The following is a 57671-nucleotide window of genomic DNA, read 5'->3' as shown; positions in this document are numbered from 1 at the left end:
CCGCCTCGACCTCTCGCTCTCGGACGACGAGCCGGTGGCGGACGACCTGTCGTGGACTGACCTGCGCGCGGCGCAGCGCGACGGCCACGGCCGCCTCGTCGGCGCCTCCGCGCTCGATCTGGCCGGCGCCTCCTCCGCCGTGCTCACCGAGGACCTCTGGGACGAGGCGCGCGCCGGCGACGAGGGTGCGCGCCGCCGCGTCGTCGAGCTCGCGTACCTCAGCGGCCGGGCGAACATCGTCGCCTCGACCGGTGAGCTGCCGCCGACGCTGCAGGGCGTCTGGCAGGGGACGTGGCGGCCGGCCTGGTCCGCCGACTACACGCTCAACGGCAACGTGCAGAACGGAGCGATGGCGGGGATGATCCCGACCGGCACGCCCGAGCTGGCGCTGTCGATCCTGGAGCTGGTGCTGCCGCACCTCGACGACTACCGCGAGAACGCGCGCCTCGTCTACGGAGCGGAGGGGATGCTGCTGCCGTCGCGGATGTCGACGCACGGCCGCGCGGACCACTTCGCGGCGAGCTACCCGCACCTGTTCTGGACCGGCTGCGGCGGCTGGGTGCTGCGCCTCGCCGCCGACGCCGTCGCCGCGACGGGCGACCGCGGCATCGTCGACGACCGGCTGTGGGAGCTGGCCGAGGGCGTGTTGCGCTTCGCCGAGACCGGCACGACCGTGATCGACGGGGTGCGCCGGATCGTGCCCTCCTACTCCCCCGAGAACACGCCGGGCGGGGCGCGCTCGCCGCTGGCGGTCGACGCGACGATCGACGTCGCGGTGCTGCGGGACGCCGCCCGGGCGACCGCGCTGCTCGGGCGGGCCCGCGGCGACGACTCGCTCGACGAGCGCTGGGCCCGCGTGGTCGCCGAGCTGCCGGAGTACCGCGTGGCGGAGGACGGCACGCTCGCGGAGTGGATCGACCCGCGGTTCCCGGAGGAGATCGCGCACCGGCACGCCTCGCAGCTGTACCCGCTCTGGTACGGGGGCGACGCGGCGTTCGAGGGGGACGGTCCGGCGACCGTGCGTTTGCGGGCGGCCGCGGCGGCGACGGTGGCCGCGAAGATCGCGTGGCGGGCCGAGGCGCCGACCGCTCCCCCGGGGCGGATGGAGATGGCGTTCGGGCTGGTACAGGTCGGCACGGCGGCCGCGGCGCTGGGCGATGCGGAGTCCGCGCTGACCTGCGCGGAGTGGCTGGCGGTCGAGCACTGGTCGCCGACGCTCACGACCCGGCACGACGCGGGCCGGATCTTCAACCTCGACGCGAGCGGCGGGCTGCCGGGACTGGTCGCGGCGATGCTGCTCGGGTCGGACGACGAGACGCTGACGGTGCTCCCGGCGCTGCCGTCGGTGTGGGCGCGCGGTGCGGTGACGGGGCTGCGGGCGCGCGGCGGGCTGGTCGTGGACCGGCTGGAGTGGTCGCCGGGACGGGCGTCGCTGTGGGTGCGGCGGGTGCCGGGTGCGGAGTGGCTGGCGCCGGCGGGCGGGACGCGGCTGCGGACGCTCCGCGACGCGGTGCTGCGGGTCGACGGGCGCGAGGTGTCGGGCGGGCTGCCGATCGGCGCGGAACCGGTGTGCGTGGACGTGGAGTGGCGCGACTGAGGCGGCGGGGGTGACCTCCGGCTCGCGGAACGCGCCTGGGCACGCGGAAACGGGTGGATCAAACGAGCCGGACCGATACGCGGGCCCGAGATGGAAACCATGGGAGTCCCCCGCATGTCATCGAGGCGCGCATGAGAGCCGCTACCGCAGGCGCCACGCCGCCCAGCGCCGCCGTCACGTCGCAAGCGCCGATGAGCATCGTCACGCAGACCTGCCGCGGCCGGGGCTGGGGCTAGCGGGCGACCGCGGAGACCTCGCCTACTCGCGTCCGTGCCGTATGCGTTCAGTGTTCTTCATCGCGGCTCACATTGGCCAGTCATCGATTAACAGCGATGGCAGAACAGCGTCGAGGCGGCGATGCGCCTAGGAGAACGAACCAGACGCGTCATAGAGGTCGGCTTGGTTCTCGCCGAATTCGATTAGGACCCAGCGCAGTCCCGGAAACGGTCGTAGATACCGTTGAAGACGTACCGAAGCCTTGACGCTTGCTGATGCTGACGTCTAACTGCGCTCATGTGCGAGCAGCAGCTACCCTGCGCCTCCGCCATCGCGACGCCGACGTAGAGAACCTTACCGACGAGTATGCCACGTGGCGCCTCGACACCAACCCGTCCACGTTCATTTTCTCAACCAGCACTCTCGCAATTCCTGACCGCCACTGTTGCTATCCAGGGTGGGATGTCCAACAATGGAGTCCTACGAGAGGACCTCTGTGGCATCACGATCGCGCATCAAACCCGGTTTCACCCTCGGCGGTGAACAAGCAGAGGCCGACCCTCTTGCCATCGACGCATTCGTCAACTCAAACTTGTACGAAGTGGTCGAAGATCGAGCCGATCGTCGCTGCTTTTTAGTCGGAAGGACAGGATCGGGAAAATCTGCGGCGCTTCAGCATCTGGAAGAGACGGAGCCCGACCATGTAATTAGAATTTCACCCGAAGATCTCAGCCTTCCCTATATCACGGATATGCAACTTATTCGTTTTATGGATTCGCTCGACGTGAAGCTCGACTTGTTCTGGATCGCTTTGTGGAAGCATTTGCTCCTTGTCGAAATAATCAGACATCGCTATGGAGTGAACTCTCTCGAGTCAAAGCAACGCTTCCTTGGCGCACTTCGGGACAAACTGCAACGACAGCCCGGGAAGCAGGCCGCTCTTGAGTATCTCGACGAGTTTCAGGGGCGGTTTTGGGTCGATGCCGACGAGCGAGTGCGAGAAATAACGGACCGCTTCACCGAAAAGGTAGGTGCTGAATTTAAAGGTAGCGGCTCCGTGGGGGCGGCAAGTGCTAGCGGCGCGATTAGCGCTAGTCAGGAACAGTCTTCTGAGCAACGGACCGAACTCGCGAGTCGTTACCAACGGATAGTTAACGAAACTCAGTTGGCAAAGATTAATCAAATGCTCACAGTTCTCAACGATGAGATTCTTGATGAAGTCAACTTCACTTACATTATCATTGACGACCTCGACCGCGATTGGGTCGACGAACGGCTCTCCAACTCCTTGATTCGATGCCTATTTCGAACAGTTCTTGATTTGCAGCGAGTTAAAAATCTGAAGATAGTCGTCGCCTTACGGACTAACATCTTTCAGGAGCTGGATTTTGGCTCGAGCGGAGGCCAGGAGGAAAAATTCCGCGCACTGGTCCTTGAGATGCGATGGACCAAACCGGTCCTCGAGAATATCCTTGACGAACGCGTGCGGGTTTCGCAGGCCAAGTCCAGCCTCGACGCAACGACTTTTCGGGAGTTGCTTCCTCACGCCAATAACACCCGCGGCAATCCTCTCGAGTATATTATGGACCGAACATTACTACGTCCCCGCGATGCTATTGCCTTCGCAAATCAATGCCTTCTTAGCGGGGCGGGTAAAACGAAATTGACGTGGGATGATATAAAGACGGCGGAAGTCACTTATTCAGCCAATCGCCTGCTTGCCCTTAGAGATGAGTGGAAGCCAACTTATCCCGGTATCGACGACCTGCTAACCAAATTCCGAGGCGCTCCGGCGCGAATGTCAAAGAAGGAATTTCAAGAGCGCCTTGAGGAGTGCGCTTTGCTCATGAGTTCCGTAAACTTCCGAGGAACAGCCTGGCTCACACCATTGGCTGAGCCAATATGGGAGGCAGGGCATTCGAATTTGTCCTGGTTTGATCGCTACTCGGGTCTCACAGGTCTCTTCTACAACATCGGCGTCATAGGTTGCGCGTCGGCGGGAACAGCCGCACCTACTTTCTTCGACGCGGATCCGAATCTAGCCTCTTCGCCTTCTCGTCTCGAGAAGTCTGAATACTTTCATGTACATCGAATGTTGCATAGAGCTCTCGATATAAGCGTGTCGCAAGATCACAGAGCACGACACTCGGTTGTGTCGGAAAGGGGCGCGGCTGAGGAAAGCGAATACTTCGCAGGCGGTCGCGACGAAGCTCAGGAAGATCGACCTCGTTGGCGGTAGATAGTGGTTCCATGAGGCCGAGGTGAAAACGCGAGCCGGAGGTGAGGCGCTGTGAAGCTCGGCACGCGGAACGCGCCTCGGCTCGCCAGAACACGCGGATTCCACGAGCCGGAGGTGACTTCGCGAGCCGGAGATGAGGCGGGAGACCTTCGGCACGTGAAAAGCGCCCCGGCTCGTGAGAACTGGCGGATTCCGCGAGCCGGACGTGCCTGCCGGCCGCCGCCCGCCGTCAGGCGTCCGGCCGCCCGTAGCGGTCGTAGATGCGGTTGCGCGCCGCCAGCTCGGCCGGCGGGAGGCGCTGGGCGTCGGCGATCTCGTAGACGCCGAAGGTGTCGCGCAGGCGGGAGGACGGGTCGACCTCGACGAAGGTGCACCAGGGCAGCCAGTGGTGGTGGCTGCGCAGCGTCTGGCTCGCGAAGTCGCCGCTCTCGTGGCCGAGGCCGGGCATCGCGTAGCCGATGCTGCCGTCGACGTCGGTCGACTGCCGGGTGTTGCGGTGCAGGAACTCGGCGACGTCGCGGTAGTGGTCGTCGCCGGTGATCAGGAACAGCCGGTAGTAGCTGTACGAGCAGGCCGCCAGGTACACGTCGGCGCCGCCGCCGAGGGTGATGATGCTCTGGCCGCTGATCGAGTACCGGTTGAACGGATGCTGCGGCCAGGGCGCGACCACCGGGAACGACCAGGCGTAGGTCCAGGTCTCGGTGTAGTCGGCGGCGCGGACGGCGCCCTCCAGCCAGCGGTGCTCCTCGGTCAGGTCGTAGAGGGCGAGGAAGCCGAACAGGCCGTAGATGCCGGCCTCCTTGTCCTGGATGTCGGCGTTGTCGCAGGTGCCGCCGCGGTACTCCAGGGTGCGGTGGATGTTCGCGAACGACCACTCGCCGGCCCGCACGGCGGACTCGCGGTAGCGCGCCTCCCCCGTCACCAGGTGCAGCTGCACGAGGAAGCGGATGACGCTCGGGGTGTTCGAGCGCGAGTCCATCCGCACCGAGCCGTCGGCGTTGTAGGCGCGGTGGAAGCTGCCGTCGGCGTCCTGCACCTCGAGCAGCCAGTCGGCCGTCCGCCGGCAGAACTCGAGCCAGAGCGGCCGCTCGTCGCCGAGGCCGCGCAGGTGCAGGTAGGCGTCGAGGATCGCCTCGACACCGTCGGCGAGCATCCGCAGGTAGTGCGGGTACGGCTCGAAGCCGCCGAGGGCGGGGTTGAAGCACATCCGCGGCGGGCCGGACTCGGGCAGGGCCGTCCGCGCCCAGAAGTCGACGATGCCGATCCCCTGCTCGAACGCCTCGGGCACGCCCTCGCGGTCGCCGTAGCGCAGCAGCTGGTAGCCGATGCCGGGCTGCTGCCCGACGAAGCCGAACTGGAACGAGACGCTCGAGACGTCGAGGTCCGGCAGCTGGCAGGCGAACGGCAGGCCCCAGGAGTCGCCGTAGCGGCGGGTGAGGCGCTGCAGGATCGCCATGCCGTGGTGGAAGTGCCGCTCGTTGTCGACCTCGAACAGGTCGTCGCGCAGGCGCGCGTAGGCGCTGCGCCAGGTGGCGCGCATCATCGTCGCGAAGTCGTCGTGGCGGCCGAGATCGACGGCCACGGCGTAGCGCTGGCGGAAGCCGACCTCGACCGGGTGGTTGACCCGCTGCAGGGACTTCGGTGCCGCGTCGTAGTCGAGCCCGGAGTAGGGGTTGTCGACCGGGCGCTCGCCGTCGGCGCCGGGGTAGACGTAGTCGATCGACAGGCCGGCCGGCTTCTCGTCGAGCGGCGTCCGCACGCCGAAGCCGTAGTAGAGGTAGTTCAGCGTGGTGCCCTGCGGGCGGCTCAGGCCGATCGAGCCGACGGTGCACTCCGGGTCGGTGAAGTTCTCCGAGCGCACCACGTCCAGGCGCGGCAGGGTCACGTCGGCCGCCCAGCGCGAGAGCGCCACGGTCTCACCGGTGGCGAGGCTCTGCGCGGCGAACAGCGGCAGCGCGTAGTGCGTCTCGGTGCGCCAGAAGTACTCGCTGCCGGGGTCGCGGCCCATCGCGTCGGCCGGGCCGAAGGCGTTGTCGCGGTACCAGGCGCCGGGCGCGAAGCACTCGTAGTCGCGGAGGTCGTCGGATCCGGTCAGCCCGAGCGAGATCGCCGTCGAGAAGCCGAGGTCGCCGCCGGCCGCGAGCACCTCGACCTCGCGGTGCACGGAGAAGCCCGCGCCCGCGACGCGCCAGACGTCGGTGACGGCGAAGGACGAGCCCGAGCGCACGGTGATCGTGCCGGTGGCGGTGAGCGCTCCGCCTGCGATCGAGACGTCGTCGTAGGGCGCGCCGGAGTACTCGCTGATCGCGGTGACGGTCTTGACGGTGACGCGCAGCGGGCGGTCGTTGGCGTAGAGGACGCGCTCGCCCGAGAGCACCTCGAGGCCGCCCGCGCGGGCGCGCAGGGTGTAGTCGCCGGAGCGGAGTTCCACGGTGGATCCTTCCTCGAGGGTCATGTCAGTGCTTCTCGTCGTGCGTGCGGAGGTCGGCCGCGGGGCTGGTCGACTCCGCCGGCCCCGGCTCGTCCTCGAGCCGCCGCGCGCCCGGATCGAAGCGCCGCGACCCCGGCCGGAACAGCAGCGCCACTCCGCCCTCGACGAGCGCCGCGACGAGCAGGAGGATCGCGAACGGGATCAGCGAGATCTCGGCCCACGCGCCCATCACCGGCATCACCAGGCCTGCCGCGGTGAAGCTGACCGTGCCGAGGATCGCGGTGACGCTGCCCGCCTCGCTCGACGGGCCCTGGAGCGAGAGGTACTGCACCGGCGCGAAGCCGAGCGAGCGCCCCGCGAGCGCGAAGGTCAGCGCGCCGACGACGACGAGCAGCGGCTGCGTCCCGGCGAGGGCGAGCACCGCGACCACGACGGCGCCGAGGCCCGTGACGATCGCGGACGCGAACATCGCGAAGCGGGGCCCGAACCGCGGCACGATCACCCGGCCGGTCGTCTGCCCGACCGCGATCGTCACGAGCGAGGTGACCAGGAACAGCAGCCCGTAGAGGTCCGGCCCCACCGCGTAGACGTTGGTGTAGAGGAACGGCGCGGTGGCCAGGTAGGCGAAGCCGACCGACCAGCCCGCGGCGGAGGCGGCGGCGAGCGCCAGCACCCGTGGCCGCCTCAGCATCCCGAAGGAGTTCCGCAGCGACGGGCCGAGCCCGCCCTGGTGCCGCCGCTCGCGGGGCAGCGTCTCGGGCAGCACCAGCAGCGCGATGACGGTCGCGAGAGCCCCCCAGGCGGCGACCGCGAGGAAGGAGCCGCGCCAGTCGATCACCTTGGTCAGCTGCGCGCCGACGGAGGGCACCAGGATCGGGAAGACCGAGACGATGACGGCGAGGTTCGCGAGCATCGTCACGAGCCGCTTGCCGCTGTAGAGGTCGCGGACGATCGCGGTGACGACCACCCCGGCCGCGGTGCAGGCGGCGCCCTGGACGAAGCGGGCCGGGAGCAGCACCGCCGTGTCCGAGGTCATCGCCGCGACGAGGCTCGCCGCGATGTGCAGCGCCGCCGAGACGCCGAGCGGCCACTTGCGGCCGACCGCGTCGCTGAGCGGACCGGAGATCAGCTGGCCGGCCGCGAAGCCGAAGGTCGCGCCGGTGACGACCAGCTGGGCGGTCGCGACCGAGACGCCGAGGTCGTCCTGCAGCGTCGGCAGGAAGGGCAGCACCAGGTCGATGGTGAGCGGCCCGAAGCCGACCAGCATCGCGAAGATCGGCAGCAGCAGCCGGCCGCGGGGCATCACCCGGGTGGCGGAAGCGGTGGAGGCGGTCATGAGCGCGGAGCGCAGGTCACGGAGAGGGTCCTGTTCATCGGCTCCCGGTCGAGACCGGGAAGTAGAGCGAGAAGGGTTCGTCGACGACCTCGTGCAGAGGCCGGAAGCGGATCGCGGCGGGCTGGCCGAGGGTGCGGTAGCCGCGCAGCCACTGGGTCCACTGCCGCTCGTTGTCCGGGGCGAGCAGGGCGGGGGCGTCCTCGACGCGGCCGAGCAGGCTCACCTCGCGGTCGACGAGGCCGGCCAGCACGACCGGCCCCTCGACGAACGCGACGGTGCCGGGCTCGTCCGGGATCGGCACGGCGCGGATCTCGGTGCCGAAGGCGAGGTCGACGCTCGTGCGGCCCCCGGGGTGCGTCAGCAGCAGCACCCCGTCGAGGCGCTCGACCCGAGTGGTGTCGCCCGCGACACCGGGCTCGCCGACGGTCCACTCCGGCACCCGGATCCGCACCTGCAGCGCGACCCCCTCCGCTGACTCCACCTCGATGCGGATCCGCGAGGCGGAGGGCCGGTGCGCGTCGCCCGCGGCCCCCGCGTTCGCGTCCGGCCCCACGTAGCCGGCGTTGTCGAGCACCTCGACCCGCACGGACGCCTCGCCCGCGGCGGTCGCCACGCGGACGCTCGCGTCGACGTGCTGCGCGATCGTCAGCTCGGCGTCGCCGCCTCGGTAGAAGACGAGACCGGAGTGGCGGGTGTGCGCCTGCACCAGCGTGCCGTGGCAGCACCAGAAGTCCTCGGTCGGGCTGCCCCAGTCCTTGCGGGCGCCGCCCTCGAGCGGGAGGAAGTAGGCGACCATCCCGGTCCTCGGGTTCTGCTGGGCGAGCAGGCCGTTCCAGAGGTTGCGCTCGATGTAGTCGGCGTAGGCGAGGTCGCCGGTCCAGCGCAGCAGCACGTCGGCCAGCCGGATCATGTTGTAGACCGTGCAGTGCTCCTGCGTCTTCTCGCCGCGGCGGGCGGCGAACTCGAACGGCGGCGTCCAGATCTCGCCGGAGGTCTGACCGCCGGTGCAGAAGGTGCCGCGGAGGACGACCGCCTGCTCCCAGTAGGCCTCGACGATCCGCCGCCAGCGCTCGTCCCCGGTGACCTCGTAGGCGCGGGCGGCGCCGAGCACCTCGGGGATCGTGGTGTTGGCGTGCATGTTGGTGAGCACGTCACGGCCCTCGAGCAGACCCTCGAAGAGCGAGCGGCGGTCGTAGCGCTCGAGCAGCTCGGCGTAGACGGGGGCGCCGGTGATCGCGAGGAGGTCGGCCCAGACCTCGAGCATGCCGCCGGTCTCGACCTCGAGGATCTCCTGGAACGCGTCGTCGTCGAAGCCGCGGACCCACTCCAGCAGCGGGGTCGTCGCCGCCCGCGCCATCCGGAGCGCCCGCTCGTCGCCGAGGTCGAGGTGCAGGTCGACCAGGCCCATCAGCAGCTTGTGCATCGCGTACTGCGGCGCCCAGATCGGGCGGCCGGTCGCCAGGCGGTCGAGGTAGCCGCGCGGGATCGCCCAGATCCAGCCGCCGCCGTTCTCCTCCTGGCAGCGCTCGAGGCCGTCGAGCACGGAGTCGATCCGGACGCGGAGCAGCGGGTCGCCGGTGACCGCGACCTCGCGCGCCGCGGCCGAGAGCCAGTGGCCGAGGAAGTGGCCGCGCAGCTGCGAGCCGGGCGTCTCCCAGCCCCAGTGCCGGTCGAGACCGCGGGCCTCGCGCGACTCCTGGGACGGGTGCAGGTGCCAGCCCTGGTCGCCGATCCCGGCCTCGATGCGGAAGTTCTGCAGCAGCCCCTCGTCGGTCAGCGAGAGCAGGTAGTCGCGGTTGAGCCGCCGCCGGGCGTCGAGCACCCCGCGCTCCAGGCGGGACTCGTGCGGGGCCGGGTGGGTCAGCGGCATGGATGCTCCTCGGCGGTGAGTGATCGGGGTGGGTGGATCGAAGCGGGGTGGATCTGCAGTGAGCGGGACGACGACGGGATCGCCGGCGGTCGAGATCGATCTCTCACTGTACTCAGACCAGGATCGACGGTAGGAATGTCATCATGCAATCCCCGAGAGTGATCCATCTCGTCGCCGATGACGTGTCCGCCCTCCTCACTCAGTCGGGAGGTGACCTGCCCGTCCTGCTGCACTGGGGTCCGCGGATCGAGGCGAGCGACGACGACCTCGCCGGTTTCGCAAGAACCCCCGAGAGGACGGGGATGGACGGCGGTTCCGACGTGCCCTACGAGCCCGGGATCCTCCCCGAGCACACCTTCGGCTGGGCCGGCCTGCCCGGCCTCCGGGTGCACCGCGAGGGCGCCGGCTGGGCGCCGCGACTCACCGTGGACGCCGTCTCGGTGGCCGGCGAGGCCCTCGCGGAGGGCGCCGTCGTGCAGCCCGGCAGCGCCGCCGTGACGGTCGAGGCGCACGACGCGCAGGCCGGAATCGGGGTCGTGCTGGAGATCGTTCTCTCGCCCGCGGGACTGCTTCGGACGCGCGTGTCCGTCCGCAACGACGGCACCGGGCACCTCGAGGTGATCGGCGTCGACCCCGCCCTGCGGATCCCGACCGAGGCCCGCGAGATCCTGGACTTCTCCGGCCGCTGGGGCACCGAGAAGATCCCGCAGCGCCACCCCGTCGTCACCGGCAGCCACTCGCGCTCCTCGCGGCGCGGCCGCACGGGCCTGGACGCGACGACGGTCGTCGCGATCGGCACCCCCGGCTTCGACGCGGCCGACGGCAAGGTCTGGCTCTGCCACGTCGGCATCGGCGGCAACCACGAGCACGCCGTCGAGCGCGGCGACGGCTGGCTCGCCTTCCGCGGCGGCGAGCTGCTCCTGCCCGGCGAGGTGCGCCTCGCGAGCGGCGAGAGCTACTCCTCCCCCTGGATCTCCGGCAGCTTCGGTGTCGGCCTCGACGCCGCCGCCGCCCGCTTCCACGCCTACCTCCGCGGAGTCTCACGCTCCTTCCGACGCCCGCGCCCGGTCACCCTCAACGTCTGGGAGGCGGTCTACTTCGAGCAGGACTTCGCGACCCTCGCCGAGCTGGCCGACCGCGCCGCCGCCCTGGGGGTCGAGCGCTACGTGCTCGACGACGGCTGGTTCCTCGGCCGCAGCGACGACCGCGCGGGCCTCGGCGACTGGACGCCCGACCCCGTCTCCTGGCCGGACGGCCTCCTCCCGCTGGCCGAGCACGTCCGCAGCCGGGGCATGGAGTTCGGCCTCTGGGTCGAGCCCGAGATGATCAACGAGGACTCCGACCTCGCCCGCGCGCACCCCGACTGGATCCTGCGCGCTCGCGAGGAGCTGCCGCCCCGCTTCCGCTTCCAGCAGGTGCTCGACCTGACGAACCCGGACGCGTTCGCGCACCTCCTCGGCGTGCTCGACGGGCTGGTCGCCGACCTCGGCGTCGCGTACCTGAAGTGGGACCACAACCGCGATCTGATCGACGCCGGCCACCCCGCCACCGGCACCGCCGCTGTGCACGAGCAGACGCTCGCGCTCTACCGGCTGATCGACGAGCTGCGCGAGCGGCACCCCGAGCTCGAGATCGAGAGCTGCGCCTCCGGCGGCGGCCGCGTCGACCTCGGGATCCTCGAGCGCACCGACCGCGTGCACACCTCCGACAACCAGGACCCGCTGGACCGCTCGCGGATGCTGCGCTGGACCGGGCTGCTCGTGCCGCCGGAGATGCTCGGCTCGCACGTCGCCTCGCCGGTCAACTCCGTCACCGGGCGCACCAGCGATCTGCACACCCGCTGCGCGATCGCCTTCCTCGGCCACTTCGGCATCGAGTGGGACCTCCGCGAGCTGGACGCCGAGGAGGAGCCGGTGCTGGCCGGCTGGATCGCGGCGTACCGCGAGCACCGCGGGCTCATCGCGACGGGCCGGGTCGTCGGCAGTGGCGACTCCGATCCCGACGCGCCGTCGCTGCGCGGTGTCGTCGCGATCGACGGCTCCGAGGCGCTCTACACGCTGGTCACGCCGGCGCTGACGGCGGACTCGCGCCGCCGCGTCCGCCTCCCGGGCCTGGACCCGCGGGCCCGCTACCGCGTCGAGGCCGCGCGCCCCGGCTCGCTCGGCCCGCCCTGGCAGAGCCCGCGCTGGCTGGAGGCGACCGTGCCGCTCGACTCCGACGCCCCGGCCCCCGCCTACTCGGGGAGCCTGCTGGGCGAGGCGGGCCTGGACCTGCCGACCTTCCACGCCGACCGCGCGATCGTCCTGCGGCTCGTCCGCGTCGACGCGTGAGCGGCGCCGCGTGAGCGCCGACGCGTGAGCGCCGCCGCCCCGACCGCTGCCGACTCGCCCACCACCACCCTGGAGCACCCCGTGAACACCACCGTCACCGTCGACCTCGACCGGCCCGGCGCCACCATCAGCAAGCACGTCTACGGCCACTTCGCCGAGCACCTCGGCCGCTGCATCTACGACGGCTTCTGGGTCGGCGAGGACTCGCCCGTCCCGAACGCCGGCGGGATCCGCCTGGACGTCGTCGAGGCCCTGCGCGCCCTCGACATCCCCAACCTCCGCTGGCCGGGCGGCTGCTTCGCCGACCGCTACCACTGGACCAACGGGATCGGCCCGCGCGAGGAGCGCCCCGGCCTGATCAACACCCAGTGGGGCGGGGTCGCCGAGGACAACTCCTTCGGCACCCACGAGTTCATGGCGCTCTGCGAGCTGCTCGGCGCCGACGCCTACATCTCCGGCAACATCGGCTCCGGCACCGTGCAGGAGATGGCCGACTGGGTCGAGTACCTCACCGGCTCCGGGAAGTCGCCGATGGCGGACCTGCGCCGCTCGCACGGCCGCGAGGAGCCGTGGACCGTCCGCTACTGGGGCCTCGGCAACGAGACCTGGGGCTGCGGCGGCAACATGCGCGCCGGCGCCTACGCCGACCTCGCCCGCCAGTTCGGCACCTTCGTGCAGAGCGGCAACGACGTGCCGCTGCACCGCATCGCGGCCGGCGCCGACGGCGCGGACACGCACTGGACGCAGACGCTGATGGAGGTGATCCCCGAGATCGAGGGGCACCCCTTCTCCTCCGTGCCGTGGGAGTCGGTCTCGGTGCACTACTACACGATCGGCGGCAGCTGGCACGCGAAGGGCAGCGCGACCGACTTCGACGCGGACACCTACTGGAGCACGATCGTCGCCGCGCAGGGCATCGAGGAGCTGCTGCGCTCGCACGCCGCCGTGATGGACGTGCACGACCCCGAGAAGAAGTACGGGATGGTGCTCGACGAGTGGGGCACCTGGTGGGACGTGGAGCCGGGCACGCACCCGGGCTTCCTCTTCCAGCAGAACACCATCCGCGACGCGATGGTCGCGGGAATCCACTTCGACGTCTTCCACGCCTTCGCCGACCGGCTATCGATGGCGAACATCGCGCAGACCGTCAACGTGCTGCAGGCGATGCTGCTCACCGACCCCGACGGCGGCGAGATGGTGCGCACGCCCACCTATCACGTGTTCGAGATGAACAAGGGGCACCAGGACGCGACGGTACTGCCGACCACGGTCGCCGGGCCGACCCACGCGGTCGACGGGCGCGAGATCGCGCTCGCCTCCGCGTCCGCCTCGGTGAAGGACGGGCGCGTGCTGGTCTCGATGACCAACGTCGACCTGGACGAGCCGCTGGAGATCGAGCTGTCCTTCCGCGGCGGTTCCGTGACCGGAGCGACGGGGCGGCTCCTCACCGCCGACTCGCCCCAGGCGCACAATCGGCCGGGCGACGCCGACGCGGTCAGCCCGGTCGCGCTCGAGGGGCTGGAGACCACGGCGACGGGGCTGCGGGTGACGCTGCCGCCGCACTCCTTCGCGACGGTGTCGCTGGAGCTCGTCGGGGACGCGGCGGGCGCGCTCGTGGCAGGGTCGGAGGCATGATCGCGACGCGCACCGAGGCCGCCCGCCGCCCGCCGATGGGCTGGAACAGCTGGGACTGCTTCGGCTCCTCCGTCACCGAGGACGAGGTGCTGGCCAACGCCGAGTACCTCGCCGAGCACCTGCTCCCGCACGGCTGGGACACGGTCGTCGTCGACATCCAGTGGTACGAGCCGGACCCCGGCACGAGCGACTACCAGGCGGTGTCGGAGCCGGTCCTGGACGACTGGGGACGGCCGCAGCCCGCGGTGGGGCGCTTCCCCTCCGCGGCGACCGGAGGCTTCACCGCGCTGGCCGCGCGCGTGCACGCCCTCGGGCTGCGCTTCGGCGTGCACCTGATGCGCGGCGTGCCCCGCCGGGCCGCCGAGCTCGGGCTGCCGATCCTCGGCTCCGACGCGACCTGCGCCGACATCGCCGACCGCGGGAACGTCTGCCCGTGGAACCCGGACGACTACGGCGTCGACATGACCGTGCCGGGCGCGCAGCAGTACTACGACTCGGTGATGGCGCAGCTGGCGTCGTGGGGCGTCGACTTCGTCAAGCTCGACGACGTGCTCTACCCGCCGATCCAGGCCGACGAGATCGCCGCGCTCTCCCGCGCGATCGACGCGACCGGCCGGCCGATGGTGCTGAGCCTCTCGCCGGGCAAGCAGCTCTCGCTGGAGAACCTGGACCTGCTCCGCGACACCGCGCAGATGTGGCGGATCTCGGACGACTTCTGGGACGACTGGGGGCACCTGCAGGAGCAGTTCCAGCGCGCCGCGCGCTGGGCGCCGCACCAGCGGCCGGGCGCGTGGGCCGACGCCGACATGCTGCCGCTGGGCCGGATCGGCGTGCGGGCGCACGTGGGCGAGGACCGCCTCTCGCGGTTCACCCCCGCCGAGCAGCGCACGCTCGTGACGCTCTGGTGCCTGCTGCGGTCGCCGCTGATGATGGGCGGGCACCTGCCGGACACCCCGCCCGAGACGCTCGCGCTGCTGACGAACGACGACGTCCTGGCCCTGCTGTCCAGCGAGGGCAGCCGCGAGATCGTCCGCGACGGCGGCCTCGTCGTCTGGAGCGCCTGGCAGGGCGACGTCCAGTGGCGCGGCGTCTTCTGGCTCGGCGACTCCCCGCGCGAGTACTCCGCGCACCTCGCCGACCTCGGCTGCACCGGCGCCCCCGTCGACGCCTGGACGGGCGACCCCCTCCCCGTCGCCGACGGCGCGGTCGCCCTCACCCTGGAGCCCCACGGCGCCCACCTGCTCCGCTTCGCCTGACCCGCCGGCCCGCCCCGCCCCCGCCCACTCCTCGTTCTCGGGAGAAGGGGGGGGCGCGGCGCTGCCCATGCTGATCGAGTAGCGCCCGCAGGGCGCGTATCGAGATCCACCACCGCCGAGTCGCCGGGTCTCGATACGCCGCTGCGCGGCTACTCGACCAGCAAAACGGGAGCCGCTCCGCGGCTGTACCGGAAAGTCCTCGTACAACCACAGTGTGAGGATTTCCACACAAAGGAGGACTGTGCATTTTTCCTCACAGGAGCGTATTGTGAGGAAATACCCACAGCTGAGGTGCGACACGAGTCGCACTCGAGACCTCAGGAGGAGCCGTGCCGACCATCAAGGCTCGCAAGGCGAGCGATCTCGCCTCGATCGTCCGCGCTGTACGCGAGGAGTCCGGCCTGAGTCAGACCGAGCTCGCGGAACGGATCGGCCTGTCGCGTGAATACGTCGTGAACCTGGAGACCGGGCAGCCGACGCTCTACGCGCGAAGACTGTTCCGCATCATGCATGAGCTCGGTATCACCGTCTCCCTCGAGTATCAGGACTCGGCTCGTGATGACGACGGCGTCACCGCTTCGAACAAGCGCACGTGATCTTGGCGAGGATCGACGTCGGGCGACTTCGAACACGTGGGTCTCGATACGCCGCTCCGCGGCTACTCGACCAGCGTGCTGCCGCGAATGCGCAGAAGTTGCGGTAGTCGGGCGCGACTACCGCAACTTCTGAGTTCTGGGGGCGGGTCAGGACTCCGTGTCGGTGAGGGCGTCGAGGCGGGCGACGTCGTCGGCGGAGAGGGGGAAGTCGACCTGGGCGTTCTCGCGGATGCGCGCGGGGGTGGTCGACTTCGGCAGGGGCAGGACGTCCTTCTCGAGCAGGTAGCGGATGCAGAGCTGCGCGACGGAGACGCCGTTCGCCTTCGCAATGTCGGCGAGGTCCGAGTTCTCGAGCAGGCCGCCGGTCGCCAGCGGCGAGTAGCCCTCGACGAGGATGCCGTTGGTGCGGCAGTAGTCGGTCGTCTCGTCCTGGGTGTTGCCGACGAACCAGCGGATCTGGTTGGCGTGCGGCTTCACGTCGGTCGCCGCGATCAGCGACTCCAGGTCGTCGACGGAGAAGTTGGAGACGCCGATGGCGCGGGCGCGGCCGGAGTCGTAGATCTCCTCCATCGCCTTCCAGGCCGCGATGTTGCCGTCGCGGTGGTCCGAGCCCATGTCCGACCACGGCCACGGGGCGTGGATCAGGTACAGGTCGACGTGCTCGAGCTCGAGCGCCGCCATCGTCGTCTCGAAGCTGTCCTTCGCGCCGGCGTGGTCCTTGACCTCGGCGGGCAGCTTCGTGGTGATGAAGACCTCGTCGCGCGGGATCCCGCTGTCGCGCAGCGCCCGGCCGACGCTCGCCTCGTTGCCGTAGCCGCGAGCGGTGTCGATGTGGCGGTAGCCGGCCTCGAGCGCCGTGGTCACCGCGTCGTAGGCGTCGGCCCCGTCCTCGATCTGCCAGGTGCCGAAGCCGATCTTCGGGATCTCGACGCCGTTGGACAGGGTGAAGGTGTCGGTCAGTGCAGGCATGTCTCTCCTCGAGAAGTCCGGCCCCGCGCGCGTCCTCGCGCCGGGGGTGCTGCTGTTCACGGTAGGCGCGCGGGCCGGCGGGCGCAGGCCCCTTGCGCCCCGCGTCCGGGCCGCCCGCCCGCGTTCCATGCTGATCGAGTAGCGCCCGCAGGGCGCGTATCGAGATCCGCCGTCACCGGGAGGGTGGGTCTCGATACGCCCCGACGGGGCCACTCGACCAGCATGAAAGAGGCGGCCGCCGCTCAGCGGCTGCTCGGCCAGCGGGCGGCGGGTCAGCCTCGGGTCACCGACCACGGGGTGCGGAGGGCGCGCTCGGCGAGCACGCGGCGCGCGCCCGTCAGGGTGACGTCGGCGGTCTGCGCGGCGTCGGAGGCCGACGGGCCGGCGATCAGGCGCAGCGGGCCCGGGTCCACACTGAGCGCGCCGTCCTCGCCGGTCGCCGCGAGCCGCGCCGCCTCGACGTGGAAGTGCACGGTCAGCGACTCCCCCGCGGCGATCGGCACGCGCGCGTAGCCGAGCAGCTGCGCGGCCGGCCGCACGACGGGCGAGGTCGGGTAGGCGGCGTACAGCTGCACGACCTCGACGGTGTCCTCGCCGCTGTTGCGGAGGGTGACCGCGGCGTCGAGCGCCCCGTCCACCGCCAGCACGGCCGGTGCGGACAGCGCCTCGTACGCGATGGCGCCCCGCGTGAGCCCGAAGCCGAACGGGTGCAGCGGCGTGTTGTCGAGCGCGGTGATCCCCGGGTTCGAGAGCCCGAGCGACGGCTGCAGGTACGTCGTCGACGCCGAGGGGAGCCGCGGGATCTGCACGGGCAGGCGCCCGGTGGGCGAGACCCGTCCCGAGAGCACCCCGGCGACCGCGGCCGCCCCGTCCGCTCCGGGGAAGAACGCCTGCACGACTCCGCGCGCCGAGCCGTACGCGCCGAGCGCGTAGGGCCGGCCCGAGAGCACGACCAGCACGGTCGGCACGCCGGTCGCGAGGACCGCCGAGACCAGCTCGTCCTGGGCGCCCGGCAGCCGCAGGTCGGCCGCGTCGCAGCCCTCGCCCGAGGTCCCGTCGCCGAACAGCCCGGCCACGTCGCCGACGACGACCACGGCTGCGTCGCTCGAGCGCGCCACGGCGACGGCCTCGGCGATCGCGGAGGTGTCCGCGGAGGTGATCGATCCGCCGGCCGCGAAGCGCACCCGCTCCTCGCCGATCTCCGCGCGCAGGGCGGTGAGCACGGTCGGGATCTCGATCCCGAGGTCGTGCCCCGGGTGCTTGGAGAGCACGTGGTTCGGGAAGGCGTAGCAGCCCACCAGGCTGCGGAACTGGTCCGCCGCCGGGCCGACCACCGCGACCGTGCCCGAGGCGAGCAGCCCGCGGACGTCGTCGTCGCGCAGCAGCACGACCGATTCCTCCGCGATCCGGAGCGAGATCGCCCGGTTGCGCGCGCTGTCGAGGTCCACCGACTCGGCCCCCTCGGGCACGAGCGGCCCGCCGTCGAGCAGCCCGGCCTCGAACTTGTGCCGCAGGTGGCGCTCGACCGAGCGGTCGAGGTCGCGCTCGTCGACGACGCGCTCGCGGATCAGCCGCGGCAGCTCGCCGTACGCCGCGGTCTGCGGCAGCTCCACGTCGACGCCGGCGCGGATCGCCAGCCGCCCCGCGTCGGCGGTGTCGACCGCGACGTGGTGCATCGTCTGGAGGAACGGCACGGCCCAGTAGTCGGCCACGACCGTCCCCTCGAAGCCCCACTTCTCCCGCAGGATCGTGGTCAGCAGGTGCCGGCTCGCACTGCTGGGCACGCCGTCGATGTCGGTGTACGAGGTCATCACGCTGCGCGCGCCGCCGTGCCGCAGCGCAGCCTCGAACGGCGGCAGCACGGTGTCCGCGATCTCGCGCGGCCCCATGCTCACCGGAGCGTGGTTGCGGGCGCCGCGGGAGGCCGCGTAGCCGGCGAAGTGCTTGAGCGTCGCGATGATCCCCGCCGACTCGAGCCCGGCGACGTACGCCGTGCCGAGCTGCGAGACCAGGTACGGGTCCTCGCCGAGGGTCTCCTCGACGCGGCCCCAGCGGTAGTCCTTCACGACGTCGACCACCGGCGCGAGCCCCTGGTGGATGCCGAGGGCGCGCATGTCGGAGCCGATCGCCTCCGCCATCTCGCCGACGAGTTCCTCGTCGAAGGTGGCCGCCCAGGCGAGCGGCGTGGGGAACGCGGTCGCGCCGTACGCCGCGAGCCCGGTCAGGCACTCCTCGTGCGCGATCGCCGGGATGCCCAGGCGCTGCGAGCCGACGACCCGCTCCTGCAGCTCGCGGAGCCGGCGCACGCCCTCCGGCACCGAGACGGGCTCGGTGCCGAAGACGCGGGTGAGCTGGCCGAGGCCGCCGGCGAACGGGTCGGCCGCGGTCTCGGGGCCGCCCTCGAGCTTCGGGGCGAAGTCGTCGGCGGAGTCGGTGAGCCAGACGGAGCCGAGCTGGGCCGCCTTCTCCTCGAGCGTGAGCTCAGCGGTGAGGAGGCGGGCCCGCTCGCTCGCGGAGAGGGAGCGGTCCCGCCAGTCGCGACCACCGCTCCGATCCCCGGTCTCGTCGGTGCGGTCGGAGGGGACGAGAGTGGTGGAGGCGTCGTGCATCAGCCCTTGAACGCTCCGTCCATGATCCCGGACACCATGCGGCGACCGACGAAGAAGAACGCGATCAGCAGCGGCAGCGTGGCCATGAACGACCCGCCCATCGCCAGCGCGACGTCGATCGACCGGTTGGCCTGCAGCTGCTTCAGCGCGATCTGCACCGTGAACAGCTCCGGCGACTTCAGCACGATGAACGGCCACATGAAGTCGTTCCAGACCGCGGTGAACGTGATCAGCCCGAGCACGAACGCCGCCGGGCGGACCACCGGGAAGGCGATGCGCCAGAACAGCTGCCAGGAGTTGGCGCCGTCGATGCGGGCCGCCTGGATCAGCTCGTCGCTGACCGTCGTGGACATGTGCTGGCGCATCCAGAAGATGCCGAAGGCGCTGGCCAGACCCGGGACGATGATCGCCTGGAGGGTGTCGACCCAGTCGAGGGCCGAGACGATCAGGTACTGCGGGATGATGCTCAGCTGCGCCGGCACCGTCATGGTCAGCAGCACGATCAGGAACAGCACGTTGCGGCCCGGGAACTGCAGCTTCGCGAAGGCGAAGCCGGCCATCGCGCAAAGGATCGCGGAGAGGACCGCGATGCTCAGCGAGACGATCAGCGAGTTGAACAGCGACGCGATGAACGGGACGGTGTCGAACACCTTCTCCGCGATGGCGAAGAAGTTCGTGCCCGGGTACAGGCGCGGCGGGATCGACGTGACGGCGGTCGCTCCGACCGACGCGATGACGAACATGTAGTAGAGGGGGAACACCGAGACGAGCACGGCGACGACGAGGAAGACGTACGTCGGCCAGCCGACCCCGCCGCCCTTGCCGCGGCGCTTCGGGAGCACCTTCGGGGTGTCGCCGGTGGCGACGGCCCGGGCCTGCGGGAGGGCCTGATCGATCACATCGGACATCAGACGGCCGCCTTCCGGGTGCGGGTGGACAGGTAGAAGTTGATCAGCGAGACGACCACGACGATCACGAACAGCACGACGCCGATCGCGGAGCCGTAGCCGAACTTGAACTGGCCGAAGCCCTGCTCGTAGAGGAACAGCGCGAGCGTCTGGCACTGCCGGCCGGCGCCGCAGGTGAGGCCCGATTCGGGAGACACCAGGAGCGCCTCCGTGAAGATCTGCAGACCGCCGATGGTCGACATGATCACGGTGAAGACGATGATCGGGCGCAACGCCGGGATGGTGAGGTGGCGGAACTGCTGCCAGCTGGAGGCGCCGTCGACCGAGGCGGCTTCGAACATCTCGCGCGGGAGCGACTGGAGCCCCGCCAGGTAGAGGAGCGTGTTGTAGCCGAACCAGCGCCAGAAGACCATCGTCGAGATGACGATCCAGGAGCCGTAGTTGGTGGCCAGGAAGTTGATCGAGGGCAGTCCGAAGATGCCGAGGAACCAGTTGATCAGGCCGAAGTTCTTGTCGAAGATCTGCGCGAAGACGATCGCGGTCGCCGCGACGGAGGTGATGTAGGGCACCAGCAGCGCCATGCGCCAGAAGTTCGCCCAGCGCAATCGCGCGTGGTTGAGCAGGTGCGCCAGGAAGAGCGCGAAGAGCAGCTGCGGCACCGTCGAGATGATGAAGATGCCGAAGGTGTTGACCAGGGCGTTCCAGAACCGGCTGTCGGCGAAGAGCTGCTGGAAGTTCGCGAGGCCGACGAAGGTCTGCTCGCCGATCGGGTTCCAGTCGAACAGCGAGACGTAGAACGTGAAGAGCAGCGGGAAGAGCCCGAACACGATGAAGATGAGGAAGAAGGGCGCGACGTACGCGTAGGGGGCGATCCGCTCCGAGAGGGAGTTGCGGATCTTCGCGGCCTTCTGGACCGGGACGCTGGGCTGCTTGCGCTGCCTGGGGGGACGTATGGCTGTCGCCGTTGACACGTGGGTTACCTCCGTCGAAGGGGCGGCCCGGCGCGCGAGGCGCCGGGCCGCTCGGGTGGGTGGGGCGATCAGCCGCCGATGGCCTGCTTGGCCGTGTCGAGGGCCGTCGTCCACGCCTTGTCGGAGGTGACGTTGCCCGCCTCCAGCTCGACGAGGGTGTTCAGCAGGGCGCCGTTGATCGGCGTCGTGTCGGGACCGTTGTAGAAGGAGGGGAACTGCTCGACCGAGGTGGCCATGACCTCGCCGATCTTCGAGTCGCCGAAGAACGGGTCGGTGTAGTTGCGGACCTCGTCGCTCGCGACCGCCTCGGTGGCTGCGGGCAGGGTGCCCGAGGCCGCGAAGTGGTCGGTCTGGCCCTCGGCGGACATCATGGTCTCGATGTACTGCCAGGCGGCCTCGGGGTGCTCGGCGCGGGCCGGGATGGCGATGACGCTGCCGCCCCAGTTGCCGCCGACGCCGGGGACGCTCGTGACGCGCCAGTTCCCGGCGGTGTCGGGGGCGTCGGTCTTGATGCCGGCGAGGATCCACGACGGCGCGATGGTCACGGCGAAGGCGCCGTTGGCGCGGCCGGGGGCCCAGCCCGAGGACCAGGCGGCGATGCCGGCGCTGATGCCGGCGTCCTTGGCGTCCACGGCGACCTGGAACGCGTCCTTCACCTGCGGGTTGGTGTCGTAGACGAGCTCGCCGTCGGGCGAGTAGTACTTCTCGGAGACCTGGTTGACGGTCGAGAAGAAGACGCTGGTCTCGATGTTGTCGACGAACGGCTTGCCGGTCGCCTCGGTGTACTTCTCGCCCATGGCGATGAAGGACGGCCAGTCCTTCCACATCGCGGCGACCTCGGCCGGGTCGGTCGGCAGACCGGCGGCCTCGAAGAGGTCGGCGCGGTAGGCGAAGCCGAGTCCGCCGACGTCGGTGGGCACGCCCACGACGGAGCCGTCGTCGGCGGTCGCCGCCGAGGCGGCCCACGGGAGGTAGGCGGAGGCCACGTCGTCGCCGCCGAGGGTGCGCAGGTCGAGGAAGTTCGAGCTGTTGGCGACGAACTGGGGCAGGTCGTCGTTCTGGATCATGACCAGGTCGGGCACCTTGCCGCCGGCCAGCGCCGCGGTGAGGGCGGTCGCGGTCTCGGTGGTGCTGCCGACCTCGGAGAGCTTGATCTTCGCGTCGGGCATCTTCGCGAGGTACTCGTCGACGCTGTCCTTGGCGTTGATGCCGGTGAAGGACCAGAAGGTCGCCTCGGCGTTCGGGTCGTCGGACGCGCCGCCACCGCTTCCGGACGAGCATCCGGTGAGGGCGAGGGCCACGGCGGCGGCTGCTGCGGCCACGGCCGTCAGTCTTCTTTTCACGATTGTTCCTCTTCGTCGGGGATTCGCGGGGGGTCTCGCTGGAGGAGACCGGGAGCAAGAGAACGATCTCTTGGACGCCAAGGTAGCTGGCCTTTCCCCCTCGTGCAAGCGCGATCACGGAGTCGTTACCGCAGCGTGAGATATCGATCTCCCCTAGTATCTGTAAGAAGTTTCGCAAATCGGACCGCTACGGCCCCGGGGGAGGCGTCCCCGTGGGACTCTGGAGATCGAGCATCCGGCGCCCCGGCCGGCTCCCCTCCTCGTTCAGAAGGATGCAGCCATGACCCGACCCACGCTCGTGGACGTCGCACGGGCCGCGGGCGTGTCCCGCGCCACCGCCGCCCGGGTTCTCGCGGGCGGCACGAACGTCGACGTCCGCATGTCGGCCGCCGTCGAGCACGCCGCGAAGCAGCTCGGCTACGAGGCCAACAGCGCCGCGCGGATGCTGCGCGGCGGCCGCTCCGGCGCGATCGCGCTGATCGTCGCCTTCAACGAGCTCGACAGCCTCACCGGCACGTTCTTCACCTCGGTGCTCAAGGGCGCCGCGAAGGGGCTCTACGCCGCCGAGGTGCAGCCGGTGCTGCTGCCGGCGGACCACGACGACGGCGACCGCATCCCCAAGTTCCTCCGCTCGCGCGCGGTCGACGGGGCGATCGTGATCCTGCAGCACGAGATCACGCACCTCGCGCAGGCGCTCGCCGACTCCCCCGTGCCGATCGCCTGGGTCGGCCGGCCGCGCGTCGCGCTGGCCGAGGACGCCATCGTGATCGACTCCGACAACTACGGCGGCGGCCGGCTCGCCGCCCGCGCGCTCGCCGACTCCGGCCGGCGCCGGCTCGGCATCATCGCCGGCCCGCACGACATGGAGCCGGCCCGCGACCGCATCCGCGGCTGGCGCGACGAGCTGACCGAGCTGGGGCTGGATCACAGCCCGATCGTGCACGGCGAGTTCACCCTCGAGAGCGGCTCGGCCGCGATGGCGCGGCTGCTCCAGCGCCACCCCGACCTCGACGGCGTCTTCGCCTCCTCCGACCTGATGGCCAACGGCGCGATCCGCGTGCTGCAGGCCTCCGGCCGGCGGGTGCCCGCCGACATCTCGGTCGTGGGCTTCGACGACGTGGTCATCGCGACCACCTCGGACCCGACGCTGACCACGATCCGCCAGCCGCTCGAGGACATGGGGCGCGTCGCCGCGGAGACAGTGGTCGCCGTGGTGGCGGGCCGCGAGGTCGACCGGCAGCCGATCCTCGCGACGACGCTCGTGCAGCGGGAGTCGGCGTGATGCCGCCGCCGCATCGCGTGATCGTCAGCACCGACGCCGCGAACGAGGCCGACGACCAGTTCGCGATCGTGCAGGCGCTGCTGAGCGCGACACTCGACGTCCGGGCGCTCGTGGCGGCGCACTTCGGCCGGCCCGGGAGCCTGCGGGAGTCGCGCGCGGAGATCGATCGCGTGGTCGCCCTCGCGGGGGCCGACGTGCGGGTCGTCGACGGGGCGTCCGCGGCGCTGGTCGCCGGCAGCTCCGCGGAGTCCGTGGCGTCCGAGGGCTCGCGCGTGATCGTCGAGGAGGCGCTGCACGGCGAGGGCCGGCTGTGGATCGCCGTGCTCGGCCCGCTCACCGACGTCGCCGCGGCGCTGCTGGCGGAGCCGTCGATCGCCGAGCGCGACGTCGTCGTGGTCTGGGTGGGCGGCCCGCCCTACGAGGGCATCGCCGCGTACCACCCGGAGTTCAACCTGATCAACGACGTCGCCGCCGCGAACGCCGTGCTCGCCTCCGGAGTCGCCGTCTGGCAGATCCCGATGCCCGTCTACACGATGGTCGGCGTCGGCCACGCCGAGCTGCGCACGCGGCTGGGCGGCACGAGCCCGCTCGGCGACTACCTCGTCGACCAGCTGATCGCGTTCAACGCGACGATCCCCTACGGCCCGCTCGACTTCCGCTCCCTCGGCGACAGCCCAGCGATCGGCGCCGTGATGAACCCCGCCGGCGGCCGCTGGCGCTCCGTCCCCGCCCCGCGCTTCACCACCGCTGGCGACCTCCAGCCCGGCGTCGGCCCGCACCCGATCCGCGTCTGCGAGGCCTTCGACACCCGCTGGCTCCTCGAGGACCTCTTCGCGAAGCTCCTCGAGTTCGGCCGCGCGCGCCGCTGAGCCGTCCGCGAGGCGGTGAAGCGGCGGAGTCATGCTGATCGAGTAGCGCCCGCAGGGCGCGTATCGAGATCCCCCTCCTCGAGCACGGCTGTCTCCGATACACGGCCGCACGGAGGCGAGCCGACCGCGAGGCGGCTTCACCGGACGAAAGAAGTCCGGGTCGACCGATCTCCACGAGATGATCGCGTGATGTCACCGCGATTCGACCGAACGGGCAGGACCGAATTCTCCGATCGAGCGGACGAGAAGCGGGTGGTATTGCCTAGTCATGGACGATTCGCACCGGATGCCTCCCTCCCGCCTCGAGAAAAGCGAGACCCGGAGTCCCCCGTGTCACCGATTCCTTTTCCTCTCTGAGTGCGAGCGGCTCGCCCCCGCTCCGGCGGCCCGGCCCTGCTCGCCCTCTTCGCCCTGATCCTCGGCATCCTCGCGTTCCTCACCGGCCTGGTCCCCGGGCTCGGGCTGATCCTCGCGATCGCGGCCGTCGGGCTCGCAGTCTTCGCCCTCGTGCGCAAGCAGCCGAAGGGCATGGCCGTCACCGGCCTCGCTCTCGGCTCGATCGCCCTGCTGACCGGCATCGTCTCCACCGCCGTCTCCGCCGGTTCCTCCGATTCCGTCACCGCCGAGACGAGTGCCGTCGAGCCCGCCGAGCCAGCTCCCGCTGCCGCCGAGACGGAGGAGGCCCAGGCGGCCGAGGTCCCGGCCGAAGCCGCACCGGTGGAGGAGACTCCCGCCGAGGAAGAGGAGCCCGCCGAGGCAGCCGCCCCGGCCGCGGGGACCGCCGCGGCTCCGATGGCTCAGCCGTACACCGCCAAGGGTCTGTTCGGTGGCGACAAGTACAGCCTCACCGCGAGGATCGTCGACGCGAATGCCGGCGGACTGGTCGCTGAATGGAACATGTTCAATTCCGAGGCGCCCGCCGGATTCAAGTACGTCGTCGCCGAATTGACGATGACGGGGATCGATCCCGACGGAGTGGAGCCCTCTCTCGCCGGTTTCGACCTCTCCCTCGCGACTCCGGAGGGCAATCGATACGACAACGAGTACGTGACCCTCGGCGAGGGAATGTCTTCCATGAGCGACGGACCGACGCTCTATCCGGGCTCGACTTTCACGGGATACACCACCTACGTCGTCCCCGAGAGCGCGCAGAGCTTCCTTCTGTTCGACAACGGGAAGTACATCTCCTTCTAGAGATCATCGTCCTCGGCATCCAGCGGGTGCCGAGGACGTCCGCTGATCGGCGGGGGTCTCGGTCGCCGGACGGGACTCGTCGGCCGCGTGGCTCGGACTCCTCGAGCTCGTCGCCGGCGAGCACCCGTCGTCGTCCGTGCGGAACCGGTCGCCGGAGTGCCGCGTCACCTGCACCTGTCGATCGTCCTCGCGGCCACCTCGAGCTGGATCCCCGTGCGACCGCTCGAGGGCGAGGAGGCCGAGCGGCCCGCCCGACGGTACTGTCTAAGACTTTCTACCGCTGTCTAACGTTTTTCTTAGATTCGGGTAGATTCCCTCAGCCTCGCCCCGCCGCAGTCCGATCGCGCGGCCCGCGAGGCGTCCTCGAACCGTCCAGGCGGCACGATGCTCAGCAGCAGCGCAGGGGCAGCGCGCGGCGGAGCGGTCGATCGGCAGCGTCGTTGCTGATCGAGTAGCCCGCTCCGCGGGCGTGTCGAGATCCACCCAGCAGAGGACGCCGGGTCTCGATACGCGGCTGCGCCGCTACTCGACCAGCATGGACGGCCCGCCTCGCCCCACGGCAGCACGCCGGCCCCAGCATGCCGATCGACCACCCACAGTGCGGCCCCAGCATGCTGATCGACCAGCCGCAGGCCGACCGCGTCATGCTGATCGAGTAGCGCCCGCAGGGCGCGTATCGAGATCCCCCTCCTCGAGCACGGCTGCCACCGACCTCCGGCTGGTCGGCGAGCAGGTCGTCCCCGTCCTGTCCGGCTACGCGAACGGGTCGACGTCGCGCCAGGCGCGGCCGAGGCCCACCTCGCGGCGGAGGCGGAGGAGCGGGTCGCCCGCGGTGTAGACGCGGCCGCGCTTCTCGCCGCTCGTCGCGAGGAGACCCGCCTGCGCGAGCGTCGCCAGGTCCCGCGTGGCGGTCTGGGGACTGATCGATGCTCCCGCCTCCGCCAGGGAGGCGATGTACCGGCCGCGGCTGACGGTCGCACCGAAGAGCGCGTCGAACAGCGGATCCAGGGCCCGGTCGTCGATGCCCGCGGCCCGCAGCAGCTCGCTGAGGGCGGTCGAGGCGTCGCTGGCGGCGGTGATGCGCGCGGCGCGCTCCCGGGCCTGGTTGAGGTGGGCGGTGAGGACGAAGCGGATCCAGGGGCGCACGCTCTCGGGCGTCGCCGAGTCAGGATCCCAGGCGCCCCGGCCCACCTGCGCGAGGACGTCGTAGTAGGCCTGCGTGCGGCGGCCCAGGTACTCCTCGATCGAGAGGAAGACGGGCGAGACGTCGTCGTCCGCGGCGAGGACGAGGGACTGCAGCACGCGGGCCATGCGCCCGTTGCCGTCCTTGAAGGGGTGGACGAGCACGAAATTGAGATGCGCCATCGCCGCGTCGACGAGGTGGTCGCCGGTCACGACGATCGTGTCCGCCAGCTCCTCCATCAGGGCCGGGACGGCAGCGGCGGCGGCTCCCTCGTGGACGATGTCCCCCGTGGTCTCCTGCTGCACGAAGACGGGTCCGGTCCGGTAGCGACCTGGTCGCTTCGAGAGGTCGTAGGACGTCACCATGTAGTGCAGGCTGCGGATCAGGGTGGGGTCGACCACGACGGGGTCCTGCGCGAGCTGGAGCACGTAGGTCATCGCCAGCTGGTAGCCCGCGAGAGCGCGCTCCGTCTCCTCGTCGACGTCGACCGGCCTCTCGCCCTGCGCGATCGCCGCCACGTCGTCGACGCTGGCGTGGATGCCCTCGATGCTGTTCGACCCCTGCACGTTCCGCGCGAACGTCATCCGCCGCAGCGACGCCGTCCACCGGTTGCCCTGACGCACCTGGTACCTCAGCGAAGCGCTCAGCTCCAGAATCGCGGCGCGGACGTCGCTCTCCTCGCTGCTCAGGTCGGGGGCGACGTACATACGGCCCTCCCGAGTCGATGACTATTAATTAGCATCATAGCTCGGAAGGCATGCGGTCGCCGAGGGGGCGATGAGAACGACTCCTGGCTGATGGTTCTGCGCGGGAAGGGCCGGCTAGGCGCGGGCCGCCTTGACGTACGCGACGAGGGCGTTCGCGTGCCCGTGGCCGAGACCGTGCTCCGTCTTCAGCCAGGAGACGACCTGCATGTGCGTCTCGGAGTCGAGCCGCTCGTCCACCAGGTCGAGCCACTCCTGGACCGGACGGCCGTAGGTGGTCTCGATGCTCGGGAAGTACGACGCCGGGCCCTTGGGCTTCGAGCCGTCGGCGGGGGGCTCCGGTGCGAGGACGCGCGAGGGGGTCATGCCGGTCACTGTAGCGGCGCCGGGCGCCGGGTCTCGATACGCGGCTGCGCCGCTCCTCGACCAGCATGAAGGAGGCGCCGCCCTGCGATGCCGGGTCGGCAGAGCCATGCTGATCGAGTAGCCCTCGCAGAGGGCGTATCGAGATCCACCCGCCTGGAGACGTGGGGTCTCGATACGCGGCTGCGCCGCTACTCGACCAGCATGAACGGCCCGCCCCGCCCCACGGCAGCCCGCCGGCCGCAGCGTGCTGATCGAGTAGCGCCCGCAGGGCGCGTATCGAGATCCGCCCCTCCGGGCACGGCGGGTCAAACCTGCAGCTGCTCCCTCGCACCCTGAGCTGCTGACGCGACGCGACGCGGCTGCGGCCCCTCGTTCCGCGTCACGCCCTTGCCGACCCCGGTGATTCGGAGGACGCTCGTGACCATACGCAGAAGACCATGCCGATGAGGCCGGACACCGGTCGGTCCTTCTTCGACGAGGAGGAGAAGACGGATGCAGAGGACGGGCGGAGGAGCGATGAGGTCCCTGGGCGGCGAGGTGCGGAGGGAGCTGCGCGGCGCGGTCGCCTCCCGGCTCCTCCTCGTCCTCCTGCTCGCCGGCGCCGTCTTCGCGGTCTGGAGCGCGGTGACCGACGTCGGCAACGCACGGTCGACGGCGGCGCTGTTCGAGAGGACCGCCGCGGAGTACCGCTCGGCCGGGCACTCCGTCGAGGAGGCACTGGCGGAGCCCGTGAGCGTGACCACTCACGAGGACGGGCGGACGGAGATCGACAATCCTCTCCGCTACGACTTCGAGGCGGCGACGGCGGCCTCGGCGGCGCTGACTCCGCTCGGAGCGGTCGGCACGGGGCTGAGCCTCGCGGTGTTCCTCGTGACCCCGCTCCTCGGCTACGCGACGGGGCTCTTCGCGGCGACCACGGATCTCCGCGGCGGATCGATCATCGTGCGGTGGCCGCAGGTCCGCCGAGCGCGCACCTTCGTCGCGGCGAAAGCGGCGCTCCTCGTCGTGGCCGTCCTGGCCTTCGGCGCGGCGCTCGTGCTGACGGCGGCCGCCGCCGGGCTCGTCACCGCGCAGCTGAGGCCGTTCCCCGTCGACGGATCGTCGTCGCCGCCGTCCGCGGATCCCGCGGCGATCGGCGCAGTGGCGGTCGCCTTCGTGCTGATCGGGGTCGCGTTCGGGGCGCTGGGCTTCCTCGTCGCGACGCTGACACGGGAGCGCGCGTTCTCGCTCACCGTCTTCGCCCTGGCCTACTACCTGCTGCCGATCCTGGGAACAGGTGACCCGCGGAACCTCGTTCCCAGTGTCGCGGCGCCGTGGCTCGTCTTCCACGGCGGGTTCCAGCCGCGGGCCGTCGGCGACCTCGGCGTGCCGCTGAGCGCGCTCGCCCTCGGCGTCGGGGCCCTCCTGCTCCTCGTCGCGAGCGCGGCGGTGTGGTCGCTGCGCGACAAGACGCCGCGGGGCGTCTGAGCGGCTCCGCGCTGTCGTCCTCGGCGTCCGCCGCGCTGGGGACGCGGGGTCTCGATACGCGGCTGCGCCGCTACTCGACCAGCATGAGGGGTAGCCCCACGACAGCACCCCGACCGACGCGCGCTGAACAAGCAGCGCCCGCAGGGTGTCCGCAGCATGCTGATCGCGTAGCCCTCGAAGCGGGCGTCTTGAGATCCACCTCGCTCGGGACAGGGCCGCGCCCATCATCAGCCGACACCGCCCGGCCTTCCCCGTCAGCGGAGGGACCCTCTTCTCACGTCGGCCGTCAGCGCTGCTGGTCGAGCGAGCTCTCCCCCGGCGCGGGCTCGAGGTCGTCCGACGACGGTTCGGGAAGGACGTCGTCCGCCGGCGGCTCCGCGCGCAGGTACTGCGCCGAGATCGTGCGGTACGAGCGGGTGAGCATCGCGGCGCCGGCCGCGACCACCATGATCACCCCGCCGATCAGGAACACGAGCGCGATCCCCCGCCCGACCCCGTCGCCCAGCAGCCAGCCGTACGCCGCCCGCCCGTCCGCCGACTCCATGTACGGGATCAGCGCGAACTCCGCGATCGGCGCGATCAGGAACGCGGTGATCGGCGCCGCCGCCGACTCCAGCGCCGCGGCGAAGCCGAAGACGCGTCCCTGGGTCTCGAACGGCACCACCTTCTGCACGACGGTCTGCTCCGCTGCCTCCACCGCGGGGATCAGCGTCATGTAGACCCAGATGCCGCCGGCGTAGAGCCACCACCAGTCGCGGAGGGTGAAGACCGCGCCAATCACGCCCATCGCCATCACCAGCAGCAGCATCGTCCGGATCGGGTTCCGGCCGAGCCCGAGCTTCGCGACCAGCAGCCCGCCGATGATGAAGCCGGTCGCGGTCACGCCGAGCACGACGCCCCACAGCTCCACCGGGAACAGCTCGAGACCGTACGGATCCATCAGCGCGAGGTACACGCCGCCGATCAGGTTGTTGAAGGTCGAGAAGACGATCAGCGCGAAGAGCCCCGTCGCCGCGCGCACCGCCGTGATGCTCCCCCGCAGATCGATCAGCGGGGCCCGCGAGCCGGCCGCCGCGGGGATCGCCTCGGCGATCCGCAGGAACAGCAGGTGCACGAGCGCCGCGGCGGAGACCCCGATCGCGATCAGCAGCGTCCAGCCCATGCCGAGCAGGCCGATCGAGAGCCCGCTGAACACGCTCGTCACCACGAACGCGAGCCCCTGCACCGTGCCGACCAGGCCGTTCGCGTTCGCGTGGCGCTCCACCGGCACCATCAGCGTGACCGTCGTCGACAGGGCGATGTTCCGCATGTTCTCGATGACCGCGCCGAACAGGACCGTCCCGGAGAAGACCCAGAACCAGGGCCCGCCGAAGTCCAGCAGTGTCGCCTCCGGCAGCGCGAGGTAGAGGCCGCCGGCGACGCCGAACGACACCAGCGTCACCGCCCCGGCGAACACCATCACCCGGTGCTTCCGGTGCCGGTCCACGATCGTGCCGAAGGCCATCGCGAAGACCGCGACGAGCAGCATGTACGCGCCGCCGATGATCCCGGTGGCGAGCACCGACCGCGTCTCGAGGTACACCCAGAAGGTCAGCGCGAACCAGAGGAAGCTCGTCGTCACGTTCGCGACCGCGGTGTTGACGAGGATCCAGCCGAAGGTGCGCAGGCTCGCCGCGCTCGGCTCCGCGGCGGGTGCGCCGCCGGCCTCGGGGACGGTCGAGGACATGGCTTCCCTCCGCTCGGCGACGGCCTGCCCGGAGTCGTCCCGGACCGCCGTCGCAGCCACTGTAGGCCCGCGCCGCCGACCGGTCGAGAGGCGACCGGGAGAGCAACGCGACCTCTCCGCGGACGCCGTCGCGTCACTCCGCTCGCGGCAGCGCCACCCTCATCCGGTAGAACCGGTCGGCCGTCCCCGCGAAGACCGCGAGCCGCTCGGCCGGCGAGAGCTGCGCCGTCAGCGCGTCGAACGCCGAGTACAGCTCGGTGAAGGAGCTGTAGAGCCCGTCCACGGGGAAGTTGCTGCCGAACATCGATCGGTCCGGCCCGAAGACCTCCAGGGTCTCGAGGACGAACGGCGCGATCGACTCCCGGGTCCAGGAGTGGTCATTGGTGCCGAGCGCCGAGATCTTGACGACGGTGTTCTCCTGCGCGGCGACCGCGGCCAGGCCCGCGCGCCACTCGGCGACCGACTCCGGATCCCGCCCGATCGGCATGCCCAGGTGATCGAGCACGATCGCCGTCCCCGGGAAGTCCGCGGCGAGCGCCGCCGCCTCCGCGAGCTGCGCGGGGAACACCTGCAGATCGAACGAGAGCCCCAGCCCCTGCAGCCGGCCGAAGTTCGCCCGCCAGACCGGATCGCCGAGGATGTCGCCCCGGTCCCGGTGGCTGAAGACCGGGTCCGGATGCCAGTTCAGGATGTCGCGGACACCGCGCGTGACCGCGAACGCGGCGTGCTCCTCGAGCAGCCGCGGCGCCTCCGGATCGAGCAGCGACACGTGCGCGACGTGCACGGTCGGCACCGCGCTCTCCCGCGCGAGCGCGTCGATCCACGCGGTCTCGGCGAGCGCGTCCGCGGCTCCGTTCTCGACGTGCACCGAGGCGAGCAGGGTCACGCCGCGGGCGTCCGCGCGGTAGTCGTCGACGCTGTAGGAGCGGCGGAGCGGGCGGTCGTCGCCGTGGTAGCGGAACGGCTCGGCGGGTCCCTCCAGCCACGGGTACGAGCGACGGAGGTCGGTGAGGTGGTGGTGCGCGTCGATGACGACGAGGTCAGGCATGCGGCTCCTCCGGTCGGCGGGCGAGCCCGGCGAGCGTGCGGTGCACGCCGGTGTGGTCGAGGTCGCCGTCGCCCTCGGCGATCATCCTCTCGAACAGCGCGGTCACCGCGGCGGTGGTCGGCAGCACGACGCCCTCCGCGGCGGCGGACTCGGCGATGAAGCGCAGGTCCTTGAGCTGGTTGCGGGCGCTGCCGCCCTCGGCGAAGTCCTCGTCGAGCCACTTGCGGCTCTTCTGCTCCAGGACCTCGGTGCGCGCCAGTCCACCCTGCAGGAGCTCGACGACCGTGGCGGGGTCGAGACCGGCGCTCCGGGCGAGCAGCAGCGCCTCCGACACCACGGCGACGGTGCCGGCGACGACGATCTGGTTGCAGAGCTTGGCGGTGGCGCCCGCTCCGCTCGGCCCGAGGTGGCGGACCGTGCGCCCGAGCCGCTCGAAGACGGGGAGCACGCGGGCCACCGGCTCGTCGGCGCCGCCGACCATGATGCTGAGCGTCGCGTCGCGGGCGCCGACCGTTCCGCCGCTGAGCGGGGCGTCGACCACCTGCACACCGTGCTCCGCGGCGAGGCGGCGGGCGAGCCCCGCGACCGCGACCGGCGAGATCGTGCCGTGCACGACGAGCACCGGAGCGGCGATCCCCGCCGCGCGCCAGCCCGCGAGCAGGCCGTCCTCGCGCTCGAGCAGCCATTCCACCTGCACCAGATCGGGCAGCACCGTCAGCACGACGTCGCCGGCCGCCGCCGCAGGGGTCGGCGCGACCACGGCGCCGAGCTCCGCGAAGGGCGCGGCCCGCGACGCCGTCCGGTTCCACACCGTGAGCGCCCCGCCCGCGAGCAGGTTCCGCGCCATGGGCGCGCCCATCGGTCCGAGGCCGAGCAGCGAGAGCTTCACGCGCCGGACCCCGCGGGCGCCACATCGGCGAGCTCCTGCGGCGCGACGTCGTCGAGCAGCACCCGCGCCTCGAAGCCGAGCAGCTCGCGGGAGCGGGTCAGATCGAGCCCGACCGCGCGCCCCTCGAGCCGCCCGCGCGGGACGTCCGGGGCGATCGCGTCGAGCGCGTCCGCGGTGCTCCCGCGCAGATAGGTGAGCGGAGCGGCCACCAGGATCCCCGGCGCCGGCGGCGTCTCGTGCAGCAGAGCCGCGAGAACGGCCCGCGCCGAGTCCGCAGCGTCGAGATAGCTCCAGCCCTCCGCCGCCTGCCGTCGCGGGTCGGCCGCCAGCACCGCCCGCAGATGCGCGCCGAACACGCGGCCGCCGTCCACGGTGATGTCGCGGACCAGCGGGTAGCGCAGCCCGGTGAGGCTCAGCCCCCAGGTCGCGTGCGCCATCCGCGCCGCGTCCTCGGTCGCGAGCTTGGACAGCGAGTACTCGTCCGAGATCCGCGGCTCCGCATCCTCGGAGTAGGGGAAGACCGGCGGCAGCACCTGCTCGGCGCCGAGCGGGTAGCCGTTGGCGTTGATGCTCGAGGCGTAGACGACCTTCGCGACACCTGCCGCGGCGGCGGCGGCGAACACCGCGAAGCTGCCCACCGCGTTCACCCGGTAGGTCTCGACCGCGTCCGCCATGCCCAGCCCGGCGTAGCCGCCGAGGTGCACCACCGCGTCCTGCCCGGCGACCGCCTCCGCCAGCACGGCCGGGTCGGTCACGTCGCCGACGATCGAGCGGACGTCCGCGTCCGACGCGACCCGGTCCAGGACGGTGACCACCGTCCCCTCCGCCAGCAGTGCCGCGACCGTGGGCCGGCCGATCAGGCCGCAGCCGCCCGTCACGAGGACGCGGGCCCCGTCGAGCATCGTCAGCCGCGCCGTCACGCGCGCACCGACGGCGTCGACTCGGTGGGCGGCGCCGCGACGTCCTCGCGCTGCTTCTTCCTTCCCCGCGAGAGCATCGGCCAGCCCTTGCTGCCCTGGTCGAGGGTGACCGCGATGAGGACGACGAGTCCGGTCACGATCTGCTCGTAGAAGCTCGGCACGTTCAGCAGCACCAGACCGTTGGTGAGAGCGCCGAGGATCAGCGCACCGACCAGGGTGCCCGCGATGCGGCCCTCGCCGCCCATCAGGTTCGCGCCGCCGATCACCGCGGCCGCGATCGCGGTCAGCTGGTACGGGCTGCCCGCGTCCGGCTGCGCCGCGTTGATCCGGGCGACGATCACCAGGCCGGCCAGCGCCGAGAGACCGCCGGAGATGCAGTACACCGCGATCTTCACCCGGTGCACCCGCACGCCGGAGAGCCAGGCGGTCTCCTCGCTGCCGCCCACCGCGATCACGTTCTGGCCGAAGACGGTCTTGCGCAGCAGCAGCCAGGCCGCGATGCCGACGACCGCCACGATCAGCACGACGACGGGCACACCGCCGACGTAGCTGTTCAGCAGCAGGATGAACTCCTTCGGCACGTCGTAGACCGGCTTGCCGTTCGTGGCGACGTACGCGCCGCCCTGGAAGACGCTCATCGTGCCGAGCGTCGCGATGAACGGCGGCAGGTTGAGCTTGGTGACGAGCAGCCCGTTGATCCCGCCGCAGACGAGACCGAGGACGATGCCCGCGGCCAGTCCGAGCAGCGGCGGCACCCCGCCGTTGACCAGCAGCGACGCGCTGACGATGCCGACGAAGCTCGCCATCGCACCGACCGCGAGGTCGATGCCGCCGGTGATGATGACGAAGGTCAGGCCGATGCCGATGATCGCGTTCACGCTCGCCGACACCGCGACGTCGCGGAGGTTGCCGAGGGTGAGGAAGTTCGGGTTCAGGACGCCGAGGACGACGAAGAGGACGACCGCGGCGAGGTAGATGCCGAAGGCCTGCAGGTTGAAGGAGCGGCGGGGCGGCGTGGCGACGCCCCCGGTCTCGGGGGAGGTCATGAGATTCCTTTCGCGACGCCCATGGCGTTGGTGACGATGCTGTGCTCGGTGATGTCGTCGCCGATGTGCTCGGAGACGAAGCGGCCCGCCCTCATGACGAGGACCCGGTCGCTGAGGGAGATGATCTCGGGCAGGTCGCTCGAGACGACGATCACCGCGTGCCCCTCGGAGGCGAGCTGGTCGATGAGCTCGTAGATCTCGACCTTGCCGCCGACGTCGACGCCCTTGGTCGGCTCGTCGAAGAGGAAGACGCTCGCGCCGAGCCAGATCCACTTCGCGATCACGATCTTCTGCTGGTTGCCGCCGGAGAACTGGCGGGCGTTCAGCCGGACGTCGGCCGGGCGCAGCGACATCCGCCGGCCCATCTCCTCCGCCGTCGCGATCTGCCGCTTCGTGCTGATGAACGGACCGAAGCCGTTCAGCTGCCGGTCGGAGGTCAGCGCGACGTTCGCGTAGGCCGGGGTCTGCAGCACGAGCCCCTGGTGCTTGCGGTCCTCCGGGATGAAGGCGATCCCCGCGTCGCGGCTGTCGCGCGGCGAGCGGACCTTGAGCGTGCGGCCGGCCAGCCGGACCGTCCCCTCGGTGCCCTCGTCGGCGCGGATCAGCGCGCGGAGGAACTCGGTGCGCCCCGAGCCGACCAGGCCCGCGATGCCGACGACCTCGCCGCGCCGCACCTGGATCGACTCCGGCCCGACGCCGCTCGGATGCGTCACGCCCGTGGCCTCGAAGTGCACCTCGGCGTCCGCGGCGACCGGGTGCCGCCGCTCGAACGAGAGCAGCTCGCGCCCGACCATCCGCCGGACGATGTCCTCGGAGGACGTCTCGGCGATCGGCGCGTCGTAGGCGGGCCGTCCGTCGCGGAGGACGACGACCGTGTCCGAGACGCTCATCACCTCCGGCATCTTGTGCGAGACGTAGATCACGCCGACGCCCCGCCCGTGCGCGATCTCGCGCACCCGGGTCAGCACGCCCTCGACGTTGTGCTCGAGCATGCTGGTCGTCGGCTCGTCCAGAGCGACGATCTTGGCCCCGAAGGCGAACGCCCGCGCGATGGTGAGCGCGTGCCGCTGCGCCGGGCTGAGCCGGCCGACCGGCGTCCGCCCGTCCATCGGGAAGCCCATCCGGTGGACGTCCTGAAGGGCCTGGTCGATGTCGCCCTGAGCGGAGGCGCGCTGCGTGCGCGTGCGCCCGAGCAGCAGGTTCTGGGTCACCGTGAGCTGGGGCACGATGGCCGGCTCCTGGTGCGCGATCCGCACCCCCTCCGCGAGTGCCTGGCGCGAGGTGTACTCCATCCGCCGCACGCCGTCGATGGTGATCGAGCCGCGGTCGGGGCGGAGGGCGCCGCCGAGGATGTTGAGCAGGGTGCTCTTCCCCGCGCCGTTCTCGCCCGCGAGCGTGCGGATCTCCCCGCGTTCGAGGGTGAAGCTCACGCCGTCCAGGGCGCGGACGCCGGGGAACGACTTCGCGATGCCGCGGACCTCGAGCAGATGCTCGGCCATGTTCCGTCTTCTTTCCTGATCGAGAGGGGCCTTGCCGGGAGTGCGCTCCGCCGGAGGGTCTCCGGCGGAGCGCGGGGGTCAGCCGCGGGTCACGGCATCCCGGTCTCGTAGTCGGCGACGTTCTCGCTGTCGATGATGAAGGCGGGCACGTCGATCCAGCCCGGCACCTCCTTGCCGGCGAGGAGCCAGAGCGCGGCGTCCACGCCGGTCGCGCCCTCCGTCGTCGGCAGCTCGCTGACGGTGGCGGTGTAGTCGCCGGCCAGGATCTGCTTCTTGGCCTGCGGGATGCCGTCGGTGCCGACGAGGATCACCTTCCCGGTGAGGCCCTTGGCGTCGATGGCGGCCTGCACGCCGAGCGCCATGCCGTCGTTCTGCGAGTAGAAGGCCTTGATGTCGGGGTTCGCCGTGAGCATCGTGGTCGCGATCTCCTGCGCCTTGGTCTGGTCCCACGAGGCCGTCTGCGAGGCGACGAGCTCGAGGTTCTCGTGCTTCGCGAGCGCGGCGGTGAAGCCGTCGCCGCGGTTGATCGCGTTGGAGGAGCCGGGGTCGCCCTCGATCATCGCGACCTGGCCGCCGTCCGGCAGCAGATCGGCGATGTAGTCCGCCGCCGTGGCGCCGATGGTGGTCGCGTCGGGGCCGACGTAGACGACTCCGGGGACGTCGCTCTTCGCGTCGTTGAGCACAACGGCCGGGATGCCGTCGGCGAGGGCGGACTCGAAGACCGAGTCGAGGCCGGTCGCCGAGATGGGCGAGGCGAGGATCGCGGTGCAGCCCTGGTTCATCGCGCTCTTGGCCTTGTCGAGCTGCTCGGTGATCGAGGACTCGTCCGTGACGTCGAAGGTCTGGTAGTCGACGCCGAGCTCCTTCGCGCGGTTCTCGAAGCCGTCGCGCTCGTAGCCCCAGAACTCGTTCGAGAGGGTGCGGGTGATGTAGCAGAGCTTGGCGCCGTCGGGCACGGCCGGGTCGCCGAGCGAGGAGGTCACCTCGTCGACCGGGGTCTGCGCGGAGGAGTCGACGAGCGACACGATGTCGGCGCCGGAGCCGCCGGCGGCGGCACCTCCGCCGTCGCCGTCGGGCGAGGCGGAGCAGCCGACGAGGAGCGTCAGGGAGGCGAGCCCGGCGAGGGCGGCGCCGGTGGCGCGGGTGGGGAAGGACATGGGAGGGGGCCTTTCGTCATCGGAAGGTGGGGCGGGGTGTGCGGGGTCGCGGAACGCGAGGGTGGTGCGGAGGCGGGCCGGGCGGAGGACGCGCCCGGCCCGAGGGGGTCAGGAGGCGAGCAGCGCCTCGGTCTCGCGGCGCAGCTCGAGCGCCTCGGCGAGCGACTCGTCGATGATCACGTCGTCCCAGCCGACCGTCGCGCCCTGCGCGATGTCGTGGCGCAGCTCGACGTGGTGGGCCAGGGCGACGGGGAGCGCTCCGATGGCGACCGAGTGCTTCGCGGAGACGAGCTTGCCGTAGACGGTGAAGCCGCCCTCGCCGTCGAGGAACTCGCCGGCCTTGAGGTCCTTCTTCGCAGTCGCGACGACGTCGCCGTAGAAGCCCTCGGGGTGCCCGGTCGAGATGCCGCGCAGCGCCGCGTTGGCGATCGACACGTTCAGCTCGAGGCCGACGTAGTGGTACGGCCGGTAGAGCGCCGCGTACTGCTTGGTCGGGTCCGGGTGCCACGGGTACTCGTCGAAGCAGGTGGACACGTAGGGGTTCGTCGCCTTGACCACGACGTAGACGCCCTCCTGCGTGTTGTGCGGGATGAGGGAGCCGTCGCGCCGGACGCTCGACATCACGTCGACCGTCCCCTCGTGGTCGAGGGCGCCGCCGATCGAGCTCGGCCGGCTGATCGTCGCGATCTCCTCGACGTCGCCCGGCGTGAACGTGAGGCCGGAGTCGGAGGGCACCAGGCCCGCCGCGTTCGCGACCGCCGCCATCTCGATCGCGGCCTTCGTGCCGTCGCGGAACGAGGTGTGCATGTACGGGTTGAGCTGGCCGGAGTCGGTCAGCTCCTTGCTGAACTCCCAGTTCTCCCAGACGTTGTCGGGGTTCATCTGGTGGTAGTGCTCGAGGTACTTGGCGCCCTTGCCGGCGCAGACGACGTCGAAGCCGCTGGTGCGGGCCCAGTCGACGAGCTCCATGATCAGGGCGGGCTGGTCGCCGTAGGCCATCGAGTAGACGATGCCCGCGGCCTCGGCGCGCTTGGCGAGCGCGGGGCCGGCCAGCGCGTCGGCCTCGACGGTGACCATGATGATGTGCTTGCCGGTCTCGATCGCCCGGAGCGCGTGGTGCACGCCGACGATCGGATTGCCGGTCGCCTCGACGATGACGTCGATGTCGTGCTCGAAGAGGACGGCGGCGTTGTCGACGATGGTGGTCGTCCGGTTCGCGAGTGCCTCGGGGATGTCCGCGGCCATCGCCTCGGCCGGCCAGTCGACCAGCTCGAAGGCCCCGCGGGCCCGGGCGACGTTGACGTCGGCGATGGCGACCACGTGGACGCCGGGGATGTTGCGCGCCTGCGAGAGGTACATGGTGCCGTAGCGCCCGGCACCGATCAGCCCGATGCGGATGGGGCGGCCCTCTCGTTCGCGATCGCCGAGGAGTTTGTACAGGTTCACGGTGGCCTCTCTGGTCCGGGGGCGCACGGACGCAGAGGGCCGCCTCGGGGGCGGAGGACGTCGTCGTCGTGCGCAGTCTTCGTCGGGGAAGTGCTGCTCGCCGGCCCCAGTGGAACCGGTACCAGTTTTGTACCAGCAACGATTAGAGTGTGTCAACAGCGGGCGCGGCGGCCCGGTCCGGCGCCGATACGATTGCCCGACAGCTGGGGAGGAACCGTGCAGAAAGCACCGACGATCCGCGACGTCGCGCGCAGTGCGGGCGTCTCGGTGTCCGTGGTGTCGCGCGTGCTCAACGACGGGACCGGCCCGGTCGCCGTCGACACCCGGCGCCGTGTGGTCGAGGCGATCGAGCAGCTCGGCTTCCGGCCGCGCGCCGCGGCCCGCGAGTTGAGCCACGGTCAGACCCTGTCCATCGGTCTGGTCCTGCCCGACCTCACGAACCCGTTCTTCGCCCGCCTGGCCGACAGCGTCGTCTGGGAGGCGCGCGCCCGCGGCGCCCAGGTCCTCCTGATGACGACGCAGGAGGACTCGCACGTCGAGGGCGAGTCGCTCACCAGCCTGCTCGACCGCTCGGTCGGCGGCGTCATCGCGACCCCGTCCGGCGAGAACCTCGAGAAGTGGTCGCGGCTGCGCCGGGCCGGGATCGACGTCGTCTTCGTCGACCGCACCACCCCCGGTCTCGACGACGTCGACGTGGTCAGCATCGGCAACTCCGCCTCCGCCGCCCGGGCGACCGATCATCTCCTCGCGCTCGGCCACCGCCGGATCGCGATCGTCTCGGGGCCGCTGCGCACCTCGACCGGCCAGGCGCGCGTCGCCGGCTACCGCGCCGCCCTCTCCGCCGCCGGTCTGCCGATCGACGGGACGCTGATCCGCGAGGTCCCGTTCCGCGGCGACATCGGCGGCGAGGCCGTCGCCGCGCTGCTCGCGCTGCCGGAGCCGCCGACCGCCCTGATCGTCGCCAACACGGCGCAGGTGCGCAGCGCCGTACACCGCCTGTTCCAGCTCGGCGTCGCGATCCCCGAGGCGCTCTCCGTGGTCGTCTTCGACGACAACCCGTGGAGCGAGCTCGTCACCCCGCCGCTCAGCGTCGTCCGCCAGCCGATCGACATGCTCGCCCGGCACAGCGTCGACCTGGTGCTGGCCCGGATGCAGGGCCGGATCCCCGACACCCCCCAGCACATCGAGGTCCAGGCCGACCTCGTCATCCGCTCCAGCTGCGCCGCCCCGGCGCAGCGCTGACTCCGCCCCACCACCCCTCCACGAAAGGCACTGCCATGTCCGACCCCGTCGTCGTCACCGCGATCTTCACCCCCGCCGAGGGCCAGCGCGACGCCCTCGTCGCCGCCCTCTCCCCCGCCATCGCCGAGGTCCACGGCGAGGAGGGCTGCGAGCTCTACGCGATCCACGACTCCCCCGACGGCACCATCGTCATGCTCGAGAAGTGGACCAGCGCCGAGGCCCTCGACGCCCACGGCGCCGGCGACCCCGTCGTCCGCCTGAACGCCGCCATCAAGGGCCTCGTCGCCGCGCCCCCCGTCGTGACCCGCCTGTCCCCTATCCCCGCCGGCACCGCCACCCAGGGCGCCCTCTAGCCCCGGACCGGCACCGAGTCGCCCGAGAAGGCCCGTTCTCCACCCCGAGAACGCGCCTTCTCGGGCGACTCAGCGCCGCACCGGCGTCAGCGCGGACGGCCCACCGACGCGCGCTCGATCAGGCGCGTCTCGAGCTCGAGCCGCGTCGCGCTCGAGGACAGCGGCCGGGCCGCGCGGTGCGCCTGGTGCAGCATCCGGAAGGCGGCGGCCCCCATCTGGGCGATCGGCTGCTGGATCGTGGTCAGCGGCGGCGTCGCCCACGCCGACTCCTGCACGTCGTCGAAGCCGATCACGCTGAGGTCGTCCGGGATGCGCAGGCCGGCCAGGTCGGCCGCGTCGTAGACGCCGAGCGCCATGGTGTCCGAGAGCGCGAAGAGCGCGGTGGGCCGGATCAGCGCGTCCGCCAGCATCGCGGAGGCGACCACCCGGGAGCGGTCGCGGTTCCAGCCGCCGTAGACCACGCGCTCCCGCGGCAGCGGCACCCCGGCATCGCGCAGCGCCGTGCTGAAGCCGTCGAGCCGGGCGCTGCTGTAGAGCTGCCCGCGGGCGCCCGCGATCACGCCGATGCGGGTGTGGCCCTGGGCGAGCAGGTGCTCCGCCGCCATCCGGCCGCCGTCCCAGTTGGTCGCGCCGACGCTCGCCACGTCGGCGGGCGGGCGGGTGATCGGATCCACGATCACCACGGGCAGCTCGGCCGTGGTGAGCAGGTGCAGCTGCGCCGCCGTGACGTCCACGAGGACGACGATCGCGCCGAGGGACGAGCGGCGCAGGAGCCGATTGACCCACTCCCCGTCGGGCCGCGCGCGGGTGAGCACCAGGTCGACGCCGGCCGCCGCGGCCTCCTCCTCGATCCCGCCGAGCACGGGACCGATCCAGGTGCCGTCGAGGTGGCCGACCACGACGTCGACGATGTGCGCGACGTGCGGGTCCTCCGCCGGCGGGCGCAGCCGCGGCCGGCGCCGGTAGCCGAGCTCGTGCGCGGCCTCCATCACCCGCAGCCGGGTCGCCTCGGAGACGTCGGTGCCGCCGCTCAGCACCTTGGAGACCGTCGGCACGCTCGTCCCCGCGCGCTCGGCGATGCGCGCCATCGTCGGCCGGGGAGCGGCACCGCTGTCGTCCATTCCCCCACTGTAGAGCAGAACGAGTTGCGAAACCCAGCGGGGAGACGACCGTCGCAGACACCCGGATACCGCCTTGCCCACGACTCTCCGCGGGTGCAGACTGGACGCACACGGGCGGCAACGGCAACAGAGTTGCGCAACTACCGTTCGATGACGAACCGCGGAGCGATCCGCCGAGCACCCCGAGGACACCGATGACCGACCTCCCCCCGTCCACTCCCGCCAAGAGGGCGCTCGTCGTCCGCGGCGGCTGGGACGGCCACCAGCCCGTCGAGGCGACCGAGCTGTTCCTCCCCTTCCTCGCCGAGAACGGCTTCGAGGTGCGCGTCGAGGAGTCGACCGCCGTCTACGCCGACGAGGACTACCTGCGCACCGTCGACCTGATCGTGCAGTCCAACACCATGACCTCGATCGAGTGGCCCGAGTTCCTCGGCCTGCGCGCGGCCGTCGAGCGCGGCACCGGCCTGGCCGGCTGGCACGGCGGCATCGCCGACTCGTACCGCAACAACTCCGACTACCTGCAGCTGATCGGCGGCCAGTTCGTCTCGCACCCGGGCAAGCACCCGGACGAGCGCACCGGCGAGCAGTCGGACAACTACGTCCCGCACACGATCGAGATGACGGCCCTCGCGGCCGACCACCCGATCACCCAGGGCATCGGCGACTTCGAGCTCACCACCGAGCAGTACTGGGTGCTGCACGACGACTACAACGACGTGCTCGCGACCACCACGCAGGCCGTCCGCGAGTGGGACCCGTGGCACCGCCCGATCACCTCCCCCGCCGTCTGGACCCGCCAGTGGGGCGAGGGCCGCATCTTCGTCTCGACCCCCGGCCACCGCGTCGAGATCCTCCAGGACGCCAACGTCCGCACCATCATCGAGAGGGGACTGCTGTGGGCCTCCCGCTGAGAGTCGGCATCATCGGAGTCGGCAAGATCAGCGAGCAGTACCTCGCGAACCTCCCGACCTTCCCCGGCCTCCGCCTCGTCGCGGTCGCCGACCTGAACACCGCGCGAGCGCAGGAGGTCGCCGACGAGCAGGGCGTCCGCGCCCTCTCGGTCGACGAGCTGATCGCCGACCCCGAGGTCGACGCGGTGCTCAACCTGACCATCCCCGCCGCGCACGTCGAGATCGGCACCCGCGCGCTGAAGGCCGGCAAGCACGTCTTCGCGGAGAAGCCGCTCGGCCTGAGCCCCGCCGAGGCCGCGCCGATGCTCGACCTGGCCGAGGAGCTGGGCCTGCGCTTCGGCAGCGCCCCCGACACCGTGCTCGGCACCGGCGTGCAGACCGCGCGGCAGACGCTCGACTCCGGAGTGATCGGCACGCCGATCGCCGCGCAGGTGCACTGGGCCGCCCCCGGCCACGAGCGCTGGCACCCGGCGCCGGAGTTCTACTACCAGCCCGGCGGCGGCCCGCTGCTGGACATGGGCCCGTACTACCTGACCGCGCTGGTGCACTTCTTCGGCCCCGTCGTCCGGGTCACCGGTCTCGCGACCCGCTCGGACCGCCCGCGCACCATCGAGTCCGGCCCGCGCGCCGGCACGCCGATCCCCGTCTCGATCGACACGCACATCAGCGCGCTGCTCGAGCACGAGAACGGCGTCACCTCGACCGTGATGGTCAGCTTCGAGGTCTGGCGCACCCGCGCGCCGAAGTTCGAGATCTTCGGGACGGAGGGCACCATCGCCGTCCCCGACCCGAACATGTTCTCCGACCCCGTCGAGGTCGCGGTGCGCGACGAGGACTGGCGGGTCGTCCCCGACTCCGCCGGCGTCGTCGACACCGGGCGTGGCGTCGGTCTCGCCGACATCGCCGAGGCGATCGAGGAGGACCGGCCGCACCGCGCCTCCGGCCGCCTCGGGCTGCACGTCCTCGAGATCATGGACGCGATCCTCCGCTCGAGCGCCGAGAAGGCGGTCGTCGAGATCGAGTCCAGGGTGGAGCGGCCCGAGCTGCTCCCGCTGCGGACGGCCGCCGGCGAGCCGGTCGGCGAGCCCGTCCGCGCCTGACTCCGCCCGCGCCCGCAGGCACCACCCGACCCGTCCCGCGCCGGCCGCGACCTCTCCCTGGTCGCGGCCGGCGCGCCCCTTCCGAGGAGACCCCCGATGACAGCACCCCTCCGCGTCGCCATGATCGGCCACGCCTTCATGGGCCGCGCCCACGCCCAGGCCTGGCGGACCGCCCCGCGCTTCTTCGACCTGCCGCTGCAGCCCGAGCTCGCCGTGGTCGTCGGCCGCGACGAGGGCCGCGCGCGGGCCGCCGCCGAGAACTTCGGCGCGGCCGAGTCCTCGATCGACTGGCGCGCGGTGATCGCCCGCGACGACATCGACCTGATCGACATCTGCACCCCGGGCGACCAGCACGCCGAGATCGCGATCGCCGCCCTCGAGGCCGGCAAGCACGTGCTCTGCGAGAAGCCGCTCGCGCGCTCCGTCCCCGAGGCGCGGACGATGACGGAGGCGGCCGCCGCGGCGACCGGCTTCGCGATGTGCGGATTCAGCTACCGCCGCACCCCGGCGCTCGCGCTCGCCAAGCGCTTCCTCGAGGAGGGCCGGCTCGGCGAGATCCGGCACGTCCGCGCGCAGTACCTGCAGGACTGGCTGAGCGACTCCGAGGGACCGCTGACCTGGCGCCTCGACAAGGAGAGGGCCGGCTCCGGCGCCCTCGGCGACATCGGCGCGCACAGCATCGACACCGCGCAGTGGCTCACCGGGCAGACGATCGACGGCGTCTCGGCGATGCTGCGCACCTTCGTCACCGAGCGCCCGGTCCTCTCCGCGCAGGCCGGCCTCGGCGGTCGGGCCGAGGAGGGCGCCGAGCGCGGCCCGGTCACCGTGGACGACGCCGCGCTGTTCACCGCGACGCTCAGCGGAGGCGCCGTCGGCGTCTTCGAGTCGACCCGCGTCGCCACCGGCCGGAAGAACGCCAACCGCATCGAGATCAACGGCGAGACGGGCTCGATCGCCTTCGACTTCGAGCGGCTGAACGAGCTCGAGTACTACGACGCCCGCGACCCCGAGGACGCGCAGGGCTTCCGCACCATCCAGGTGACGGAGCCGGTGCACCCCTACGCCGCCGCCTGGTGGCCGACCGGGCACGGGCTCGGCTACGAGCACGTCTTCAGCCACCAGGTCGTCGACCTCGTCACGGCGATCGCCGAGGGCGTCCAGCCCACACCGTCGTTCGCCGACGCCCTGCAGGTGCAGCAGGTGCTCGACGCCGTCGAGCGCAGCGCCGCGGACGGCTCCCGCCTCACGGCCGTCGCCTGACCGGGGCGTCCTGACGGAGGCGTCCTGACCGGGCCGTCCTGACGGAGGAGTCCCGACGGAGACGCCTCGACGGAGACGCCTCCGCGGGCGGTGGCTCACGGGTCACCGCCCGCGGAGGTGCTCGATCGAGACGGCCGTCGCGGCCGCTCGAGGGCCGTGCGTCCTGACGCGTCGACCCTCCTCCGATTCCCGACACGGCCGCAGGCCCCTTTCGGGGGGAGGGACGCCGGAGGACCCCGTAAACTGGGGACCTGGGGGTTCGAGTGGGTCCCCCGAGTGGGGGAGTGCTGCAGTGGGGATCGGTTTCCGGACCGCAGGGGAGCTGCGCGTCCTCGCGGGTGCTCGTCTGCACCCCGTCGTGGGCCCGACCCTCAGCCGCTCCCACGACCGCTCCCGGCTCTCGGCCGGGCTGTCGATGCCCAGCGGCCCCGGTCTCGTGCGGCCCTCGCCGCTGGCTCAGCCGTGGGAGGCGCCGCTCATCCGCCTGATCCGCGCGGGCGCCCCCGCGTCCGAGCTGCACGAGGCGACCGCCGCCTCCCCCGAGGGCTCGAAGCTCGCCGCCGTGATCGAGCTGGTCCGCGACGCGCTGTCGCGCCGGGAGGACGACCGCGCCCTCCGACTCGCCGGCTGGCTGGTGCGGATGCGCTACGACCCGTCCGCCGACCCGTTCCTCCGCCGCTACGGGATCGTCCTCACGGCCCACCTGCCGCTCAGCGCCGGACTCGACATCGACGTCCCGCTCGACGCGACCGCGCTGCGCCTGCTCTTCGCAGAGCTCGCCGCCGCGGACGACCCGGCCGGCGCCACGGCCGCCGTCGAGACACTCCCGCCCTCGACGCTGGCCGCCTCGACGCTCGCCTCGCTCTACTCCGCCCGGCGGCGCTGGGGCGACATGGCGCAGTTCTCGGCGCCGGTGGTCAACGTCGACGCGCCGTCCGCCGCGGTCCTCATCCGCCGCGGCGTCGCCCTGCGCGAGCTCGGCCTGATCGAGAGCGCCCTCGAGGCCTTCGACCGCGTGGTGCGGCCCAATGTCACGACCGCCCGACCCGTCGAGCTCCGGATCGAGGCCCTCTACGAGCGGGCCAGCACCCACCTCGCCGACGGCCGGCGCGCCCCGGCCCGCCGCGACCTCGAGCGCGTCCTCGCCCAGTACCCCGAGAGCCCCGAGGCCCACGAGCTGATGGCCGCCGTCGGCCGCTGACCCGCCCGTCGTCGCCCCCCCCCACTCCTCAAAAGTTGCGGTAGTCGCCAGCGAGTACCGCAACTTCTGCTGAATGGATTGCCGTCGCCGGATCATGCGGGCGAGAAGCCCGCGCAGCGGGCACCACCTGCTGATCGAGAAGCCAGCAGCAGGCACCCCATGCTGATCGAGTAGCCCGTGCAGCGGGCGTATCGAGATCCCCCCACCGCAGGCAGCGGAAAGGGGCGCCCCCGTCACCGGGAACGCCCCTCCACCTCCGATCGACCGGCTCAGCCCTCGGCCTTCGACGGCTTGCCCTCGGCGGGCAGCACCTCGACCGGGGTGTCGCGCGGATCCTCGCCCTCGGCCTGCGAGGGCTTGTCGGCCTGGTCGTCCGGGTCCTCGACGGGGCTCGGGGTCTGGTCGCTCATCGCAGTCCCTCCGGCTCGTCCGAGGTGGCGGACGGCTCGGGGTGCGCCTCGAACTCCATCCAGGCCCGGTCGAGCGAGGCCTGCGCCGAGGCGGGCTCGCTCGCGAAGTAGCCGTCGTAGATGGCGCGTCCGCCGTGCTCCGGCAGGTCGCCGCGGCCGGCGTAGGTCTGGGCGAGCTCGCCGACCTCGTCGTCCCTCTTCTCCTGGTCCCGCAACCACGCGGGGAAGGTCTGCGTCATGGTGACACCTCTCTCTCCTCCGTCCAGACAATCCCTCCGACCGGCGGGCTGCAAGCCCTTGCCCCGGGCGTTCGCCCGCCGCGATCAGGGGCCGCGAGCACTGCGAGGATTCCGGTATGGACAGCAGCGAGCACCCCCGTCGCCCCGACGTCACCAGCGTCGACATCGTCGGCGGCGCCGAGCCGCTCGCGGTCGGACTGCACGCGTACGACGAGGGCTGGCCGGAGGCGTTCCGCGAGCACCAGCGGCGGATCGCGCAGGCCCTCGCCGCGCTGGACGTCGCGATCGAGCACATCGGCTCGACGTCCGTGCCCGGCCTCGCGGCGAAGCCGATCGTCGACATCGCCGTCGCCGTCCCCGACATCACCGCGGAGGAGGACTACCTCGACCCGCTGCTCGCGGCCGGGTACGCGCTCCGGGTCCGCGAGCCCGGGCACCGCCTCGTCCGCACCCCGGACCGCGACGTGCACGTGCACGTCTACGGCCGGCGCGACGCCGCGATCGAGGAGTACCTCCTGCTCCGCGACCACCTCCGCCGCGACGCGGCCGACCGCACCCTCTACGAGGCGACCAAGCGCTCGCTGATGGAGCGGAGCTGGGCCGACATGAACGCCTACTCGGACGCCAAGACCGAGGTGATCGAGGCCATCAAGGCGCGGGCGCGAGCTGCACGCGACGACACAGCGACGTCGGGCTCGACGCCGGCCTGAGCCCCGGTGCGTCGCCTCGCGCCGGTTCGCCGAACGGCGTTGCCCGCCGCGCCGCCGTCGCGTGAGGCTGGACGGATGCATGCCGACGAGTACCTGTCCCCCGAGGAGCTCCCCGAGCCGCCGACGCTGGACGTCGTGACGCGGTTCTTCCGAGGCCCGCTCTTCACCCTCACGCCGCAGCCGTCCCTGGAGGAGTGGGTGTCCTCGGCCTCGGCGCGCGACCGGGGCGGGGTGATCCTCTTCGACGAGGCCTCGATCGGCTACACCTTCTGGCGCAACCCGGACGACCACGACGACCCCGCGAATCTCGAGGAGCTCGACGGCGAGCCGGGGCCCTCGCCCGACGCCTCGCCGACGCATCCCGTACCCGAGTGGATGGCGGAGATCGCCGCCAGGATGCCGTACCCCCAGCTCTGGGACGCGGTTCGGACGAGCGTGGCGGAGGAGCACTCGCCGTGGCAGAGCATCGAGTTCGCGCTCCTCGAGCACGTGAACCGCATCCTGAGGAGCCGCCTCCGCAGCGAGCGCGCCGGTGGGAGCGACCCCGGCGAGCTCCTCGGCCCCGCGATGGACCTCGGCGTGGAGCACGGCGTCCCGCTCCTCCTCGACGGGCGGTGGGTCCCCGGCATCCGGATCGACACCGACCCGCACGTCCTCGGCGTCGGCGCCCACCTCGGCGACCGCTTCCTGACGGCCGTCGTCGACCGCGACCGCCTCCCCTTCCTCGACTTCACCTTCGTCACCCGCCACGCCCGCGGCTGACCACCGTTGCTGGTCGACCAGCCCGCGCAGCGGGCGTATCGAGACCCACCATCGCCACGAGCCGAGTCCGCAGAACTCAGGCGCTGACGGGTTCGGGTCTCGATACGCCCCTGCGGGGCTACTCGACCAGCATGCTTCCGCCGAGCACCGCGTCGAGAGACCCGCCCCCCTTGCTGGTCGAGTAGCCCGCTCCGCGGGCGTATCGAGACCCGCCATCGCCGAACCGCCGCTCGCCTCCCCCCGCCCACCGCCGCTTCGCGCCGGGTCACCGCCCGCCGTTGCACCTGCCGAGGCGACGCGCAAGGCTCGGAGGATGTTCTACGACGAGAGCGCCCGCCTCGAGGACGTCCCGGTCCCGCCGACCCTCGACGAGGTGGCGCGCGCCTTCCCGGGCCCGCTGTACGGCTTCGTTCCTCAGCCGTCGCTCGAGCCGTGGACGTCCGGAACGGCGTCGAGCACCTCCGGCGGACGCGTCGAGATCGAGTCCGTGGCGATCGGCTACACGCTCTGGCTGAACCCGGACGACCACGACGACCCCGCCAACCTCGCGGAGCTCGACGACGAGCTGCGCGCCTCACTCGACGCCCCACCGGTGCGCCCGCTGCCCGACTGGATGACCGCGATCACCGCCCGGATGCGCTACCCGTGGCTGTGGGAGGCGGTGCGGACGACCGTCGCGCACGAGCCCGCCCCGCCGTGGCACTCCGTCGAGAGCGTCCTCGTGGAGCACGTGAACCACATCCTGAGGAACCGGTTCCGCGACGAGCGGGTCCGCGGCGGCTTCCCGGGCGAGCTGCTCGGCCCCGCGACCGAGAAGTGCGTCGAGCACGACGTCCCGCTCCTCCTCGACGGCCGCCCGGTCCCCGGCCTCCGGATCGACACCGACGCGCACGTCTTCGGCGTCGGCGCCCACCTCGGCGACCGCGTCCTGACGGCCGTCGTCGAGCGCGACCGCCTCCCCCTCTTCGACCTCGCCTTCGCCACCCACCGCGCCCCCGCCTGATCTCCCCTGCTGGTCGAGCAGCCCGCGCAGCGGCCCACCGATTCGCTGGTCGAGTAGCCCGCGCAGCGGGCGTATCGAGACCCCTGACCAGCACCGTTCGGCCAGGGATTCCCGATCAGGGCGCCGCGAGGTGGAGCCGGTCGTCGCACCAGCTCGCGATCGCGGGGTCGTGGGTCGCGACGACCACGCTCGCGCCGTGACCGGCCAGCTCGGTCAGCACGTCGAGCACGGTCTCACTGTTCTCGGCGTCGAGGGCGCCGGTCGGCTCGTCGGCGAGGACCAGGTTCGGGCTCTTGACCAGCAGCCGGGCGAGCGCGACCCGCTGCTGCTCGCCGCCGCTCAGCCGGGCGACGCGCTCGCGGCCCCGCCCCGCCAGGCCGACGCGCTCGAGCGCGCGCTCGAACCGGTCGCTGCGTCCGCGCCGCTCGCCGAGCGCGATCGCGAGGTTCTGCTCGACGGTCGCGGTGTCGACGAGGGCGTAGCTCTGGAAGAGGTAGCCGAGCCGGTCCCGCCGGAAGCGCCGGCGGCCGTGCGCCCGGAGCCGGGTCAGCTCCTCGCCGTCGACCTCGATCGAGCCCGAGTCGGGGGCGTCGAGGAGCCCGAGGCAGTTGAGGAGCGTCGACTTGCCGCTGCCGCTCGCGCCGGTGAGGGCGAGGGTGCTGCCCGAGGCGACGGTCACGTCGAGCCCGCTCCACAGCGTGCGTCGGCCGTAGCCCTTGGCGAGGTGGGTGGCGAGGATCACAGGAGGCCTTTCCGTTCGGTCGGGAGGGAGGAGTGGAGCGGGGAGCGCATCAGGCGTCGACGACGGGCGAGCGGCTCGCCCTCCGGTGGGCGAGGGCCAGGCACGCGAGGAGGAGCGCAGCACTGGCTGCGACCACGCCGATGTCCAGCGCCGTCTGCTCGAGCAGGAAGTTCTCGGTGTCGACCGTGCCGAGGTCGATCACCGTGCGGACGTCCTTCGGATCGCGGAACCACTGCGGGATGACGGCGAGCGCCAGCGTCGCGGTCAGCAGCACACCCTCCAGCAGGAGCCCGCTGCGGTGCGCCGTGAGCGGTCCGAGCCCGGACAGCCGGTGCACGAACGCCCGCTTGCGGTCCTTCTCCACCAGCACCACCGCCGCGACGAGACCGGTGAGCAGCACGACGATCCCGCCGCTCACGAACCCGATCACGTTGATCGCGTGGGCACCGAGCGCCCGCCGGTACTGCTCGTTCGCCTGGTACGCCACTGGGGTGATGGAGGCCACGAAGGGGGAGAGACCGCCCACCTCGATGGCGGCCGGGAGCGCCGCGGGTTCGGTGAAGATCACTCCTCCCTGGGTGATCACCGCGACCAGCTCGGAGGCGGCGAGCACCCCGACCGATGGCAGAACGACGACGACCGGATCGACGAGCTCGGGCTCCGGGCGGAAGCTGTGCTCACCGGAGCCCAGGGTGACGAGGACCTGCCCCGACGGCACGACGTGCTCCGCGACTGGAAGACCGACGGTCGCGGGTGCCGGATCCGAGACGCTCGACTGCGTGTCCTGCCAGGAGTGCAAGTCGGCCAGCACGGACAGCCGGTACTCAGCAGACGTGTCCTCCGGCTCGAGGACAGTGAGGACGCCGTCGGGGACCTCGGTCATCCGGCGCCCGTCGTCGCCGAGCACCTCGACCCTCCGGAGGTATCCCTCATTGACGAGCAGCACGTTTCCCTGGTCGCTGAGTCCCGGCGTGACGAAGATCACCCCTCCGGAGGCTTCCTGCGAGACGGCCAGATCGGCCAGTCGCCGATCAGCGGCGTGGTACTCGGACGGGCTCAAGTACCCGCCGATGCCAATCGTGACCGCGTCTTGCGCGACACTCCGGAGCTCGCGGCTGCGCCCCTCGATGTCGGCGACCCGGGCGCTCTGACCGAGCGCGGCGACGATCGCGAGGAGCACCAGCACCGCCGGGACCCGGACGGCGTAGACGCCGAGCAGCACCCACCAGCCGTCGATCTCGCCCTTCACCTGGTCGACGAGCCGGCGGCCGTCGGTGAGGGCGATCGCGAGGATCTGCGCGACGACCGCGGCGAGCAGGAGGAGCGCGAGCAGCCGACCGAAGAGCGCGAGGACCGTCGGCAGCTGCGCGAGGCCGTTCAGAGCGGCCGTCGCGAGAGCGACCGCCGCCACTCCGCCGACGGAGAAGGTGACCACCGGGAGCGCGAGGAAGCGCCACTCCGCGAGCAGGATCGTCAGGACCCCCGCGCCGTGCAGTCGCTGCACCCCGTGCGCCCGGCTCCGCAGCAGCGTTCCCGCTCCGACCAGAACGATGACGGCGAGCAGCGCGACGGCGAGTGAGCGCATCAGATCGCCGTACTCGCGGTACGTGTCGACGTCGATGCCCGAGGCGTAGGGCGCGACCCGGCCCGACCAGCCGCCGTTCTCGATGACCGCGAGCACCGCCTCCGCATCCGCTCGATCACCCCCGACCAGCCAGGCTCCGCGCGGATCGAGCAGGCCGAGGTCCTGCAGCGGCGCGACCGTCGTCGTGATCGCGGTGTCGACAGCGCCGTAGCCGTCGCGGAGCAGCTCCGCCGCGGTCCCCTCGCCTGCGACGTAGAGGTGGCGCACGGTCGCCGGATCCACCGAATCCTCGACGTACCGGACGATGTCGACACCACGATCGTCCGCCAGCGCCGTGAGGTCACGGTAGACCTCGCTCGCGGAGACCCGGGGTGTCGCGTCCTGCGACACGACGAGCTGCCAGCCCCCGTTCCACACCGGGCCACGCGCATCGAACGCGCGAACGAACAGGACGGCGAGCACCGCCGCCAGGACGACGGCCAGCACATAGCCGAGGACCACACTCTTGCTTCTCACAGCTCTCCCGCTGTCAGGGCGGGCGAGGCCGAAGCCCCGCCCGCCTATCGATCAGGACTCAGCAGACGTCGTAGTACGCGGAGTCGACCTCGAAGGTGCGAGCGGGTGCACTCACCGAGGCATCCCGGCCCGCAGCCTTGCAGCCGGTGCGGTGGTACTCGCCGTTGAAGACTGTCGCCTTATGCGACCGCGAGTCGTGCTGATACGACGACAGCACGGTCCCGCCGGTCGTCCCGTGGATCCACGTCCCTCCCTCCTCGGGGTGGGACACGGTGTACGCCGCCGCCACGGGCGCGATCAGCATCGCCCCCGTGAGGGCGAGTCCGGTGATGAAGGACCGGCGGGAGCCGGGTGCTCGGAAGGACATGGGGGACCTCTCTGTGTTCGGACCGCCGTCGCCGAGACCGGTGAGGCGGGCTGCGCTGCCGCAGCGAGGGAACCGTATGCCCGAACCCATACTGATCTGATCACATCGACGAGGCATCCGGACGACTCGGCGCGTTTCAGTGCCTGTGGAGGAGCCTCAACACCCCTCCGCACCCCGCCGAAAGGCCGGGCAAGCGCATACCCACCCCCGCCCCGCGCTCGGCGGCCGGAACCGCCCCCGCGCGGGAGTACCGTGACGCCATGACAGCGCAGGACGACATCGGTGCGGAGCAGGCGCCCGCGAAGGACTTCTCGCACGAGCAGGAGGGCTACCAGCACGGTCTGAAGCCCCGCCAGCTCCAGATGATCGCGATCGGCGGCGCGATCGGAACCGGCCTCTTCCTCGGCGCCGGCGGCCGCCTCAACTCCGCAGGCCCGGCCCTCGCGATCGCCTACCTCGTCGCCGGCGTCTTCGCCTTCTTCATCCTCCGCGCTCTCGGCGAGCTCGTCCTGCACCGCCCGTCGTCGGGATCGTTCATCTCCTACGCCCGCGAGTTCTACGGCGAGAAGTTCGCCTACGCCGCAGGCTGGATGTACTTCCTCAACTGGGCGATGACCTCGATCGTCGACACCACCGCCGTCGCCGTCTACCTCAAGTACTGGTCGGCCTTCACCGCGGCGCCGCAGTGGCTCCTCGCCCTGATCGCGCTGCTCGTCGTCCTCGCCGCGAACATGGTCGCGGTCAAGGTCTTCGGCGAGCTCGAGTTCTGGTTCGCGCTGATCAAGGTGACGGCGCTGGTCGCCTTCCTCGTCGTCGCGCTGATCTGGCTCGTCTTCGCCTTCCCGGTGCAGGCCGGCGGCGAGACCGTGCAGACCGGCGTCTCGATCCTCTCGGACAACGGCGGCATCCTGCCCAACGGACTGCTCCCCGCGGTCCTGGTGATGCAGGGCGTCGTCTTCGCCTACGCCGCGATCGAGCTGGTCGGCACCGCCTCCGGCGAGACGCAGGACACCGAGAAGGTGATCCCCCGCGCGATCAACTCGGTGATCTTCCGGATCGCGATCTTCTACGTCGGCTCGATCGTCCTGCTCTCGCTGCTGCTCCCCTACACCGCCTACAAGGAGGGCGAGAGCCCCTTCGTCACCTTCTTCTCCTCGATCGGCGGGCCCGAGGTCGGCACGATCGCCGGCTCGATCATGAACTTCGTGGTGCTCACCGCGGCGCTCTCCTCGCTCAACGCCGGCCTCTACTCCACCGGTCGCGCGCTGCACTCGATGGGGATGAACGGCTCCGCCCCGAAGTGGACGACGCGGATGTCGAAGGGCGGCGTGCCCTACGCGGGCATCCTGCTGACCGCGACCTTCACGGTGGCGGGCGTGGTGCTGAACTACTTCGTGCCGAGCCAGGCGTTCGAGATCGCGCTGAACATCGCGAGCCTGGGCATCATCACGGCGTGGGGCACGATCATCCTCTGCCAGATGCGACTGCGGCAGTGGGCGAAGAAGGGCCTCGCGAAGGAGCCGTCCTTCAAGCTCCCCGGCGCTCCGGTCACCTCCTGGCTGACCCTCGTCTTCCTGGCCGTGGTGCTGGTGCTGATGGCGATCGACTTCCCGGTCGGCACGCTCACGATCGCCTCGCTGGTGATCATCGTCCCGCTGCTGGTGGCCGGCTGGTTCCTGCAGCGCGGACGCATCCTCCGGATCGCGGAGCTGCGCGACGGAGTGACGGGGCCGTTCCCGGTGACCGGTCGCGACCCGTCCGCCCAGGTCCGGCGCGACCGCGACGACGAGAGCTGAGGCCCGCGAGACCGGCGCCCGGCCCGCGCGCCCACCGTTACTCTCGATCGCGCGGGCGCCCACGCGCCGGCGGAACGGGAGCGGCATGGCCACGGTGGACTCCGCGGAGCGGCGCGCGCGCCTGATCGAGCTGCTCGAGCGCGACGGCGCGATCCGCCTCGACGACGCGGCGGCCGAGCTCGACGTCTCGACGATGACCGTCCGCCGCGACCTGGCCGACCTCGAGGCGGAGGGCCGGCTCAGCCGGGTCCGCGGCGGCGCGGTCGCCGCGCTCCGCCCCCGCCCCTTCGCCGAGCGCCTGGCCGCGGGCGCCGCCGCCAAGCGCGAGATCGCCCGCAAGGCCGTCGCCCTGCTGCCCGACTCGGGCGCGGTCGCGGTCGACGCCTCCTCGACCGCCGGCACCCTGCTCGCCGCCGCCCCGGAGTCGCCGCGGCTGCTGATCGCCACCAACTCGCTGGAGAACCACGCCTCGGCCCGTGCCACCCGCGCCCGGGTCGTGCTGATCGGCGGCGAGCTCCAGGCCGAGACCGACAGCTTCGTCGGCCCGCTCGCCTGCGCCGGCGCGGCCGAGCTGCACTACGACCGCTTCTTCACCTCCGCCTCGGCGGTCACCCGCGCGGGCACCAGCGAGGTGACGCTCGAGGAGGCCCAGGTGAAGCGCGTGCTCGTCGCCGCCTCCGCCGAGACGGTGCTGCTGGTCGACTCCTCCAAGCTCGAGCGCACGGCCCTCGCCCGCGCGCTGGACTGGGACGCGATCGCGGTGCTCGTGACCGAGCTCGACCCCGCGGACGAGCGACTCGACCCGTTCCGCGGACTCGCCGACGTCCGCTGACGTCCGCTGACGTCCGCTGACGTCCGCTGACGTCCGCTGACGTCCGCTGACGAGCATTGACCGGAACGAGTCGGCCTGTTAGCTTCTGTGATAGTTAACACACTCGTTCAATCAGACGGAGAAGTCATGGCAGCCTCGACCGCCGCAGAGCTCATCGCCCGCTCGAACCGCCTCGGGGCCGACCCGCGCAACACGAACTACGCGGGCGGCAACACCTCCGCGAAGGGCGTCGAGACCGATCCGGTCACCGGCGAGCCCGTCGAGCTGCTCTGGGTCAAGGGCTCCGGCGGCGACCTCGGCACCCTGAAGGAGTCCGGCCTCGCGGTCCTCCGCATGGACCGCCTCCGCGCGCTCGTGAACGTCTACCCCGGCGTCGACCGCGAGGACGAGATGGTCGCCGCGTTCGACTACACGCTGCACGGCAAGGGCGGCGCCGCCCCCTCGATCGACACCGCGATGCACGGCCTCGTCGACGCCGCGCACGTCGACCACCTGCACCCCGACTCCGGCATCGCCTTCGCGACCGCCGCCGACGGCGAGCGCCTCACCGCGGAGGCCTTCGGCGGCACCGTCGCCTGGGTCCCGTGGCGCCGCCCCGGCTTCCAGCTCGGCCTCGACATCGCCGCGATCAAGGAGGCGAACCCCGAGGTCATCGGCGCGATCCTCGGCGGCCACGGCATCACCGCCTGGGGCGACACCAGCGAGGAGGCGGAGGCGAACTCGCTCCGCATCATCGAGACCGCCAGCGCGTACATCGCCGAGCACGGACGCCCCGAGCCCTTCGGTCCCGCCCTCGACGGCTACGCCGCCCTGCCCGAGGAGGAGCGCCGCGCCAAGGCCGCCGCCCTCGCCGCCCACCTGCGCTCGATCGCCTCGCACGACCGCCCCCAGGTCGGCCACTTCACCGACTCCGCCGAGGTCCTCGACTTCCTCGCGAGCACCGAGCACCCTCGCCTGGCCGCGCTCGGCACCTCCTGCCCCGACCACTTCCTCCGCACCAAGGTGAAGCCGCTGCTCGTCGACCTGCCGGCCACGGCCACGGTCGAGGAGATCGTCGAGCGCCTCCCCGCGCTGCACGAGGCCTACCGCGCCGATTACCAGGCCTACTACGACGCGCACGCGACGCCCGAGAGCCCCGCGATCCGCGGCGCCGACCCGCTGATCGTGCTCGTGCCCGGCGTGGGCATGTTCTCCTACGGCGCGAACAAGCAGACCGCCCGCGTCGCCGGCGAGTTCTACGTCAACGCGATCAACGTGATGCGCGGCGCCGAGGCGATCTCGACCTACGCGCCGATCGACGAGGCCGAGAAGTTCCGCATCGAGTACTGGGCGCTCGAGGAGGCGAAGCTGCAGCGGATGCCGAAGCCCAAGCCCCTCGCCTCCCGCATCGCGCTGGTGACCGGCGCCGCCTCCGGCATCGGCAAGGCCATCGCCACCCGCCTCGCCGCCGAGGGCGCCTGCGTCGTCGTCGCCGACCTCGACCTCGCCAAGGCGCAGGCCGCGGCCGCCGAGCTCGGCTCGACCGACGTCGCGGTAGGAGTGGCGGCGAACGTCTCCGACGCCGCCGCCGTGAAGGCTGCGATCGACGCCACCGTCCTCGCCTTCGGCGGCCTGGACCTGGTGGTCAACAACGCCGGCCTCTCGCTCTCGAAGTCCCTCTTCGACACCACCGAGGCCGACTGGGACCTCCAGCACGACGTGATGGCGAAGGGCTCGTTCCTCGTCTCGCAGGCCGCGGCCCGCGTGCTCGTCGACCAGAAGCTCGGCGGCGACATCGTCTACATCTCCTCGAAGAACTCGGTCTTCGCCGGCCCGAACAACATCGCCTACTCCGCGACCAAGGCCGACCAGGCCCACCAGGTGCGCCTGCTGGCCGCCGAGCTCGGCGAGCACGGCATCAAGGTCAACGGCATCAACCCCGACGGCGTCGTCCGCGGCTCCGGCATCTTCGCCTCCGGCTGGGGCGCGAACCGCGCCAAGACCTACGGCATCGACGAGGAGGACCTGGGCGCGTTCTACGCCAAGCGCACCATCCTCAAGCGCGAGGTCGTCCCCGAGAACGTCGCCAACGCTGTCTTCGCCCTCTGCACTTCGGACTTCTCGCACACCACGGGGCTACACGTCCCGGTGGATGCGGGCGTGGCTGCGGCCTTCCTCCGATGACCGCGACCGAAGGAGTCCTCCGATGAAGGCCGTCGCGGCGGTCGACCTCGGCGCCACCAGCGGCCGCGTCATCCTCGGCTACGTCGGCCACGACGAGCTGCGGATGCGGCACGTAGCGCGCTTCCCGAACCAGCCGGTCCGCGTCCAGGAGGGCGCCGAGTCCGCGCTGCACTGGAACATCCTCGAGCTCCACCGCTCGCTCACCGCGGGACTCACCAACGCGCTCCGCGACGAGCCCGAGGTCGTCTCGATCGGC

At 71.5% G+C, this 57671-nt stretch carries 47 protein-coding genes (2 of these 47 cut by a window edge); 23 read left to right on the top strand and 24 right to left on the bottom strand.

Translation table 11 applies throughout. The features are described from left to right. Both EDF22_RS19660 and EDF22_RS20590 read left to right on the top strand, forming a co-directional pair. On the top strand, positions 1-1597 hold the 3' portion of the coding sequence (locus EDF22_RS19660) for a glycosyl hydrolase family 95 catalytic domain-containing protein (protein WP_185039153.1). The gene continues 860 nt to the left of window position 1, outside the view; 1597 of the gene's 2457 nt are visible here — the last part of the coding sequence; its start codon lies off the left edge, out of view; its stop codon occupies positions 1595-1597. A gap of 712 nt (positions 1598-2309) precedes the next feature. After that, positions 2310-4052: a P-loop ATPase, Sll1717 family gene (locus EDF22_RS20590; protein WP_148059252.1), complete on the top strand. Its 1743-nt coding sequence runs from the start codon at positions 2310-2312 to the stop codon at positions 4050-4052. Between the two features lie 229 nt (positions 4053-4281). Here EDF22_RS20590 and EDF22_RS19655 read toward each other — a convergent pair whose 3' ends face one another. From EDF22_RS19655 to EDF22_RS19645, 3 genes are read right to left on the bottom strand one after another with little or no spacing between them, the layout of a single operon-like run. Further along, positions 4282-6483, bottom strand: a complete 2202-nt coding sequence (locus tag EDF22_RS19655; RefSeq protein WP_123706531.1) for a hypothetical protein — start codon at positions 6481-6483, stop codon at positions 4282-4284. A 25-nt stretch (positions 6484-6508) separates the two neighbouring features. Further along, a complete protein-coding gene (locus EDF22_RS19650) occupies positions 6509-7819 on the bottom strand; it encodes an MFS transporter (protein ID WP_123706493.1) in 1311 nt (436 codons plus the stop codon). 34 nt (positions 7820-7853) lie between these two features. Further along, positions 7854-9689 (bottom strand): beta-L-arabinofuranosidase domain-containing protein, encoded by a 1836-nt coding sequence (locus tag EDF22_RS19645; RefSeq protein WP_123706492.1) that lies wholly within the window; start codon positions 9687-9689, stop codon positions 7854-7856. Positions 9690-9832: 143 nt separating this feature from the next. Between EDF22_RS19645 and EDF22_RS19640 the strand changes: the two genes are divergently transcribed. The 4 genes from EDF22_RS19640 to EDF22_RS19630 all read left to right on the top strand — a co-directional run bounded on the left by EDF22_RS19640 (position 9833) and on the right by EDF22_RS19630 (position 15506). After that, positions 9833-12019 carry an alpha-galactosidase gene (locus tag EDF22_RS19640; RefSeq protein WP_123706491.1) on the top strand — a complete coding sequence of 729 codons (2187 nt, stop codon included), beginning with the start codon at positions 9833-9835 and terminating at the stop codon, positions 12017-12019. Between the two features lie 24 nt (positions 12020-12043). Beyond that, positions 12044-13654 carry an alpha-N-arabinofuranosidase gene (locus tag EDF22_RS21020; RefSeq protein WP_397460177.1) on the top strand — a complete coding sequence of 537 codons (1611 nt, stop codon included), beginning with the start codon at positions 12044-12046 and terminating at the stop codon, positions 13652-13654. Continuing rightward, a complete protein-coding gene (locus EDF22_RS19635) occupies positions 13651-14910 on the top strand; it encodes a glycoside hydrolase family 27 protein (RefSeq protein WP_260303575.1) in 1260 nt (419 codons plus the stop codon). Before EDF22_RS21020 ends, EDF22_RS19635 begins: the two co-directional genes overlap by 4 nt. 329 nt (positions 14911-15239) lie before the next feature. Further along, entirely contained in the window at positions 15240-15506 is a 267-nt protein-coding gene (locus EDF22_RS19630) for a helix-turn-helix domain-containing protein (RefSeq protein ID WP_123706490.1), read from the top strand. Between the two features lie 147 nt (positions 15507-15653). Here EDF22_RS19630 and EDF22_RS19625 read toward each other — a convergent pair whose 3' ends face one another. The 5 genes from EDF22_RS19625 to EDF22_RS19605 all read right to left on the bottom strand — a co-directional run bounded on the left by EDF22_RS19625 (position 15654) and on the right by EDF22_RS19605 (position 22285). Further along, the gene (locus EDF22_RS19625) at positions 15654-16475 is read right to left on the bottom strand and encodes an aldo/keto reductase (protein ID WP_123706489.1); all 822 of its coding nucleotides are present in this window, start codon (positions 16473-16475) and stop codon (positions 15654-15656) included. A gap of 272 nt (positions 16476-16747) precedes the next feature. Then, complete coding sequence (locus tag EDF22_RS19620; protein WP_123706488.1) at positions 16748-19084, bottom strand: glycoside hydrolase family 3 N-terminal domain-containing protein; 2337 nt, start codon at positions 19082-19084, stop codon at positions 16748-16750. Next, complete coding sequence (locus EDF22_RS19615) at positions 19084-19992, bottom strand: carbohydrate ABC transporter permease (protein ID WP_123706487.1); 909 nt, start codon at positions 19990-19992, stop codon at positions 19084-19086. The genes EDF22_RS19620 and EDF22_RS19615 overlap by 1 nt, the downstream gene beginning before the upstream one ends. Continuing rightward, the gene (locus tag EDF22_RS19610) at positions 19992-20963 is read right to left on the bottom strand and encodes a carbohydrate ABC transporter permease (RefSeq protein WP_221180979.1); all 972 of its coding nucleotides are present in this window, start codon (positions 20961-20963) and stop codon (positions 19992-19994) included. Before EDF22_RS19610 ends, EDF22_RS19615 begins: the two co-directional genes overlap by 1 nt. A gap of 68 nt (positions 20964-21031) precedes the next feature. Then, complete coding sequence (locus EDF22_RS19605; protein WP_123706486.1) at positions 21032-22285, bottom strand: extracellular solute-binding protein; 1254 nt, start codon at positions 22283-22285, stop codon at positions 21032-21034. Positions 22286-22586: 301 nt separating this feature from the next. Here EDF22_RS19605 and EDF22_RS19600 point away from each other — a divergent pair, with 301 nt between their 5' ends. The 3 genes from EDF22_RS19600 (at position 22587) to EDF22_RS21015 (ending at position 25651) form a co-directional block, all read left to right on the top strand. Beyond that, complete coding sequence (locus tag EDF22_RS19600; RefSeq protein ID WP_123446870.1) at positions 22587-23588, top strand: LacI family DNA-binding transcriptional regulator; 1002 nt, start codon at positions 22587-22589, stop codon at positions 23586-23588. Positions 23589-23605: 17 nt separating this feature from the next. Next, positions 23606-24457: a nucleoside hydrolase gene (locus EDF22_RS19595; RefSeq protein WP_221180978.1), complete on the top strand. Its 852-nt coding sequence runs from the start codon at positions 23606-23608 to the stop codon at positions 24455-24457. A 357-nt stretch (positions 24458-24814) separates the two neighbouring features. After that, positions 24815-25651 carry a DUF4190 domain-containing protein gene (locus EDF22_RS21015; RefSeq protein WP_185039150.1) on the top strand — a complete coding sequence of 279 codons (837 nt, stop codon included), beginning with the start codon at positions 24815-24817 and terminating at the stop codon, positions 25649-25651. Between the two features lie 753 nt (positions 25652-26404). Here EDF22_RS21015 and EDF22_RS19585 read toward each other — a convergent pair. Both EDF22_RS19585 and EDF22_RS19580 read right to left on the bottom strand, forming a co-directional pair. Continuing rightward, complete coding sequence (locus EDF22_RS19585; RefSeq protein WP_123706484.1) at positions 26405-27541, bottom strand: Fic family protein; 1137 nt, start codon at positions 27539-27541, stop codon at positions 26405-26407. Positions 27542-27655: 114 nt separating this feature from the next. Then, positions 27656-27904 carry a DUF4287 domain-containing protein gene (locus EDF22_RS19580; RefSeq protein ID WP_123706483.1) on the bottom strand — a complete coding sequence of 83 codons (249 nt, stop codon included), beginning with the start codon at positions 27902-27904 and terminating at the stop codon, positions 27656-27658. A gap of 516 nt (positions 27905-28420) precedes the next feature. On the opposite strand from EDF22_RS19580, the gene EDF22_RS19575 reads away from it, so the two are divergent. Continuing rightward, positions 28421-29371: a hypothetical protein gene (locus EDF22_RS19575; RefSeq protein ID WP_123706482.1), complete on the top strand. Its 951-nt coding sequence runs from the start codon at positions 28421-28423 to the stop codon at positions 29369-29371. A 286-nt stretch (positions 29372-29657) separates the two neighbouring features. Here EDF22_RS19575 and EDF22_RS19570 read toward each other — a convergent pair whose 3' ends face one another. The 8 genes from EDF22_RS19570 to EDF22_RS19535 all read right to left on the bottom strand — a co-directional run bounded on the left by EDF22_RS19570 (position 29658) and on the right by EDF22_RS19535 (position 39102). Further along, positions 29658-31097 (bottom strand): MFS transporter, encoded by a 1440-nt coding sequence (locus EDF22_RS19570; RefSeq protein WP_123706481.1) that lies wholly within the window; start codon positions 31095-31097, stop codon positions 29658-29660. A 133-nt stretch (positions 31098-31230) separates the two neighbouring features. Continuing rightward, positions 31231-32145, bottom strand: coding sequence for an amidohydrolase (locus EDF22_RS19565; protein ID WP_123706480.1), 915 nt, complete (start codon positions 32143-32145; stop codon positions 31231-31233). Beyond that, complete coding sequence (locus tag EDF22_RS19560) at positions 32138-33034, bottom strand: NAD(P)-dependent oxidoreductase (protein ID WP_260303574.1); 897 nt, start codon at positions 33032-33034, stop codon at positions 32138-32140. Before EDF22_RS19560 ends, EDF22_RS19565 begins: the two co-directional genes overlap by 8 nt. Further along, entirely contained in the window at positions 33031-33954 is a 924-nt protein-coding gene (locus EDF22_RS19555; protein ID WP_123706479.1) for an NAD(P)-dependent oxidoreductase, read from the bottom strand. The genes EDF22_RS19560 and EDF22_RS19555 overlap by 4 nt, the downstream gene beginning before the upstream one ends. Next, positions 33951-35000: an ABC transporter permease gene (locus EDF22_RS19550; protein ID WP_123446898.1), complete on the bottom strand. Its 1050-nt coding sequence runs from the start codon at positions 34998-35000 to the stop codon at positions 33951-33953. Before EDF22_RS19550 ends, EDF22_RS19555 begins: the two co-directional genes overlap by 4 nt. Continuing rightward, on the bottom strand, positions 34997-36499 hold the full coding sequence (locus EDF22_RS19545; RefSeq protein WP_123706478.1) for a sugar ABC transporter ATP-binding protein: 1503 nt from the start codon (positions 36497-36499) through the stop codon (positions 34997-34999). The genes EDF22_RS19550 and EDF22_RS19545 overlap by 4 nt, the downstream gene beginning before the upstream one ends. Positions 36500-36588: 89 nt before the next feature. Continuing rightward, positions 36589-37656, bottom strand: coding sequence for a substrate-binding domain-containing protein (locus EDF22_RS19540; RefSeq protein ID WP_123706477.1), 1068 nt, complete (start codon positions 37654-37656; stop codon positions 36589-36591). Between the two features lie 108 nt (positions 37657-37764). Next, the gene (locus EDF22_RS19535) at positions 37765-39102 is read right to left on the bottom strand and encodes an NAD(P)H-dependent oxidoreductase (RefSeq protein WP_123446901.1); all 1338 of its coding nucleotides are present in this window, start codon (positions 39100-39102) and stop codon (positions 37765-37767) included. Positions 39103-39318: 216 nt separating this feature from the next. On the opposite strand from EDF22_RS19535, the gene EDF22_RS19530 reads away from it, so the two are divergent. Next, positions 39319-40344: a LacI family DNA-binding transcriptional regulator gene (locus EDF22_RS19530; RefSeq protein ID WP_123706476.1), complete on the top strand. Its 1026-nt coding sequence runs from the start codon at positions 39319-39321 to the stop codon at positions 40342-40344. Positions 40345-40379: 35 nt separating this feature from the next. Beyond that, on the top strand, positions 40380-40697 hold the full coding sequence (locus EDF22_RS19525) for a putative quinol monooxygenase (RefSeq protein ID WP_123706475.1): 318 nt from the start codon (positions 40380-40382) through the stop codon (positions 40695-40697). A gap of 86 nt (positions 40698-40783) precedes the next feature. Here the strand turns inward: EDF22_RS19525 and EDF22_RS19520 are convergent, their stop codons facing one another. Next, the gene (locus tag EDF22_RS19520) at positions 40784-41818 is read right to left on the bottom strand and encodes a LacI family DNA-binding transcriptional regulator (RefSeq protein ID WP_208544815.1); all 1035 of its coding nucleotides are present in this window, start codon (positions 41816-41818) and stop codon (positions 40784-40786) included. Between the two features lie 194 nt (positions 41819-42012). Between EDF22_RS19520 and EDF22_RS19515 the strand changes: the two genes are divergently transcribed. The 4 genes from EDF22_RS19515 to EDF22_RS19500 all read left to right on the top strand — a co-directional run bounded on the left by EDF22_RS19515 (position 42013) and on the right by EDF22_RS19500 (position 46290). After that, on the top strand, positions 42013-42729 hold the full coding sequence (locus tag EDF22_RS19515) for a ThuA domain-containing protein (protein ID WP_123706473.1): 717 nt from the start codon (positions 42013-42015) through the stop codon (positions 42727-42729). Continuing rightward, on the top strand, positions 42714-43829 hold the full coding sequence (locus EDF22_RS19510) for a Gfo/Idh/MocA family protein (RefSeq protein ID WP_123706472.1): 1116 nt from the start codon (positions 42714-42716) through the stop codon (positions 43827-43829). The genes EDF22_RS19515 and EDF22_RS19510 overlap by 16 nt, the downstream gene beginning before the upstream one ends. A 96-nt stretch (positions 43830-43925) precedes the next feature. Continuing rightward, entirely contained in the window at positions 43926-45089 is a 1164-nt protein-coding gene (locus tag EDF22_RS19505; RefSeq protein WP_123706471.1) for a Gfo/Idh/MocA family protein, read from the top strand. 292 nt (positions 45090-45381) lie between these two features. Then, positions 45382-46290, top strand: a complete 909-nt coding sequence (locus EDF22_RS19500; protein ID WP_123706470.1) for a tetratricopeptide repeat protein — start codon at positions 45382-45384, stop codon at positions 46288-46290. A 269-nt stretch (positions 46291-46559) separates the two neighbouring features. Here EDF22_RS19500 and EDF22_RS21010 read toward each other — a convergent pair whose 3' ends face one another. Both EDF22_RS21010 and EDF22_RS19495 read right to left on the bottom strand, forming a co-directional pair. After that, on the bottom strand, positions 46560-46700 hold the full coding sequence (locus tag EDF22_RS21010) for a hypothetical protein (protein ID WP_159421935.1): 141 nt from the start codon (positions 46698-46700) through the stop codon (positions 46560-46562). After that, the gene (locus EDF22_RS19495) at positions 46697-46939 is read right to left on the bottom strand and encodes a hypothetical protein (RefSeq protein WP_123706469.1); all 243 of its coding nucleotides are present in this window, start codon (positions 46937-46939) and stop codon (positions 46697-46699) included. The genes EDF22_RS21010 and EDF22_RS19495 overlap by 4 nt, the downstream gene beginning before the upstream one ends. 116 nt (positions 46940-47055) lie before the next feature. Here EDF22_RS19495 and EDF22_RS19490 point away from each other — a divergent pair, with 116 nt between their 5' ends. From EDF22_RS19490 to EDF22_RS19480, 3 genes are all read left to right on the top strand, one after another. Beyond that, positions 47056-47649 carry a GrpB family protein gene (locus tag EDF22_RS19490; protein WP_123706468.1) on the top strand — a complete coding sequence of 198 codons (594 nt, stop codon included), beginning with the start codon at positions 47056-47058 and terminating at the stop codon, positions 47647-47649. 75 nt (positions 47650-47724) lie between these two features. Next, on the top strand, positions 47725-48411 hold the full coding sequence (locus tag EDF22_RS19485; RefSeq protein ID WP_123706467.1) for a hypothetical protein: 687 nt from the start codon (positions 47725-47727) through the stop codon (positions 48409-48411). A gap of 313 nt (positions 48412-48724) precedes the next feature. Continuing rightward, entirely contained in the window at positions 48725-49414 is a 690-nt protein-coding gene (locus EDF22_RS19480) for a hypothetical protein (protein WP_123706466.1), read from the top strand. Between the two features lie 115 nt (positions 49415-49529). Here EDF22_RS19480 and EDF22_RS19475 read toward each other — a convergent pair whose 3' ends face one another. The 3 genes from EDF22_RS19475 to EDF22_RS19465 form a co-directional block, all read right to left on the bottom strand. Next, positions 49530-50156: an ABC transporter ATP-binding protein gene (locus EDF22_RS19475; RefSeq protein WP_123706465.1), complete on the bottom strand. Its 627-nt coding sequence runs from the start codon at positions 50154-50156 to the stop codon at positions 49530-49532. Between the two features lie 49 nt (positions 50157-50205). Next, positions 50206-52242, bottom strand: coding sequence for a hypothetical protein (locus EDF22_RS19470; RefSeq protein ID WP_123706464.1), 2037 nt, complete (start codon positions 52240-52242; stop codon positions 50206-50208). Between the two features lie 73 nt (positions 52243-52315). Beyond that, positions 52316-52624 carry a lactococcin 972 family bacteriocin gene (locus EDF22_RS19465; RefSeq protein ID WP_132436830.1) on the bottom strand — a complete coding sequence of 103 codons (309 nt, stop codon included), beginning with the start codon at positions 52622-52624 and terminating at the stop codon, positions 52316-52318. Positions 52625-52884: 260 nt separating this feature from the next. Between EDF22_RS19465 and EDF22_RS19460 the strand changes: the two genes are divergently transcribed. The 4 genes from EDF22_RS19460 to EDF22_RS19445 all read left to right on the top strand — a co-directional run. Beyond that, entirely contained in the window at positions 52885-54420 is a 1536-nt protein-coding gene (locus EDF22_RS19460; protein ID WP_123706462.1) for an amino acid permease, read from the top strand. Positions 54421-54505: 85 nt separating this feature from the next. Beyond that, positions 54506-55252 carry a DeoR/GlpR family DNA-binding transcription regulator gene (locus tag EDF22_RS19455; RefSeq protein WP_123706461.1) on the top strand — a complete coding sequence of 249 codons (747 nt, stop codon included), beginning with the start codon at positions 54506-54508 and terminating at the stop codon, positions 55250-55252. A 126-nt stretch (positions 55253-55378) separates the two neighbouring features. After that, complete coding sequence (locus EDF22_RS19450) at positions 55379-57415, top strand: bifunctional aldolase/short-chain dehydrogenase (protein WP_123706460.1); 2037 nt, start codon at positions 55379-55381, stop codon at positions 57413-57415. Positions 57416-57437: 22 nt separating this feature from the next. Further along, on the top strand, positions 57438-57671 hold the start of the coding sequence (locus EDF22_RS19445; protein WP_123706459.1) for a rhamnulokinase family protein. The gene runs 1209 nt beyond the window's last position; 234 of the gene's 1443 nt are visible here — the first part of the coding sequence; its start codon is at positions 57438-57440; its stop codon lies off the right edge, out of view.

The sequence above is a fragment of the Rathayibacter sp. PhB127 genome (assembly GCF_003751665.1).
Classification (GTDB): domain Bacteria; phylum Actinomycetota; class Actinomycetes; order Actinomycetales; family Microbacteriaceae; genus Rathayibacter; species Rathayibacter festucae.
The sequence above is the reverse complement of the archived record's forward strand: the minus strand, read 5'-3'. Positions and strand labels throughout refer to the sequence as shown.

What these genes read in the sequence shown, in the direction of transcription:
- EDF22_RS19570 (WP_123706481.1), bottom strand. Translation starts at nt 31,097, where the DNA reads ATGTCCTCGACCGTCCCCGAGGCCGGCGGCGCACCCGCCGCGGAGCCG.
- EDF22_RS19455 (WP_123706461.1), top strand. Translation starts at nt 54,506, where the DNA reads ATGGCCACGGTGGACTCCGCGGAGCGGCGCGCGCGCCTGATCGAGCTG.
- EDF22_RS19650 (WP_123706493.1), bottom strand. Translation starts at nt 7,819, where the DNA reads ATGACCGCCTCCACCGCTTCCGCCACCCGGGTGATGCCCCGCGGCCGG.
- EDF22_RS19460 (WP_123706462.1), top strand. Translation starts at nt 52,885, where the DNA reads ATGACAGCGCAGGACGACATCGGTGCGGAGCAGGCGCCCGCGAAGGAC.
- EDF22_RS19550 (WP_123446898.1), bottom strand. Translation starts at nt 35,000, where the DNA reads ATGACCTCCCCCGAGACCGGGGGCGTCGCCACGCCGCCCCGCCGCTCC.
- EDF22_RS19485 (WP_123706467.1), top strand. Translation starts at nt 47,725, where the DNA reads ATGCATGCCGACGAGTACCTGTCCCCCGAGGAGCTCCCCGAGCCGCCG.
- EDF22_RS19525 (WP_123706475.1), top strand. Translation starts at nt 40,380, where the DNA reads ATGTCCGACCCCGTCGTCGTCACCGCGATCTTCACCCCCGCCGAGGGC.
- EDF22_RS19515 (WP_123706473.1), top strand. Translation starts at nt 42,013, where the DNA reads ATGACCGACCTCCCCCCGTCCACTCCCGCCAAGAGGGCGCTCGTCGTC.
- EDF22_RS19640 (WP_123706491.1), top strand. Translation starts at nt 9,833, where the DNA reads ATGCAATCCCCGAGAGTGATCCATCTCGTCGCCGATGACGTGTCCGCC.
- EDF22_RS19545 (WP_123706478.1), bottom strand. Translation starts at nt 36,499, where the DNA reads ATGGCCGAGCATCTGCTCGAGGTCCGCGGCATCGCGAAGTCGTTCCCC.
- EDF22_RS19450 (WP_123706460.1), top strand. Translation starts at nt 55,379, where the DNA reads ATGGCAGCCTCGACCGCCGCAGAGCTCATCGCCCGCTCGAACCGCCTC.
- EDF22_RS19465 (WP_132436830.1), bottom strand. Translation starts at nt 52,624, where the DNA reads ATGTCCTTCCGAGCACCCGGCTCCCGCCGGTCCTTCATCACCGGACTC.
- EDF22_RS19480 (WP_123706466.1), top strand. Translation starts at nt 48,725, where the DNA reads ATGTTCTACGACGAGAGCGCCCGCCTCGAGGACGTCCCGGTCCCGCCG.
- EDF22_RS19505 (WP_123706471.1), top strand. Translation starts at nt 43,926, where the DNA reads ATGACAGCACCCCTCCGCGTCGCCATGATCGGCCACGCCTTCATGGGC.
- EDF22_RS19490 (WP_123706468.1), top strand. Translation starts at nt 47,056, where the DNA reads ATGGACAGCAGCGAGCACCCCCGTCGCCCCGACGTCACCAGCGTCGAC.
- EDF22_RS19625 (WP_123706489.1), bottom strand. Translation starts at nt 16,475, where the DNA reads ATGCCTGCACTGACCGACACCTTCACCCTGTCCAACGGCGTCGAGATC.
- EDF22_RS19600 (WP_123446870.1), top strand. Translation starts at nt 22,587, where the DNA reads ATGACCCGACCCACGCTCGTGGACGTCGCACGGGCCGCGGGCGTGTCC.
- EDF22_RS19580 (WP_123706483.1), bottom strand. Translation starts at nt 27,904, where the DNA reads ATGACCCCCTCGCGCGTCCTCGCACCGGAGCCCCCCGCCGACGGCTCG.
- EDF22_RS19565 (WP_123706480.1), bottom strand. Translation starts at nt 32,145, where the DNA reads ATGCCTGACCTCGTCGTCATCGACGCGCACCACCACCTCACCGACCTC.
- EDF22_RS19520 (WP_208544815.1), bottom strand. Translation starts at nt 41,818, where the DNA reads ATGGACGACAGCGGTGCCGCTCCCCGGCCGACGATGGCGCGCATCGCC.
- EDF22_RS19540 (WP_123706477.1), bottom strand. Translation starts at nt 37,656, where the DNA reads ATGTCCTTCCCCACCCGCGCCACCGGCGCCGCCCTCGCCGGGCTCGCC.
- EDF22_RS19620 (WP_123706488.1), bottom strand. Translation starts at nt 19,084, where the DNA reads ATGCACGACGCCTCCACCACTCTCGTCCCCTCCGACCGCACCGACGAG.
- EDF22_RS21010 (WP_159421935.1), bottom strand. Translation starts at nt 46,700, where the DNA reads ATGAGCGACCAGACCCCGAGCCCCGTCGAGGACCCGGACGACCAGGCC.
- EDF22_RS19575 (WP_123706482.1), top strand. Translation starts at nt 28,421, where the DNA reads ATGAGGTCCCTGGGCGGCGAGGTGCGGAGGGAGCTGCGCGGCGCGGTC.
- EDF22_RS19635 (WP_260303575.1), top strand. Translation starts at nt 13,651, where the DNA reads ATGATCGCGACGCGCACCGAGGCCGCCCGCCGCCCGCCGATGGGCTGG.
- EDF22_RS19615 (WP_123706487.1), bottom strand. Translation starts at nt 19,992, where the DNA reads ATGTCCGATGTGATCGATCAGGCCCTCCCGCAGGCCCGGGCCGTCGCC.
- EDF22_RS19585 (WP_123706484.1), bottom strand. Translation starts at nt 27,541, where the DNA reads ATGTACGTCGCCCCCGACCTGAGCAGCGAGGAGAGCGACGTCCGCGCC.
- EDF22_RS19495 (WP_123706469.1), bottom strand. Translation starts at nt 46,939, where the DNA reads ATGACGCAGACCTTCCCCGCGTGGTTGCGGGACCAGGAGAAGAGGGAC.
- EDF22_RS19645 (WP_123706492.1), bottom strand. Translation starts at nt 9,689, where the DNA reads ATGCCGCTGACCCACCCGGCCCCGCACGAGTCCCGCCTGGAGCGCGGG.